Consider the following 40,568-nt stretch of genomic DNA (forward strand, 5'->3'; position numbering starts at 1 on the left):
CCGGGCTGCGGTCGGGCGGGGTGGGGGCGGCATCTTGCTCGATACGCGGCTTGAACAGGTAAAACTCAAGCTCGGTCGCCAGTACAGGGTGCAGGCCCGCCGCGTGCAGCTTGTCCACCATGCGCGCCAGTTGCTGGCGCGATGACAGCTCCGATATTTCGCCCGTGTCCGGGTCGATCATTTCAACCTGCACCTGCGCCACATTGCCCTTGGCCCATGGCACGGGTTTCAGCGATCCGGCCACCGGCACGATGCGCCCGTCGGGGTCGCCGACGATGATGCCCAGTCCGGTGGCTTCGACTTCTTCCCCCATGATATTGGGCGCATAGGTCGACAGCGGAAGGCGCACTGCGCCCTCTGTCAGTTTCTTTTCATCATCTCCCGGCAACCATTTGCCGCGCAGAACCGCGTTTGCATCGCACAGCATAAGCTCGACCCGGTCAGGGCGCCCGTGGGCTTTGCAATAGGTTGCGTATTCTTCCAGAAAATCGCTCACTGGATGGCCTCCTGTTCGTCCTTCGCGCGTTTCGCGATGGCCCGTTTTGAGCTGAGAGATGCCGCAATCACGCCCACTGCCACAAGGGTAATCATGATCGTGGACAGGGCGTTGATCTCGGGGCTGACACCAAGGCGCACAGCCGAGAAGATTTTGATCGGCAAGGTGGTCGAGCTGGGACCCGAGGTGAAGCTGGCAATCACAAGGTCATCAAGCGACAGGGTGAAGGCCAGAAGCCAGCCCGAGATCACCGCAGGCGCGATGATGGGCAGGGTGACCAGCCGGAAGGCTTCAAAACCGGTGCAACCCAGATCCAGCGCGGCCTCTTCCAGTGATTGGTCAAAGGTCACAAGACGCGAGGAGACCACCACGGATACGTAACACATCGAGAAGGTCGTATGCGCCAGCACGATGGTCAGCACGCCGCGGTCCAGACCAATGGCGATGAACAAAAGCAGAAGTGACAGGCCGGTGATTACTTCGGGCATCACCAGCGGGGCATAGATCATGCCCGAAAACAGCGTGCGGCCCCGAAAGCGCCCCGCCCGCACCATCACGTAGGCCGCCATTGTGCCAAGCACGGTTGCCACGGTTGATGACATGACGGCGACTTTCAGGGTCACCCACGCGGCGTCCAGAAAGGCTTCGTTGCGGAAAAGCTCGCCATACCATTTGGTTGAAAAGCCAGCCCAGACAGTCACCAGTTTGCCGCCGTTGAACGAATAGACGATCAGGATGATCATCGGGATGTAAAGGAAGGCGAACCCAAGGGTCAGCGATACGGTATTGAACCAGGACAGACGTCTCATTTGCCGGCCTCCCTTTGTTTTTCTTCGTTCTTTTGGAACAGAACGATCGGGATGATCAGGATCAGCAAGAGCACCACAGCCACCGCCGAGGCGACAGGCCAGTCGCGGTTCGAGAAGAACTCCTCCCACAGGACCTTACCGATCATCAGGGTTTTCGAGCCGCCCAGCAGTGACGGGATCACGAACTCGCCCATGGCCGGGATGAAGACAAGGAAACTGCCCGCGATTATGCCTTGTTTGGCAAGCGGCAGGGTGACCAGCCAGAAGGCGGTCATGCGCGAACAGCCAAGGTCCTCGGCCGCTTCAAGAAGGCTCTCATCCAGCCGTTCCAGTGCGGAGTAGATCGGCAGCACCATGAAGGGCAGATAGGTGTAAACGATGCCAATATAGACGGCGAGATTGGTGTTCAGGATGATCAGCGGGTCGCTGATCACACCAAGGCTCATCAGGAACTGATTGAGCAGTCCTTCTTGGCTCAGGATCGCCTTCCACGCGTAGACGCGGATCAGGAAAGAGGTCCAGAAGGGCAGGATGATCAGCATCATCAGGGTCGGGCGCCAGGCATCCGGCGCGCGGCTCATGCCATATGCAATCGGGAAACCCACCACAAGCGCCAGAAAAGTCGAAATGGTGGCGATCTTCAGGCTCGACAGATAGGCTTTCCAGTAAAGGTCGTCCTGCGTGAGCCATGTGAAGTTTTCGATGTCCAGCCCGGCCCACCATTCCCGAAAGCCCGCCCATCCCTGTGACAGGTCAAGCGTGGGCGTATAGGGCGGAATGGCCAGTGCCGTGTCCGACAGGCTGATCTTCAAGACGATCAGGAAGGGCACCAGAAACAGCGCCAGAAGCCAAGTATTCGGGAGGCCGATCAAAAGCCGTCTGGCCACTCCGTCACGGCGATCAACCGGAAGCAAGGACCAAATCAAAATGGCCGATGCCAACAATGGTAAGATGCGCCAAAGCAAGCTGTCTCCGAGCGCTTGACCAACCGGAGCCAATAACGAGAAGCTAACGTCACTAAAGTTCATCACCACAAGTATTAGGGATGAGATGATCACGCTCACGGCTTCCAGAACGAAGTAGCAAACACCTATGATCACGGGGATCAACAGGTATGTTGCGAATCTCTCTATTGCTGCGTTTTTCATGACGTCAGCACCACGCCGGCAGTATCGGTGAAGCTCAGCCAGACCTCCTGTTCCCAAGTGATCGCACGGCGGCGAATGCGGCGCGTGTTGGCGGCCTGCGCCTTGATATGCTGACCCGTTGGGGTTTCGATCACATAGGTGGACATGTTGCCCAGATAGGCGATGTCCAGCACCTTGCCATGCACCATATTGGTCACATCGGTGGGCTTTTCGGTCGAGATATTCACCTTCTCGGGGCGAATGGCAAGCGTGGCGCGTGTGCCCGCCGGGATCTCATCATGCGCGATGCCGATCAGGTCTTGCTGACCCTCGGCCCAGCTGATGGTGGCGTGATCGTCACCCGATTTGGTCACATTGCCCTCGATCAGGTTCACGTCGCCAATGAAGTCGGCCACATAGACTGATCCGGGCTCTTCGTAGATCTTGGCGGGCGTGTCGACCTGAATGATCTTGCCGTGATCCATCACGGCGATCCGGCTGGCCACCGTCATCGCTTCTTCCTGATCGTGGGTCACGATCACAAAGGTGGTGCCGGTCTGTTCCTGAATGTCCATCAGTTCGAACTGCGTGTCCTGACGCAGCTTTTTATCAAGCGCGCCAAGGGGTTCGTCCAGAAGCAAAAGCTTCGGCGCCTTGGCAAGCGAGCGCGCCAGCGCCACACGTTGGCGCTGGCCACCCGAAATCTGGTGCGGTTTTCGGTTGGCGAATTTGCCCAGCTGCACAAGGCTCAGCATCTCTTCGACGCGGGCCTCGATCTGATCCTTCGGCATCCTGTCGCGCTTCAGGCCAAAGGCGATGTTTTCCGCCACCGATAGGTGCGGGAACAGCGCATAGCTCTGGAACATCATGTTGACCGCGCGTTTGTTCGGCGGGATCGGGGCGACGTCCTGCCCGTCGATCAGAATTTGCCCCTCGGTCTGGGTCTCGAAACCTGCCAGCATGCGCATCATTGTGGTCTTGCCGCAGCCAGACGGGCCAAGCAGGGCAAAGAACTCTTTTTCAAAGATGTCGATGGTCAAATCATCAATCGCGGTAAAGTCTCCAAAACGTTTTGTGACGTTCTGAAAACGGATCAGTGGCGTCGCCTGGGGGTCGTTCCAGGGCGCAAACTCGGCAGGAGCCGATTGGGTGGCGGCGTCAGACATGAATACCTCGGGGAGTTTGAAAAGACCCCCCGCGCGGGCTGCGCAGGGGGGCGGAAGGCTTAGGTGCCCGATTTCACTTTGGTCCAGAGACGCGTCACAACGCGCTGAACTTTCGCCGGATAGGGCGTGGTGATGTAAAGCTTCTCAAGCGCTTCTTCGGTCGGATAGATCGCCGGGTCGCCGATGACGTCTTCCAGCAGGTGTTCCTGCGAGGCTTTGTTGCCGTTGGCGTAGTACACATAGTTCGACGCGGCGGCCATGTTCTGCGCATCCATGATGAAGTTCAGGAACTTATGCGCACCTTCAGGGTTCGGCGCATCTGCCGGGATCGCCATCTGGTCAAACCACATCAGCGAGCCTTCCTTGAAGGCGTTATAGGCAATCTCGACGCCATTTTCGGCTTCGTCTGCGCGGTCACGGGCCTGCAGAATGTCACCGGACCAACCGACGGCCACGCAGATGTCGCCATTGGCCAGGGCGTTGATGTATTCCGAGCTGTGGAATTTCTGCACATAGGGCGCGATGGCGGTCAGGACGGGCTCTGCCTTGGCGATCACGTCCGGGTCATGGCTGTCGGGGTTTTCACCCAGATAGGCCAGTGCTGCGGGGATAATCTCGGCCGGGGCGTCCAGAATGTGCACGCCGCAGGATGCCAGCTTTTCCATATTTGCCGGATCCATGACCAGCGCAAGGCTGTCGATCGGGGCGTCATCACCAAGGATTTCTTTGACTTTGGCGACATTCACGCCTGCGCCGGTCGATCCCCACATGTAGTTGATCGAATAGGCGTTGCCGGGATCATAGGTCGAGGTGCGCTCAGCAATCACGTCCCACATGTTGCCTTTGTTGGGCAGCTTGGCGGCGTCCAGAGGCTGGAACGCGCCCGCGGTGATCTGGCGTTGCAGGAATGTACCCGAGGGAACCACGACGTCATAGCCCGATCCGCCAGCCAGCATCTTGGTTTCCAGAACCTCATTCGAATCGAACACGTCATAGATGAGGTCAATTCCGGTTTCTTCCTGGAACTTGGTCAGAAGCTCCTCGTCGATATAGTCAGACCAGTTATAGACGCGCACTTCCTCGGCGGTGGCAGCGCTTGCTCCCATCACCACAGCGGCGCTCATCATCAGCCATGTTTTCTTCATTTGCAGTCTCTCCCTGTTTGGGGCCCGAAGGCCCATTTGCAATATTTGATCAAAAAAAGGCGAGTCGCGCAATATGGTAAAATTGCGCAAAGCGTAGTAGATTGCTTTCAAAGACTATCTTTGAGGCCGGAAATGGCAAAGTAATAGTGTCCAGGGGGATAACTTGTCAGATCAACATGCGAAACTTCCCGATCACCAGCGTGTTTACAGACAGCTGCGAGAGATGATTCTGTTTGGCGAACTGGCGCCCGGACAGCCGGTGACAATCCAGGGTCTGGTTTCGACGCTTGATGTGGGCATGACACCTGTGCGCGAAGCCATCCGGCGGCTGACTTCGGAAGGGGCGCTTGCGTTCAAGGGAAACCGGCGCGTGTCGGTGCCTCAGCCGGATCTGGAACAGTGGAAAGACATCGCCTTTGCACGTCTGGCGGTTGAACCGGAGCTTGCGCGCAAGGCTACAAAAAGGCTTGGTCCTGATGATCTTGATCGCCTGAGTGGCTATGATGACCAGCTGAATGCGGCGATCGATAAAGGGGATGTGCGCGGCTATCTGGAGCACAATTACCGGTTTCATGCCTACCTGTATGAACTGGCGGATTCAGAGGTTTTGTCCTCGATCGCGAATATGTTGTGGCTGCGCGCAGGTCCGTCCTTGCGAGTGGTGTTGGGGCGCTATGGCACCGCCAACCTGCCCGACAAACATGCCGAGGCCATGGAAGCGATGCGCGCGGGCGATGGCGAGGCCGTGGCCGCCGCGATTCACGGCGATATCGAGCAGGGAATCGCCCAGGTGCGCGAGACACTTCTGTCGGCCTGAATTTGATCAGATCGCAGGTCATGCGTTGACAGCCTAATTTTTGATCATATTGTGAACGCAGCTTCTGACGGGCCGCGTCGGGCAGGTGATTCTCTGCCACGTGGTCGCGTCTGACCCATGTTTTCGAGGAGATCCGGAATGAACAAGATCACCAATCATCTGCCCACCGCAGAGCTGCAGGCCATCGATGCCGCCCACCATATGCATCCGTTCACAAATGACGGCGAGCTTAAGCAGAAAGGCGCGCGGGTTATCACCTCGGCCAAGGGGATTTGGCTGCGCGACAGCGAGGGCGAAGAGGTGCTTGACGCGATGGCGGGGCTGTGGTGTGTGAATATCGGCTATGGCAATGAAAGCATTGCCGAAGTGGCCGCCCGCCAGATGCGCGAGCTGCCCTACTACAACACGTTTTTCCAGACCACCCACGTGCCGGCCATCGCGCTGGCCCAGAAGCTGGCACAGCTGGCGCCGGGCGACCTGAACCACGTCTTTTACGCCAATGGTGGCTCGGATGCGAATGACACCAATATTCGTATGGTGCGCACCTATTGGGCCGAAAAAGGCCAGCCCGAGCGCGATGTGATCATCTCGCGTTGGAACGCCTATCACGGGTCCACGATTGGCGGCACCAGCTTGGGCGGCATGAAGGGCATGCACGGGCAGGGCAGTCTGCCCATTCCCGGTATCGAGTTCATTGACCAGCCGCATTGGTATGCGGAAGGCGGCGACACCAGCCCCGAGGAATTTGGGCTGGAACGCGCACAGCAACTGGAAGCCAAGATCAAGGAAGTTGGACCAGAGAAAGTTGCGGCCTTCATTGGCGAACCGGTGCAGGGCGCGGGGGGTGTGATCGTTGCACCAGATGGCTACTGGGCTGAGATTCAGCGCATCTGCAAGAAATACGACATCCTGTTGATTGTTGATGAAGTGATCACCGGCTTTGGCCGCACAGGCAATTGGTTCGGCAGCCAGACCTTGGACCTGACGCCAGATATCATGACCGTCGCCAAGGGGCTCAGCTCGGGCTATGCGCCGATCGGGGCTTCGATTGTCTCGGACAAGGTGGCGGAAGTTCTGGCCGGCACCGAGTTCAACCACGGTTACACCTATTCCGGTCACCCGGTGGCCTGCGCTGTGGCGCTGGAAAACCTGCGCATCATGGAAGAAGAGGGCATCGTTGATCACGTGCGCGACGTGGCCGCGCCTTACCTGGCCGAGAAATGGCATTCCCTGGCGGATCACCCGATGGTGGGCGAAACCAAGATTGTGGGCCTGATGGCGTCGCTGGCGCTGACGCCGGACAAATCGACCCGCGCGCCCTTTGCGTCCGATCCCGGTACGGTGGGTTTCCTGACTCGCGAGCGTTGCTTTGCAAACAATCTGATCATGCGCCATGTGGGCGACCGGATGATCATCTCGCCGCCCTTGGTGATCACCACTGACGAGATCGACATTCTGATCGAACGCGCCCGCAAATCGCTGGACGAGGCCTATGAGGTCGTGAAGGAAAAAGGTCTGCTGGTCGCAGGCTGATCCGGTTGGGCCGGGCTTCGGTCCGGCCTTTTTTCTTTGGGGGGACGCATGGATCTTCTGACTGCAAATGATCGCCATGGGGAATACCCCCAATCCTGGTATGCCGCGACGGCGGAGGCGCCCGGTCCCTATCCGGCAGCGCAGGGGGATATTGCCTGTGATGTCTGCATCATCGGCGGTGGTTTTACCGGCCTGTCGGCTGCGCTGCATCTGGCTGAACGCGGCTATGATGTGGTGCTGCTCGAGGCGCAGCGCGTTGGCTTTGGCGCTTCGGGTCGCAATGGCGGGCAGGTGGGCACCGGGCAGCGGTTGGAACAGGATGATCTGGAAAAACTGGTCGGGCGTGATGATGCGCGCAAGCTGTGGGATATGGCGCTGGAAAGCGTGCAGCTGGTGCGCGCCATTGTGGCCAAACACGCCCCTGATGCCGGGTTCACCGATGGGATCATCCACGCGATGCATCGCGCGCGTTATGTGCCCGAGGATCACGCCTATGTGCGCAAGCTGAACGAAGACTATGACTATGACCTGATCCGCGCCGTGGACCGCGACGAGATGCGCGCGCTTTGTGGGTCACCCGCCTATCACGGAGGGTCGCTGGACATGGGCGGCGGGCATACGCACCCGCTTCGTCTGGCCTTTGGGATGGCGCGGGCCGCGGTTGCTGCAGGCGCGCGTATCTTTGAAACAAGCCGCGTGACCGGGGTGAAAGAAGGCTCGACCGTGACCGTGTCTACCGATGCGGGGCGGGTGCGCGCAGGCCATGTGGTCTGGGCGTGTAACGGCTATCTGGGCAACACGGAAAAACGCGTGGCGGCCCGCGTGATGCCCATCAACAACTACATTTTGGCAACAGAACCGCTGGACGCGGGATTTGCCAAGACGCTTATCCGCGACGGGCATGCGGTGGCAGACAGCAAGTTTGTCATCAACTATTTCCGCCTGTCCGATGACAATCGCATGCTCTTTGGAGGCGCCGAAAGCTATGGCTATCGTTTCCCGAAGGACATTGTGAAGCTGGTATCAAAACCGATGCTCGAGATCTATCCGCAGCTGAAAGACACGCGCATTGACTATGCATGGGGCGGCACGCTGGGGATCACGATGAACCGCATGCCGCATTTTGAACGGTTGCAGGGCAATATCCTGTCGGCCTCTGGTTATTCCGGGCATGGCGTGGCAATGGCAACGCTGGGTGGCAAGATGGCAGCTGATGCGATTGCCGGGCAGGCAGAGCAGTTTGACCTCATGTCCCAAGTGCCCACTCCGCGCTTTCCGGGGGGTGTTGCGTTGCGCTGGCCGCTTTTGGTGGCTGCCATGCTGTGGTTCAGCCTGCGCGACAAGCTTTAGGCCCGTCAGCCTTTCGGTCCGCCCACATCGCCGGGGGCGACCGCCACTGTCTTGATGATCGCGTGCACTGCCACGCCGGGCGCCAGCCCCAATGCCGCGACCGACCGTTTCGTCACCCGTGCAAGCACCCGCCCCGCCGCCGTATCAATCGACAGGACCGCGCCCGGACCGTCGCCCGTGTGAAGCTCGGCCACTTTGCCGGGCAGACAGTTCAGCGCGGACAGGCCTTCGGGCTTTTCGCGCGACAGGATGACGTCCTGGGCGGCAATGCGCACCCGAAGCTCTGTGCCCGGTGCGCGGGCGATGTGGGGCAGATGCAGGGGCAGGCCGCCGGCGGACAGCTCTGTCAGCCCGTCGGGATGATGGCATGTCACCTTGGCTTCGATCACCGCGCCGACGGCACGGATGTCGCCGGGGGTGAAATGCGGATCGCCCAACACCTCGGCCGCGCTGCCCTGCCGGATCACGCGCCCGTCTTCCAATGCGATGACCGTGGTGGCCAGTCGCGCCACTTCAGACGCGTCATGGGTGACGTAAAGAAGCGGCAGCTCCCCTTCGTCGCGCAACCGTTCGAAATAGGGCAGGATTTCCTCTTTTCGCGCGGCGTCCAGCGCAGCAAGCGGCTCATCGGCAAGGATCAGATCGGGGCGTGACAGCAGAGCGCGACCGATGGCGACGCGCTGTTTCTCGCCGCCGGACAGATGCGCGGTGCGGCGGGTCAGCAGGGGGCCAATGCCCAACATCTCGATGATCCGGTTCCAGCTGGCGGGGTCTTCGGGCGCGCCGGTCACGCGGCGGGCGTAGTCCAGATTGCGCCGCACGTTCAGATGCGGAAACAGGCGCGCGTCCTGGAAAATATAGCCGATGCGTCTTGTATGGGCGGGCAAAAAGACCCCGGTCGCGCTGTCCATCAAAACCCGACCGTTCAGGGCAATGCGCCCTTGGGCGGATGGGTCCAGCCCGGCCACGGCATTCACCACGCTGGTTTTGCCCGAGCCCGAGGCGCCGAACAAAACGGTCAGGCCAGCAGGGGCGTCAAAGCCCACATCCAACGCGAAACCGGCGCGGGGCATGGACAGCTGCACAGAGAGGGCTGCGTGGGTCATATGCCCTCCATGCGTCGAGCAATCCGGCGGGCCAGCAGCTCTGATGCGATCAGCGCGCCCATGGCGATGACGATCGAGACAATCACCAGCCTGGCCGCGGCACTTTCGCCGCCCGGCACCTGCAGGAAGCTGTAAATGGCCGAGGGCAGCGTGCGGGTCTGGCCCGGAATGTTCGAGACAAAGGTGATGGTGGCCCCGAACTCTCCCATCGCCTTGGCAAAGCCCAAAAGGCTGCCCGCGATGATACCGGGCAAGGCCAGCGGCAGGGTGAGGGTCGCGAAGATTTTCAGGCGAGAGGCGCCCAAGGTGGCGGCGGCCTCTTCCAGACGCGTGTCGGCGGCCTCGATCGACAGGCGAATGGCGCGCACCATCAGGGGAAAGCCCATGATTGCAGCGGCCAGCGCCGCCCCCGTCCAGCGAAAAGCAAGTGGCAGGCCCAGATGGGTCAGCACCGCACCCAAAGGTGCCGTGCCCGAGAAGGTTAAGAGCAACAGATAGCCCGTGACGACGGGCGGCAGGATCAGCGGCAGATGCACCAGACCGTTCACGATCTGCTTGCCGAAAAACTCTTTACGCGCAAGAAGATAGGCAATCCAGATGGCAAAGGGCAGGGACAGGGTTGTGGCCCAGAATGCCACTTTCAGAGACAGGGCAACCGCCTGCCATTCCTGCGGGCCAAGCCAGCTCATTGGGGCACCTCTGTGGCAGGCTCGAAGCCCTGCGCGGCAAAGATGGCCTGTGCGTCCGGGCTGGTCAGGAAGTGAAGAAAATCCTGTGCCAAGTTCTGCTGCCCCTGCCGGGTTACTGCGGCCGGGTAAAGGATCGGGGCGTGCAGCTCCGGTGGGAATGTTGCGGTGATATGAACGCGCGGCTCGGCCAGCGCATCGGTGGCATAGGTGATGCCAAACGGGGCCGCGCCAAGGGCAACCAGCGCCAGCGCTGCGCGCACGTTGTCGGCTTCGGCCACCTGCGGGGCAAGGCTTTCCCACAGGCCCAATGCGCTCAGGGCGGCGCGTCCATATTGCCCGGCCGGCACGGCCTCGGTCAGGGCCATGGACAGGCGACCGTCACCCAAGGCATCGGGCAGGCCGTCCGGGTCAGCAAGGTCAACGGTCGCATCGGGTTGCGCGCTGATCAACACCAGCTGATTGGTTGCGATGTTCTGGCGGGTCTCAGGCAGGATGGCATTTTTCTGCGCAAGATGGTCCATCCAATCCGTATTGGCCGAGATGAACAGGTCGGCCGGTGCGCCCTGCAATATCTGGCGTGCCAGAACCGATGATCCCGCGGGCGAGATCGTGACCTGATTCCCGCTTTGATCGGTGTAAGCTGCTGCGGTTTCTTCGAGCACATCCGAAAGGCTGGCGGCCGCAAAGACCAATAGCTGCCCCGCGCGGGCAGACCCGGAGCCGGTCATCACCACAAGGGCCAGCCCAAACAGAACGGGGCGGATGACATGGGGCAGGGTACGGTTGCGGCTCATAGGTCGAGATAACGCCAGCAAAGCGGGTGCGGCAAGGTCTTTTGGTGTGATCATGAAGCGATCAGGCGGGAACCCATGTTCCGGGCAGAGAGAATCTGTTCGCCCATGACGCGAAATTTGCAGCAAAACTGTGCTTGTGCAGCATTTGCGTCGGACCATGCGTAAAAAACCTGCATTTTGTTTACAGCCCCGTCGCAGCCTGCTTCACACGCAAATATATGCATTTGAGGTAAAAATACCAAATTCGGGCAAAAAATTTACACCCTAAACCCGGCGCAGTTAAAAAAATTAACAGAAAAACTGTTGTTTCTCCGGTGATTGTCCCCCTATTTTCACAATCAACGGGGGCGTGCTGTGAAATCCAAGCAGGACAAACCCATGTCTGACGTCATCGTGCGGCAGGCAGGAGGAGGATCCGCAGCGCCAGCTGTGGGAGGAAAAACTGGGAGGACCCGCATGTCGTCGCAAGCCACGACCGAAAAGACCTATGCTCCGTCACCGGAGTTCGTCTCGAACGCACATATTGATGCTGCCAAATATCAGGAAATGTATGCCGCGTCCGTGAACGACCCCGAGGGTTTCTGGTCTGAACAGATGAAACGTCTGACCTGGACGAAGACACCGACCAAGATCAAGAACACCACCTATGCCCACCCGGATGTGTCGATCAAATGGTTCGAAGATGGTGAGCTGAACGTTTCGGCCAACTGTATCGATCGTCATCTGGAAACCCGCGGTGATCAGGTTGCGATCATCTGGGAATCGGATGATCCGAACCTGGACAAGAAGATCACCTATAGCGAGCTGCACGAGAACGTCTCGAAGCTGGCCAATGTGATGAAAGGCATGGGCGTGGGCAAAGGCGACCGCGTGATCCTGTACCTCCCGATGATCCCGGAAGCGGCTTATGCGATGCTGGCCTGTGCCCGTATCGGCGCGATCCACTCGATTGTTTTTGCAGGCTTCTCGCCCGAAGCTCTGGCCGCCCGTGTTGAAGGCTGTGGCGCCTCGCTGGTGATCACCGCTGACGAAGCCCCCCGTGGTGGCCGCAACACGCCGCTGAAAACCAACGTGGATGCCGCTCTGGCCCATGGCGATCTGGGGTCGACCCCGGTTCTGGTGGTGGAACGCACTGGCGGCGACGTGCCGATGGTGGATGGTCGCGACCATTCCTATAGCGCTTTGATGGCCGATGCCTCGGCTGACTGCGCACCGGAAACCATGAACGCCGAAGACCCGCTGTTCATCCTTTACACCTCGGGCTCGACCGGCCAGCCGAAAGGCGTGCAGCACTGTAACGGTGGGTACCTGCTCTGGGCGGCGATGACCCACGAATACGTGTTCGACTATCATGAAGGCGACATCTACTGGTGTACCGCTGACGTGGGCTGGGTCACCGGTCACAGCTATATCGTCTATGGCCCGCTGGCCAATGGCGCGACCACCGTGATGTTCGAAGGTGTGCCGACCTACCCGGATGCGGGTCGTTTCTGGGCCGTGTGCGAAAAGCACAAGGTGAACCAGTTCTACACCGCACCCACCGCGATCCGTGCCCTGATGGCGCGCGGCGAAGAGTTCGTGACCAAATATGATCTGAGCGACCTGAAAGTGCTGGGCACCGTGGGCGAGCCGATCAACCCCGAAGCCTGGAACTGGTACAATGACGTGGTTGGCGGCGGCAAATGCCCGATCGTCGACACCTGGTGGCAGACGGAAACCGGTGGTCACCTCTTGACCCCGCTGCCCGGCGCGACCGCAACCAAGCCCGGTTCGGCCACCACGCCCTTCTTTGGCGTGCAGCCCGTGATCCTTGAGCCCACCACCGGCGAAGAGATCCACGAGACCGAAGCCGAGGGCGTTCTGTGCATGAAAGACAGCTGGCCAGGCCAGATGCGCACCGTCTATGGCGACCATGACCGCTTTGTGGCAACTTACTTTGCCGACTACAAAGGTTACTACTTCACCGGTGACGGCTGTCGCCGTGACGCGGATGGCTACTACTGGATCACCGGCCGTGTGGACGACGTGATCAACGTATCGGGTCACCGCATGGGCACCGCCGAGGTGGAAAGCGCTCTGGTCGCTCACGCCAAGGTTTCCGAGGCCGCCGTGGTTGGCTTCCCGCATGACATCAAAGGGCAGGGCATTTATTGCTACGTCACCCTGATGGACGGCGAAGAGTATACCGACGAGCTGAAAGTCGAGCTGCGCAACTGGGTGCGTCAGGAAATTGGCCCCATCGCCAGCCCCGACCACATCCAGTGGGCCCCGGGCCTGCCCAAGACCCGCTCGGGCAAGATCATGCGCCGTATCCTGCGCAAGATTGCCGAGGACGATTTTGGCTCGCTGGGTGACACCTCGACACTGGCCGATCCGTCGGTTGTGGATGACCTGATCGACAACCGCATGCAAAAGGCAGGCGCATAATGGACGGCGCGACCACAACTGCCGCCCCCGTTCTGATCCTTCTCGGCCCTCCGGGCGCCGGGAAGGGCACGCAGGCCCGTATGCTGGAAGACAAGTTCGGACTTGTGCAGCTTTCGACCGGTGACCTTCTGCGCGCCGCCGTGGCCGCGGGCACCGAAGCCGGTCTGGCCGCGAAAGCCGTGATGGAAGTGGGCGAGCTGGTGTCTGATGAGATCGTCATCAACATTCTGCGTGACCGCCTGCAGGATGCCGATTGCGCCAAGGGCGTGATCCTTGACGGCTTCCCGCGCACCACCGTGCAGGCCGAAGCTCTGGATGCGCTTCTGGCCGAGAGCGGTCAGAAGATCAACGCAGCTGTCAGCCTTGAAGTAGACGACGCCGCCATGGTGACCCGGATTTCCGGGCGCTACACCTGCGGCGGCTGCGGCGAGGGCTATCACGACAGCTTCAAGCAGCCCGCCAAGGATGGCGTCTGCGACAAATGCGGCGGCACGGAGATGAAACGCCGGGCCGACGATAATGCCGAAACCGTGGGAAGCCGCCTTGTGGCCTATCACGCTCAAACGGCGCCGCTCATTGCCTATTACGATGGCAAGGGCAGCCTGCAGAAGGTCGACGCGATGGGTGACATCGGCGCGATTGCAGGCGCATTGAATGGGATCGTGACACAAGCGATCACATAAGACCCCAGGACCACCACGCACCATCCGCGTGGTGACCCAGGGAAGGGAAGGGCGGGGTCGCGGTCGCGATCCCGTTGGAGGAACGATAGAGGGAGGAGGCTTTCATGGCCGATAACTCATCAAGCAACGCGTATTGGAAAGCCAATATTCGTATCATTCAGATCAGCCTCGTCATCTGGGCGCTGGTCTCTTTTGGATTCGGCATTCTGCTGCGTCCGATGCTGAGCGGCATTGCCGTCGGCGGAACTGATCTTGGCTTCTGGTTCGCCCAGCAAGGTTCGATCCTGGTGTTCCTGGCGCTGATCTTTTTCTACGCCTGGCGCATGAACAAACTCGACGCCGAACACGGCGTGGAAGAATAAGGGGAACAGGGACAGATGGATCAGTTTGTACTCAACTGGATCTTTATCGGTGCGAGCTTTGCGCTCTACATCGGTATTGCCGTATGGGCCCGCGCGGGCTCAACTTCTGAATTCTATGCCGCTGGCCAGGGTGTTCACCCGGTCGTCAACGGTATGGCAACTGGTGCTGACTGGATGTCGGCAGCGTCGTTCATCTCGATGGCCGGCCTGATCGCATTCACCGGCTATGACAACTCGTCGTTCCTGATGGGCTGGACCGGTGGTTACGTTCTGCTTGCTCTGATGCTGGCACCGTACCTGCGTAAGTTCGGCAAATACACCGTGTCAGAGTTCATCGGCGATCGCTTCTATTCGCCCACCGCACGTCTGGTGGCCGTTATCTGTCTGATCGTGGCTTCGACCACATACGTGATCGGCCAGATGACCGGCGTTGGCGTGGCCTTTGGCCGCTTCCTGGAAGTGGACAACACCACCGGCCTTCTGATCGGTGCAGCCGTTGTGTTCGCCTATGCTGTGTTTGGCGGCATGAAGGGTGTGACCTACACTCAGGTGGCTCAGTACTGCGTGCTGATCATCGCCTACACCATTCCGGCGATCTTCATCTCGCTGCAGCTGACTGGTAACCCGATCCCGGCCCTTGGCCTGTTCGGCGACCACGCAGCTTCGGGTGAGCCGCTTCTGATGAAGCTGGACCAGATCGTGACCGAGCTGGGCTTCAAAGAGTATACAGCACACCACGCTGACACGCTGAACATGGTTCTGTTCACCCTGTCGCTGATGATCGGTACGGCTGGTCTGCCGCACGTGATCATGCGCTTCTTCACCGTTCCCACCGTTGCTTCGGCACGTTGGTCGGCCGGTTGGACGCTGGTGTTCATCGCACTGCTGTACCTGACCGCTCCGGCTGTTGGTGCAATGGCTCGCCTGAACATCTCGGACATGATGTGGCCCAATGGCACCAAAGGTGACCCTGTCTCGGTCGAGATGATGGAAGCCGATGCGCGCTATGACTGGATGGCAACCTGGCAGAAAACCGGTCTTCTGAACTGGGAAGACAAAAACGGCGACGGCAAAATTGCCTACTTCAACGACAAGAACGCCGACAAGGTTGCCGAAATGGAAGCCGCTGGCTGGGGTAGCGAAAATGAACTGGTCAAGTTCAACCGCGATATCCTGGTTCTGGCCAACCCCGAGATCGCCAACCTGCCGGGTTGGGTGATCGCGCTGGTTGCTGCTGGTGGTCTGGCCGCCGCACTGTCGACCGCTGCTGGCCTTCTGCTGGCAATCTCGTCGGCTGTGTCGCATGACCTGATCAAGGGCGCCATCAGCCCGAACATCTCGGAAAAAGGCGAGCTGATGTCGGCGCGTATTGCCATGGCTGTTGCCATTGCCGTTGCGACCTACCTTGGTCTGAACCCTCCGGGCTTCGCTGCTCAAACCGTGGCTCTGGCCTTCGGTCTGGCCGCTGCGTCGATCTTCCCGGCTCTGATGATGGGCATCTTCACCAAGGTGAACAACAAAGGCGCCGTGGCTGGTATGCTGGCAGGTCTGATCGTGACTTTGGTCTACATCTTCCTGCACAAAGGCTGGTTCTTCATCCCGGGTACCAACTCGTTCTCGGATGCTGACCCGCTTCTGGGCACGATCAAGTCGACCTCGTTCGGTGCGATTGGTGCGATGATCAACTTCGCGGTTGCTTTCATCGTGTCGAAATCGACCGATCCGATCCCGGCAGAGATCGACGAGCTGGTAGAGAACGTCCGCATCCCCAAAGGTGCAGGCGCTGCTGCAGCCGGTCACTAAGACCATGACGGGCGGGCTGTTCTCCGCGACGGTCCGTCCTCTTTAATTCTGGTCCTGTCCGGTGCATATCGGGCAGGACTTTTCTTTTCAAAAGGGCGCATCCCATGCCGCTGACCCAGGACCAGATATTCCGCTTCCTGAAATCCGTTCACCCTTATGACGCGCTGGACGCCCAGGCGGTCGAGGCGTTGGTGCCCGCGCTTCAGGCGCAGGCGGTTTCCGCAGGCGACGCGATTTATGCACTGGGCGAAGATCTGCCCGGCATCTACATCATTCATGAAGGCGAGGTAGAGGTCTTTGACGAAAATGGCGTGATGGTCAGCCATCTTGGCCTGCGCAACTCTTTCGGGGAACGTGGACTGTTGCGAGAAGGCAAGGCCGTGACCAGTGCGACCGCGGCCACCGATGCCACGCTTCTGGTTCTGCCCGCCGAGCATTTCCACGCCCTTTTGCAGGCGCATGATCAGGTGCGCCGCTTCTTTGACCGCTCGCGCTCTGATCGCGCCTCGAAACAGGAACGCCAGGAACTGGCGACCACACAGGTCGACACTTTCATGGCCAGCAGCCCGGTGACCTGCCCGCCCGATACCACGGTGCAAGAGGCCGCAATTCGGATGCGTGACGCGCGCGTGTCGTCGATTTGCGTGACCGAAGGCGATGTGCTGACCGGCATCCTGACCACACGCGACATGTCCGGCAAAGTGCTGGCCGCGGCCCTGCCGATCGACACCAACGTGACCGAGATCATGACCCCCAACCCCATCACTCTTGCCCCCTCGGCCATCGGGTCGGATGTGCTTCATGTGATGATGGAACGTCGCATCGGCCATGTGCCGATTGTCGAAGCGGGCAAGCTGGTGGGCATCGTCAGCCAAACCGACCTGACCCGGTTCCAAGCGGTCAGTTCTGCTGAACTGGTGCGTGAGATCGCTCAAGCGAACACCCCCGAAGAGATGCGCGACGTGACCGAGCGTATCCCGCAGCTTTTGGTGCAGCTGGTGGCCGGAGGCAGCCCGCATCAGGTGGTGACCCGGCTGATCACCGACATCGCCGACACCTGCACGCGGCGGCTTCTGGCGCTGGGCGAGGCCAAGCTTGGCCCGGCCCCGGTGCCTTACCTTTGGGCGGCCTGCGGGTCACAGGGGCGGCAGGAACAGACCGGTGTGTCGGATCAGGACAACTGCCTGATCCTGTCGGATGATGTGAGTGATGACGACCGGGACGGCTATTTCACTGAGCTGGCGAAGTTTGTCTGCGATGGGCTGGATGTCTGCGGCTATTTCTATTGTCCGGGCGATATGATGGCCACCAACCCGCGTTGGTGCCAGCCGCTGTCGGTCTGGCGTGGCTATTTCGATCGCTGGGTTGCAAAGCCTGACCCCGAGGCACAGATGCTTGCCTCGGTCATGTTCGACCTGCGCGCGATCTCGGGCGATGAGAGCCTCTTTGCCGGCCTGCAGAAGGACACGCTGAAACTGGCCGCGAAAAACTCGATCTTCGTGGCGCATATGGTGTCGAACTCGCTGAAACACACGCCGCCTTTGGGGCTTTTGCGTGGTTTTGCCACGATCCGCTCGGGCGAACACAAGAACCAGCTCGATATGAAGCATAACGGTGTGGTGCCGATCGTAGACCTTGGACGCGTTTATGCGCTGCAGGGCCAGTTGACCGAGGCCAACACTCGCGCGCGCCTTGAGGCCGCGATCCATGCGGGCGGGCTGAGCCAGTCCGGTGGGCAAGACCTTTTGGATGCTTATGACCTGATTGCCGACACGCGGCTGGAACATCAGGCTGAACAGGTGAAGGCGGGCGCGAAGCCTGACAACTACCTGTCGCCATCTGATCTGTCGGAGTTTGAACGCAGCCACCTGCGCGACGCCTTCGTGGTGGTGAAATCCATGCAAAGCGCCATTGGACATGGGCGCGGGATGCTGGGGTAAGGCGCGCTTTAGGGGAGGAAAGACATGTTTTACGAAACGATTGCCACGCTGGTGGCCGGTTTTGCCGGTGGCGGGTTGGTCTTGCTGCTGAACAAGACCCTGCGCGGGCGTCTGCCCCGTTGGGCGGTGCCGGTGGGCGCCGGGATTGCGATGATCGCCGCCACGATGGCCAATGAATATGGCTGGTACGAGCGTACCAAATCGACCCTGCCCGAAGGCTTCACGGTTATCCAGACCGTTGAAAACAAGGTCTTCTATCGCCCCTGGACCTATGCTGTGCCCTTCGTTGAACGCTTTGTCGCGCTGGATGCGCCTTCGCTGCGCACCCATGACGCCAAACCCGCGCTGCGCATCGTTGACGCCTATCTGATGGGCCGTTGGTCCAAACCGGAAAAAATGGTGGTGCTGGCGGATTGCGATACGGGCAAACGCGCGCCTTTGCTGGACGGTGCGTCCTTTAGCGCTGCGGGGGATGTGACGGGGGTCAACTGGTTTGCGGCGGATGCAGGTGATCCGCTGGTCACCGGGATCTGCGCATTGGAGGCCACGTCATGAAAGTCCTGACGAAGCTCTCGCTGCGCCTGCGCGTCTTTTTGTTCTTTGCCTTTTTGGCAGGGGCCTCGGTCGGGCTGGTGCTGCTGGCGCTTTACGCCGGTGCGATGCGCGCCACGGCTGAAGACTACGTGTCCGGGTTTGTCTTTTCGGGTGTGATCGCGGGGTTTGGCCTGCTCGCACTTTCCGCCGGGGTCTGGTTCCTGTTTGACGAAAACGTTGCCCGCCCGATCGAACGTCTGGCCACGGGCCTGCGCTCGCGTGCGCATGCGGGCGCTGGCGGGGTGGACACCCATGCGGCGCGCTATCTGGGCGATCTTGCCCCAGCGGCCGAGGCCGTGTCCGAGCAACTCATGCAATCCACGATGGATCAGGCGTCGATTGTGGCGGCAGAAACCTCGCGCCTGTCGGCCGACAAGGCCCGTCTGACGGCGCTTTTGTCGGAAATTCCCGTGGCCATGGTGTTGATCAACCCAGCCCATCAGATTGTGCTTTATGATGCGCAGGCGGCGGGGGTTTTGTCACAGGTTTGTCCGGCGCGGCTGAACGCTTCGATCTTTGATTATTTCCAGAAGGGGCCGTTTATGGTCGCCTATGAGAAAATGATTTCGACCGGGCTGGAGCAGAGCTTCACCGATCTGTCTGCCGCCAATGGGCTGGAGTTTGACGCGCGCCTGAAACCGCTGGCACCCGGCGAGGGTTACCTTCTGATGATTGACGACGCCCATGCGATGCTGACCCCCGATGAAGGTCGCCCCGTGGTCTTCGATTTCGACCTGATGGAGGGGCAGGCCACCGACAATCTGATGGAGATGTCCCTGCGCGATCTGACCTATGTGGTCTTTGACACGGAAACCACCGGGCTTTTGCCCCATAAGGACGAGATCGTGCAGATCGGTGCGGTGCGCGTGGTGAAGGAAAAGATCGTGCCAGGCGAGGTGATCAACCAGCTTGTGGACCCGGAAATGCCGATCCCGGCGGCCTCGACCAAGGTGCACCATGTGTCCGACGCGATGGTGGCCGGTCAGCCGACCATTCAGGTGGCGGGTAAGTCCTTGCATGATTTTTCAAGGGGTGCGGTTCTGGTCGCGCATAATGCCCCGTTTGACATGGCGTTTTTGCGCCGCCACGCGGAAAGCTGCGGCGTCGACTGGACGCATCCGATCCTCGATACGGTGCTTTTGTCTGCGATGATCTACGGTACAACCGAGGTGCACACGCTGGATGCGCTGTGCGACCGGCTGGGCGTCGTGATCCCGCCCGAGCTGCGCCACACCGCGCTGGGCGACGCGCAGGCCACGGCAGAGGTGCTGTGCAAGATGCTGGCCATGCTGCATTCAAAAGGCATCGAAACCCTGTCGCAGGCCATCGCCGAGGCCAAGAAACACAAGCGACTCTTGGAAGACCTGAACTAGCCGCCGCTCTGGGGCAGGGCGCGCGTCTGGTAGAGCTTCACCTTGGTGCCGCCGTGATCCACCGGCGGGCCGGGTGGCAAAAGCGGCAGGCCCGTGGCCTTGGCCAGCCCACCATCCGAGGTGATGATCGCCACGCGCCAGCCGGAAAACCGCTGGCTCAGCACCTTGCCCATCGCGCCATAAAGCGAAAACAGAAGCTTCTTGTTGCCAATGCGCGCGCCATAGGGCGGGTTTACGATCACCAGACCGGGTTTTGTGTCGGGGCGCTGCAGATCGCTGATCGCGGCCTCGGTGAACTGGGTGGCCGATGCCACGCCCGCGCTTTCTGCGTTTTTCCGGCTGTTGGCGATGGCGCCGGCGTTGCGGTCTGATCCAAAGAAACGCGCAGTGTCAGCCACTTGCGGGGCGCTTGCCGTTTTCAGCTGGGCGAAAGCATCCGCGTCGAAGCTGGCCAGATGTTCAAACGCAAAACTGCGGCTGCGTCCGGGCAAAAGCCCCGCGGCCATTTCTGCCGCTTCCAGCACAAAGGTGCCGGACCCACACATGGGGTCAACCACGGCTTCCTGTCCATCGAAACCGGCCGCGCGCAAGAAAAGAGCCGCCAGGTTTTCGCGCATGGGCGCTTTGCCCGTGGCGGTCTTGTGGCCCCGTTTGTGCAGGCTTTCACCTGATGTGTCCAAGCTGATCGTGACCAGGTTGTCGTCGATCCGCACCTTGATGACGAGGTCGGCATCCTTGGAAATGGGTGCGCCCAGCGTTTCAGAAATGGCGCGTGCGACCCGCTCTGCCGCGCCCTTGTGGTGATAGATTTTTGACCGCTTGCAGACGGCTTCGACCCGCACGGGGGTATCGGTGCGCAAGCTGTCGGCCCATGGAAATTTCCGCGCGCGCTTGTCCAGCTGCGCCATGTGAAAAGCGCGAAATTCGCCTAATCGCACCAGCACCCGCGTGGCCCCACGCAAGGTCAGATTTGCACGCCAGACCTCGGACCATGTGCCTTTCGTGGTAACCCCACCGGGGCTGACGGTCGGCGCGTCAAAGCCTGCTGCGCGCGCCTCGTCAGCCAGATGCGTTTCAAGGCCGGGCGGGGCCACTAGGAAAATCTCGTAACGGGGGTCGTGGGTCATGCGGGCGTCATACCCGAGGTCGCGTCTGTCCGCGAGGGAAAAGACATTCCTCTTGCAAATTGGATACAATATGCAAAGCTGAACAGAATGAAAAGGGACAGGCCCATGCGCTCTAGCAAAACTATCCATGTGGTGTCCGCTCATGCCGAGGGTGAGGTGGGCGATGTGATCGTGGGCGGGGTTGTGCCACCGCCCGGTGACAGTCTGTGGGACCAGAGCCGTTTCATCGCGGCAGACGAGACCCTGCGCCAGTTTGTGCTGAACGAGCCGCGCGGGGGGGTGTTTCGTCATGTGAACCTGCTGGTGCCGCCCAAACATCCCGAGGCCGATATGGGTTTCATCATCATGGAGCCAGAGGACACGCCCCCCATGTCCGGCTCGAACTCGATCTGCGTCTCGACCGTGCTTTTGGACAGTGGCATCCTGCCGATGCACGAGCCCGAAACCCACCTGACGCTGGAGGCCCCCGGCGGGCTGGTTCGGGTACGGGCCGAGTGCAGGAACGGGAAGGCTGAACGCATCTTTGTCCAGAATGTCGCCAGTTTTGCGGATCGGCTGGACGCGATGGTCGAGGTCGAAGGCATCGGCAGCTTGCGTGTTGATACCGCCTTTGGCGGCGACAGTTTTGTCATCGTGGACGCGGCCGATCTGGGGTTTGCTCTGACGCCTGACGAGGCCGCCGATCTGGCCCGTACCGGCGCGCGCATCACCGATGCGGCGAATGAGCAGTTGGGGTTCAATCATCCGGTAACGGATTGGGGTCACATATCTTTTTGCCAGATTGCAGGAGAGTTGACCCGCGAAGGCGACGTGCTGTCCGGCAAGAACACCGTTGCGATCAAACCGGGCAAGCTGGATCGGTCGCCAACCGGCACCGGGGCCTCGGCACGTATGGCGGTGATGCTGGCCAAGGGACAGATGGGGCTGGGCGACCGCTACCACGCGCATTCGATTATCGACAGCGTGTTTCACTGTCGCATCGTTGAACAGTTTGACCTGGCTGGGCGGGCCGCGATCACCCCCGAGATATCGGGGCGCGCCTGGATCACCGGCACGCATCAGCACATGCTGGATCCCGCCGACCCCTGGCCCGGTGGCTATCGCCTGTCGGACACATGGGGGGCCAGCTGAAGGAGCCAGCTGAGCGGGGCTATAGATCAGCCGCGCGCATAAGGGGAAAAAACACGCCCGACGACCACAGGCCAAACCAGTCTTCGCCTGCGTGCTGTGCGGTGGTGCCATGTTCGATCAGCCTGTAAAAGCTTTTGCGGTCGATGCGCGCCTCGAGCCCGGCGCGTATGTCGACATAGGGGGTCGGGCCGGTGCTGTCGCCCGCCATGCGCAGCGGATTGTCCAGCCCGGCCGTGGCGGTGTCGCCCAAGCTGGTGGTGAAGGTGATTTGCTGTGTTTCGCCATGGCCGGACATGTTGACATCCACCGCCACGAATGGCGCGTCCTCGACGGTGATGGCCCATTTTTCCACCGGGGTTACCAGATAAAACCGGTCACCTTCGCGCTTCAGGATCGAAGCAAACAACTTCACCAGCCCCTCGCGCGCGATCTCACGCCCTTCATGCACCCATGTCCCGTCACCTGTGATGCGCAGGTCCATCTCGCCCGACAGGGGCGGGTTCCACAGATGTACCGGCGGCAATCCGCGGGCCGGCGTGCTGTCGGCCACGCGGGCCAGGGCGGTGCGTGTCGGGCCGTTTGTCCCGTTTTCTGCCGATTTTCCGTCACTTGCCGCTTTTGTCATTTGTCCCTCGCAAAAACATGGCCTTTAATGACCTTATGATCAGCACAAAGGAATGACCATGCACAGCGAAGACCTTGTGAAGGATGTCGAAGCCCTGTCTGCCAAACTGGCACAGGCGCGCGATATGGTGGGGCGGCGCATCATCGGTCAGGACGCAGTGGTGGACCTGACGCTTTCGGCGCTGCTGGCAGGCGGGCATGCGCTGTTGATTGGCCTTCCGGGGCTTGGCAAGACGCGGCTGGTCGAAACACTGGGCACCGTGATGGGGCTGCGCGATGGGCGGGTGCAGTTTACGCCTGACCTGATGCCGTCTGACATTCTGGGGGCCGAAGTGCTGGAGGAAGGCGCTGATGGCAGCCGGGCGTTTCGCTTTGTGAAAGGCCCGATCTTTTGCCAGCTACTTCTGGCGGACGAGATCAACCGCGCCAGCCCCCGCACGCAGTCCGCATTGTTGCAGGCGATGCAGGAACACGAGGTGTCGGTGGCAGGTCAGACCCATGCGCTGGGGCAGCTTTTTCATGTGCTGGCCACGCAAAACCCGCTGGAACAGGAAGGCACCTATCCGCTGCCCGAAGCCCAGCTGGACCGCTTCTTGGTGCAGATCGACGTGGACTATCCCTCACGCGCAGATGAGCGCGCGATCCTTCTGGCGACCACGGGCAACGAAGACGCGGCGATTGCGCCGGTCTTCAGCGCCGATGATCTGACCGCCGCGCAAAGGCTTTTGCGCCGTATCCCGGTGGGCGACGGCGTGGTCGAAGCTATTTTGGACCTTGTGCGCGCCTGCCGCCCGGATGACGAAAGTGCGTCTGATGACCTGCGCGAGGCGTTGATCTGGGGGCCGGGGCCACGCGCGGCACAGGCCCTGATGCTTTTGTCGCGGGCGCGGGCGCTGCTGGATGGGCGGCTTGCGCCGGGTATCGACGATGTGCGCGCCTTGGCGCTGCCGGTGTTGCAACATCGGATGGAGCTGAGCTATGCGGCCCGCGCCGAGGGACAGTCCCTTTCCGCGCTGATTGCGCGGATTTCTGACCGTGTGCTTGCGGGTCAGGCGGCGGCGTGACCTCGCGCGCCGCCTCTGACCTGCGCGCCCGCGCCGAGGCACTCTCTGCCCCGTTTGCGCCGCTTCTGGCCGCCGCAGACAGTCTGGCGCGTGCGGTTCAGCTGGGTGAGCATGGCCAACGGCGGGCGGGGCAGGGCGATGCGTTCTGGCAATATCGCCGCGCCCAGCCCGGCGACCCGGCCCATCGGATCGACTGGCGGCGCTCGGCCCGGGCGGACCGGCTTTATGTGCAGGAAAAAGAATGGCAAACGGCCAAAACCGTTCAGCTTTGGGCCGACGGGGGGGCCTCGATGGGCTTTGCCTCGCACCCGGATCTGCCGCGCAAATCGGACCGGGCTGCGTTGCTGATCACCGCGCTGTCGGTTCTGCTCTTGCGCGCAGGGGAACGGGTGGGCCTGAGCGGTGACAGCCAGCCCGCTGGGCAGGGCCGCGTCGTGGCAGAACGCGTGGCGGCGCGTCTGACGGCAGCCGATCCGCTGCCCGATCTGGATGCCGGGCTGCATAAACCGCATGCGCGCCACGTGATTGCATCAGATTTTCTGGGCCCGCTGGACGGGGTGGAACGTTATGTGACGCGCGCCGCAGCACAGGGCGCGCGCGGCGCGATCGTGCAGCTTCTTGACCCGGTCGAGGAACGTTTCCCCTTTCAGGGGCGTGTGGTGTTTGAAGATATGACCGGCCAGGTGGAATATGACACGCGTGAAGCGGCAGATTTGCGGGGGCGATATCTGCAAAGGCTTGCCGCGCGCAAAGCGAAGCTTCAGGATATTGCGCGCCGGGCCGGGTGGCGCTGTCTGACCCACCACACCGATGCCCCGGCCTTGCCCGCGCTCTTGTGGCTGACCCGCGCCGTTGGTGAACGCGCATGACCGCCGCGCTATCCTCTGTCTTGGCCCTTGGCTGGAGCGCCCCGTGGCTTTTGTCTGCGCTGGTGCTTCTGCCCGCGCTGTGGTGGCTTCTGCGCGCGGTTCCGCCGCGCCCGATCCGGCAGCGCTTCCCGGCGGTGGCGCTTCTTTTGGGGCTGGAGGATGAACATCAAGAGGCCGACAAAACCCCGTGGTGGCTTATGGTTCTGCGCCTGTTGGCCGTGGCGGCGCTGATCATTGGATTTGCCGGGCCGGTGCACGATCCCAACCCGGAAAAGGGCGGGCGCGGGCCGGTGCTCTTTTTTGTAGATGGCTGGTGGGCGGGGGCGCCGGATTGGTCTCAGCGCATGGCGCTTCTGGATGAAGAGCTTGCCAAGGTCGAAGCAGATGGCCGCCCCGCCGCCGTGGTCCTGTCGCCTCAGGCAGGTCAAACTCTGAAACCCGAAACAGGCGCGCCCTTACAGGATGCGGGCAATCAGCGCGCGCAGCTTGCAGGGCTTGCCCCTGTGGCATGGGATGGCAGCTACGCGTTGGCGCGCGATTGGGCCCAAGCCCTTCAAGACACCACCGCCCCACCGCAGGAAGTGGTCTGGCTGTCAGACGGTCTGGCGCGCGACGGACGTATGGAATTACTAAATGTTTTCGAGGGCTTGGGCGGTGTTCGGGTGCTGCAGTCCCCGACAGCCCGATTGGCGCTTGCCGCCCCTGAGATCGCGGATGGGCAAATCTCATTGACCGCGCATCGCGCGCCAGCGGGGGGAGAGGTGACCCATATTCTGCAGGGGATCGGACCGGATCCTGCGGGTGTCGAACGGGTGCTGATCGAAACTCCGGTTCTCTTTTCCACTGATGCGACAGAGGCCGAAGCGACGCTGGAGGCCCCCGCCGAGATTCGCAATCGCGTGACCCGATTTGCCTTGCGTGACACGCCAAGCGCGGGGGCTGTGGTGCTGGTTGACGATGGCCTGCGCCGGCGCCGCGTCGGGCTGATGGCCGGACGGGATGCCGAAGGCTTGGCGCTTTTGTCTCAACAGCATTATCTGCGTCAGGCGCTTGCCGACACCGTGGAACTGATCGAGGCCGACACCATTCCCGCCCTGATCCGCGCATCGGTTCAGATCATCATCCTGCCTGATCTGCCGGGGCTGTCACAACCTGATGCCAAAGCGCTGAAGGATTGGGTTCAGGAAGGTGGGCATCTGCTGCGGTTCGCCGGGCCGCGTATGGCCGCGCTTGGCGCAGGTGCGGTGCAAGGCGGCGCGGTTGGAGCGGGTAACGGCGTGGCCGGGCCTGATGGGGTCGACCCGCTTTTGCCGGTGCGACTGCGCGCGGGCGGGCGGATCACTGGTGGCGCAATGAGCTGGGCCAGCCCGCGCCGGATTGCGCCCTTTGACGAGGCGTCGCCCTTCTTTGGCCTGCCTGTGCCCGACGACATCCGGGTCGAAGCACAGGTTCTGGCCGAACCCGGCCCGGATCTTGCCGCGCGCACCATCGCCAGACTTGAAGACGGCACCCCCTTGGTGACCCGCAAGCCGCTGGGGGCGGGGCAGGTGGTGCTGTTCCATATCTCGGCCAATGCTGAATGGTCGTCCCTGTCGCTTTCTGGCTTGTTTGTGCAAATGCTGGAACGGCTCGCCGTGGTCTCGGCGCGTGCACAGGACGGGGCGGACATGCTGGCAGGGGGGCAGGCAGATGTGCAATGGAAGCTGTCTCAGACCCTGGGTGCGTTTGGCGCGTTGGATGCCCCCACCCAGACCCGCCTGATTGCAGGCGAGGTTCTGGCCCGCGGCGCTGGCCCTCAGGCGCCGCCGGGTCTTTACACGCATGAAGGTCGGCAGCGCGCGTTGAACATCTTGGCCCCCGGGCAAGGGATTGCACCGGCAAACTGGCCCGCACGGGTCGCACCGCAGTGGAAGACAGATAGGGTGCGGGTGCAGATCGGGCCGTGGTTTTTGGCGCTGGCTTTGGTGCTGGGCGCGCTTGATGTGATCGCAGCGCTTGTTCTTTCAGGTCGTTTGTCGCGCCCCCGCGCGCGCCGCACGCTGGCCCTTTTGGGGGCTGGCGCGATGCTTTGCACCACCGTCCTTGCTGTCGCGCCCAATCCCCTTTTGGCGCAAGATGCGGCCTCGCCTGTGCCGGAAGTGCCCCCCGACCAGATCGCCATCGCCGCCACGGTCAGCTTTGCCTTCATACCCACGGGCAACCCCGACGATGACACCATCGTTGCGGCCGGGTTGACCGGCCTGTCAGATGCGCTTTACGCCCGCAGCTCGGTCGAGCCAGCCGCGCCAGTTGCGGTGAACCCCGAAACCGACGCATTGTCGCTTTTCCCACTGATATATTGGGTGATCCGCCCAGATACCGCCCGCCCCAGCCCAGAGGCTTACCTTCGTCTCAGAGCGTATCTGGCTGCCGGAGGGCTGATCATTTTTGACACGCGGGATGGCGCGCTGGATCAGGGATCAGCGGCGACACGCCGCCTGAGAGAAATCGCGCTTCCGCTGAGTTTGCCCGCGTTGGAGCCTGTGCCCCATGACCATGTGCTGACCCGCGCGTTCTACCTTCTGGATCAGTTTCCGGGCCGGTATCAGGGGCCCGTCTGGGCCGAGGCCGCAAATGATGCAGGGCGCGCGCGTGAAGAAGGCGTGCCGTTTCGCCCGTTGAATGATGGTGTGACACCGGTGCTTTTGACCGGCAATGACTGGGTGGGCGCATGGGCCGTGCGCGCGGATGGCCGACCCTATCTGCCGGTCGGGCGTGGTTTTGCCGGGGAACGGCAGCGCGAAATTGCCACGCGGTTTGGCGTCAATCTGGTGATGCATGTGCTGACGGGGAACTACAAATCCGATCAGGTGCATGTGCCGGCGCTGTTGCAAAGGCTGGGCGAATGAATGTGACAAGCCTTGTATTCGACCCCGCGCTGCCCCTGACTGTTCTAGCTGGGTTGAGCGTTCTGTGCGGGGCGGTTCTGTTGCTGGCGCTTTGGCGTGGGCTGCGGGGCTGGGGCTTGCGCGCGGTTGCATCTTTGGCCGTTCTGACCGCGCTTGCGGGTCCCAAACTGGTCGAAGAAACCCGCCAGCCGCTGGGTGACATAATTGTGGTGATCGAAGATGACAGTGCCTCGTCCGGCCTGCCGGGGCGCGCGGCACAGATTGACGCCGCGCGGGCGCAGCTGGTGCAAGGTTTCGGAGCGCAGGCGGTCGGTCAATCCGGCGTCGATCTGGTGTATCACCGCCTGTCAGAGCTGATGCCGCCCGATCCCCCATCTGCGAGTAACGCGCGCTCGGATCCGGGCACCCGGCTGATCAGCGCCACCCGCAAAGCGCTTGGCCGTTTGCCTGCCGAACGGGTGGCGGGCGTGTTCTTGATGTCGGACGGCGTGGTGCATGATGCAGATCAGGCGCTGCCGCTTGAGGCCCCGCTGCATCTGATGATGACCGGGTCCGCGGCGGATTGGGACTATCGTCTTCACCTGATCGAAGCGCCCGCATTTGGCATCCTTGATGAAACCGTGACCCTGCGCGTGATGGTCGAGGCTTTGGGGCCGGTGCCTGATGCCCCGGCATTTGTTGACCTTACCTTGCGCGTTGATGGCGGCGCGCCACGGCGCATGGCCGTGCCCGTTGGTGTTGAAACGCCGCTATCCCTGCGCCTTGAACATGCGGGCCGCACGCTGGTGCATCTGTCGTTGCCGCCGAAACCCGAGGAACTGACCGCCCGCAACAATGACGCCGTGGCGCAGATCAATGGCGTTCGGGACCGGTTGCGTGTGCTTTTGGTCTCGGGCATGCCGCATCCGGGCACGCGGGGCTGGCGCAACCTTCTGAAATCGGACGGGGCGGTAGACCTTGTGCATTTCACCATCCTGCGCCCACCGGAAAAACAAGATGGAGTGCCGGTGAACGAGCTGAGCCTGATCGCCTTTCCCACGCAGGAGTTGTTCATCGACAAGATTGACGAATTTGACCTGATCATCTTTGACCGCTACCGGTTGCGTGGCATCTTGCCCGGTGTCTATCTGGACAATGTGCGCGCCTATGTGGAACGCGGTGGGGCCGTTTTGGTGGCGGCGGGGCCGGCGCTGGCCAGTGCCGACAGCATTGCCCGTTCTGACCTTGCCGCGATCCTGCCCGCCCGACCAACCGGTCGCCTGATCGAGGCGCCCTTCCGACCCGAAATTTCTGCGATCGGGCAGCGGCATCCGGTCACGCGTGCGTTGCGGGCCGATTGGCTGGCGGATCAGGGCAAAGATCCCAGCGCGCCGTGGGGGGCATGGATGCGCCGGGTCGAACTGTCCCCTTTGTCGGGTCATAAGGTGCTGCAGGCGCCGGATGGCGCGCCTCTTTTGTCGCTGGATCGGGTGGGCGAGGGGCGCGTGGCGTTGCTTGCATCTGATCAGGCGTGGCTCTGGGCGCGGGGCTTTGACGGCGGCGGGCCGCAAGCGCAGCTGATGCGTCGCTTGTCGCATTGGCTGATGCGCGAACCGGATCTGGAGGAGGACGCCCTGACAACGCGGGCCATTCCCGGCGGGTTCGAGGTGCTGCGCCAGAGCCTGGAAGATGATCCCGGCGTTCTGGACATCACCGCCCCCGATGGCACCCTGCGCCAGATCGAGCTGACCGAGACCGCACCGGGCCGTTTCAGCGCGCGTATAGACACTGACCAGCAGGGGTTGTTTCACCTGTCGCAGGGGGCGCTGAGCGCGGTTGCGATGCGCGGGCAGGCGACGCCGCGTGAATTTGAACGCCCGCTGGCCAGCGCCAACAGTCTTGCCCCGTATCTGGAACGCGGGGCGGACAGAACGGGCGGGCCGGGCGGCGGCGTGTGGTCTTTGGAGGCGGGTGTGCCGTCGTTGCGTGCGGTGCGAGCGGGGCGGGCAACCCATGGCAATGGGTGGTTGGGATACATGCCACGCGGTGCCTACCGCACGCTTGATGTGACCCGCGTGCCGCTGGCACCCGCATGGCTATATCTGTGCCTTGCCGGGTTGGCCCTGTGCTTGGCGTGGTGGCTGGAAGGGCGGGGCCGGCGGGGCGTCGCGCCTGAGGAGCGTGCCTGAGGACCCCGGTTTTCGGCGCGCAAGTTGTTTCCCGTGGCACGAAGGGCTTGCACAATTCAAAAATTGGTTATATTTTTTTACCAATTCATCTTGCGGAGGGATTCCATGCAGATGCCACCACCAGATCAGGCGCTGATTGATCGCAAGGCGCATATCGTTGCCCGGCTGCAATCGGTGCTGCCCGATGGGGCGGTTGTGCATGATCCGATCGCCACGCGTGCTTATGAATGTGACGCGCTCACCGCCTATAAGTGCCCGCCGCTTTGTGCCGTTCTACCAGCATCCACCGCCGAGGTCTCGGCCGTGATGTGCATCTGCCATGAAGAAGGCGTGCCGGTGGTGCCACGCGGCGCGGGCACCTCGCTTGCCGGTGGGGCGCTGCCCACGGCGGACAGTGTGATCCTGGGCGTGGCGCGGCTGTCTGATGTGTTGGAAACCGACTATGACAACCGGTTCATCCGGGTGCAGTCCGGGCGCACAAACCTGTCGGTGACCGGGGCCGTCGAAGAAGATGGGTTCTTCTATGCCCCCGATCCGTCCAGCCAGCTGGCCTGTGCCATCGCGGGCAATATTGCGATGAATTCAGGTGGTGCGCATTGTCTGAAATATGGCGTGACGACAAACAACCTGCTTGGTGTGAAGATGGTCATGGCCGATGGCGAGGTGGTCGAGATTGGTGGCGCGCATCTGGACCCGGCAGGGCTGGATTTGTTGGGCTTGATCTGCGGGTCCGAAGGGCAGTTGGGCATCGTGACCGAAGCCACCTTGCGCATACTGGCCAAGCCCGAAGGCGCGCGGCCTGTGTTGATCGGCTATGACAGCAACGAGGTGGCGGGGCATTGTGTGTCGGACATCATCAAGTCCGGCATTCTGCCCGTGGCCATCGAGTTCATGGACCGCCCCTGCATTCGTGCCACGGAAGCTTTTGCAGGCGCGGGCTATCCCGATTGCGAGGCGTTGCTGATCATCGAGGTCGAAGGCTCTGATGCCGAGATCGACGAACAGCTGTCGCGCATCATCGATATTGCGCGCCGCCACAACCCGGTTGAAATCCGCGAAAGCAACTCTGCTGAAGAAAGTGCGGCGATCTGGTTGGGGCGTAAATCAGCCTTTGGCGCCATGGGGCAGATCAATGACTATATGTGCCTTGATGGCACGATCCCCGTGTCCGAGCTGCCGCGCGTGTTGCGTCGGATCAGTGAAATGGGGGCGGAGTATGGGTTGGACGTGGGCAATGTGTTCCACGCGGGCGACGGCAATATGCATCCGCTTATTCTGTTTGATGCCAACAAGCCCGGCGATCTTGAGAAATGCGAAGCACTTGGTGCCGACATCCTGCGGCTTTGTGTCGAGGTGGGCGGCTGTCTGACCGGTGAACATGGCGTGGGGGTGGAAAAGCGTGACCTGATGGGTGCGCAATACGCCTCGGATGATTTGGATATTCAGCTGTCGGTGAAAGATGTGTTCGATCCGGGCTGGCTTTTGAACCCGGCCAAGGTGTTTCCGCTTGAAGTCAGTGAAACGCGGCGCGCGGGCTAGGGGCTCTGCCCCTCGCGCAAAATCTGCGATTTCGCGCTTCCCCGAGGTATTTGGAACAAGAAAATGAGCATGACACCCAGAAATGAAAACGAGCTGGCCGAGGTGATCCGCGCGGCGTCGGGGCCTTTGCGTGTTCAGGGCGGGGGCACGCGGGACGTGGGCGCGCCGGTTGACGGAGAGGTGCTTTCGACCGCTGGGCTGTCAGGGGTCACGCTTTATGAACCCGGCGCGATGACGCTTGTGGCAGGCGCGGGTACGCCCGTGGCTGAACTGGAGATGCTGCTGGCAGAGGAAGGGCAGCGGCTTGCCTTTGAACCGTCGGATCTGCGCGGTCTTCTGGGCACAAGCGGGGGATCGACCATTGGCGGTGTGGTGGCAACCGGCGCGTCTGGCCCGCGCCGTATTCAGGCAGGTGCTGTGCGCGATTTCTGTCTGGGCGTGCGCTTTGTTGACGGGGCCGGGCGGGTTTTGAAAAACGGTGGTCGGGTGATGAAGAATGTCACGGGCTATGATCTGGTGAAGCTGATGGCCGGCAGCTGGGGCACGTTGGGCGTTCTCAGCGAGGTGAGCCTGAAGGTGATGGCGATCCCGGAAACTGAAACCACTTTGGTAGGCGAGGGGTTGTCGCCCGCGGATGCCGTGGCGGCGATGTCGGCAGCACTTGGGTCGCCCTTTGACATCACCGGGGCGGCGCATCTGGAGGGCAAGACCTGCATTCGCATCGAAGGGCTGGAGGCGTCAGTAGCCTATCGCGCGCGCGCGTTGGCGGATGATGTATTGCCCGGTTTCCAGCCTGTGGAGGCGACCGCATCGGCCGCGCTTTGGGCTGGCATCCGGGATGTGCGGGTTTTTGCCGGTGCGGATGGTGCCGTGTGGCGTGTGTCGGTCAAGCCAACCGATGGCCCCAAGCTGGTTCACGCGTTGGGCGATCTGGCGCATGAGGCTGTGTTCGACTGGGGCGGTGGACTTGTCTGGCTGCGCGTGGATGAAACCCGCGACGGGGATGCCGGTGCAACTGCGATCCGTGCAGCCCTTGCCCCGCTTGGGGGGCATGCCACGTTGATGCGCGCCACTGCGCAGACCCGTGCCCGCGTGCCCGTCTTTCAGCCTGAACCGGCCCCCGTGGCCGCGCTGTCGCGCGGGCTTCGCAACAAGTTTGATCCGCGCGGCATTCTGAACCCCGGCCTGATGGGAGCCTGATCCATGCAAACCCATTTCACCCAAGACCAGTTGAAAGACCCGGCGATCAAACGCGCCAACGAAATCCTGCGATCCTGCGTGCATTGTGGGTTCTGCACGGCGACATGTCCCAGTTATCAGGTGCTGGGCGACGAGCTGGACAGCCCGCGGGGTCGCATCTATCTGATCAAGGATATGCTCGAGGCCGGGCGCCCGGCCGACAAGAAAACGGTCGAGCATGTGGACAAATGCCTGTCCTGTCTGGCCTGCATGTCGACCTGCCCGTCGGGCGTGCATTACATGCATCTGATCGACCATGCCCGCGCCCATATCGAAAAGACCTATAAGCGCCCGCTGTTTGATCGCGTGCTGCGTTGGACGCTGGCGCAGATCATCCCCTATCCGGGGCGGTTCCGGCTGGCGATGCGGGGCGCGCGCATTGCCCGGCCCTTGCGCAAGTTCATGCCCGATCCAAGGCTGGAAGCGATGCTGGAAATGGCGCCGCCCAAGCTGCCGCGCCCATCGCAAAATGACAAGCCACAGGTTTTCCCAGCCAAAGGCACACGTAAGAAACGCGTGGCGCTTTTGACAGGTTGTGCGCAAAAGGCGCTGGATACCGATATCAACGACGCGACGATCCGGCTTTTGACCCGCCTGGGCTGCGAGGTGGTGGTCGCCAAGGGCATGGGCTGTTGCGGAGCGCTGACCCATCACATGGGCAAAGAAGATGCAAGCCACGCGCAGGCTGCGGCCAATATCCGCGCCTGGATGTCGGAAAAGTCCAAGGCTGGTCTGGATGCGATCGTGATCAACACCTCGGGCTGCGGCACGACGGTGAAGGATTACGGCCATATGTTCCGCACTGACCCCACGATGGCTGATGATGCGGCAGAGGTGTCTCGTCTTGCCTGTGACGTCAGCGAGCTGTTGATGGAGTTGGATTTGCCGAAGGCGGATATGGGCCAGCGGGTGGCCTATCATTCGGCCTGTTCGCTGCAGCATGGGCAGCAGGTGAAAACCCATCCCAAAACGCTATTGAAACGCGCGGGCTTTGAGGTCGTGGAGCCTGCCGATCCGCATCTTTGCTGCGGGTCTGCCGGCACTTATAACCTGATGCAGCCCGAGATCTCGCAGGAGCTGAAACGCCGCAAGGTCGCCCATCTGGAAGCCAAAGCGCCGCAGATCATCGCGGCAGGCAATATCGGCTGCATGATGCAGATCGGGTCGGGCACGGGCATACCGGTTGTGCACACGGTCGAGCTGTTGGATTGGGCGACCGGAGGGCCACAGCCGCGTAAATTGACCTGAGCGCCGCATTTTTTCCTTTTTCCTGCACGGGTTTTGACCCTAAACATGTGTCAGAGGGTGGAGTAACCGCCCCGCTTGAGGCAGAGAAATATGAAGAAGCTTATTGCGTTGCTGGTCGCAGGCCTGTGGCTTGCCGGACCGCTTGGAGCGTCAGACCCGTCGCCGCTCAGATCCCTGATGACAGGGGATGACAGCCGTGGTTGGGAAGGCGTTGGACGCCTGAATATCGGAAATGGCAGTTTTTGTACCGGCGCTTTGATCGCCGACAATCTTGTGCTGACAGCGGCGCATTGTCTTTACGACAAAGACACCGGCGTGCGCATCATGCCTGACGAGATCGAATTTCTGGCCGGGTGGCGCAACGGGCGTGCCTCGGCCTATCGCGGGGTGCGCCGGGCGGTGACCCATCCGGATTACCTGTTTTCCGCCTCGGATAAATCTGCGCGCGTGTCCAATGACGTGGCGCTGCTGGAGCTGGATCAGCCGATCCGCAAAAGCTCGGTCAAACCATTTGGGACCTATACGCGCCCGCGCAAAGGTGCCGAGGTGGGTGTGGTGTCCTACGCTCATGATCGTTCCGAAAGCCCCGCGCTTCAGGAGATGTGCAAGGTCTTGGCGCGGCAGGGCGGCACGCTGGTCTTAAGCTGCACGGTGGACTTCGGGTCGTCAGGCGCGCCGGTCTTCGTGGTCGAAGATGGCGAGCCGAAAATTGTCTCGGTCATTTCTGCCAAGGCCATGGTGCGCGACATCCCTGTCTCTCTGGGCACAAATCTGGAAACGCCGCTGGCTGAGATGCAGGCCATGTTGGCCTCGGGCGACGGCGTGTTTACGGCTGTGCAACCTGTGGCGCGCCCCTCTGTGCGGCGCGTTGGGACCGGAGCAGCGGGGCCGGGGGGGGCGAAGTTCCTGCGCCCATGATCCGGTTTCGCTATCTTCTGATGCATATGGCGTCCATGGCGCTTTTGTCGGGCGGCGCCACGGCAGAGGGCAACCCCGCCCTGAAACGCCTGACCCTGCGCCATGACCTTTTGGGATACGAAGCCGTGGGCAAGCTGGATCTTGTCGGTGGCGGCTATTGTACCGGCGTTCTGATTGCCAGTGATCTTGTCCTGACCGCCGCGCATTGCCTGCGCAGTGCGGTGAAAGCGGGCCATGTGGACGGGCTGCGGTTTCGCGCGGGCCTGTCTGATGGCAAGGCCATTGCCGACCGCACGGCGAAAGCGGCGGTGATGCATCCGGGCTATGACCCGCGCCGGGGCATGTCGGCACGCAATATCGAAACGGATGTGGCGCTGGTGCAGCTGGCCCAGCCCATTCCCACCGCCACAGCCGCCCCTTTTGCGCCGTCTACGCTGCCTGCGCGCGGGCGCGAGGTATCGATTGTCAGCTATGCGCGCGGGCGCGATGCGGCCTTGTCACGTCAGGCCGTGTGCAAGGTGCTGGACCGCTATCAGGGGCTTTTGGCCTTTAACTGCGATGTGACCTTCGGGTCATCGGGTGCGCCGATCTTTGATGCATCGGGGCGGCGCCCGCGCATTGTCTCGCTTGTGTCAGGGGGGCGTCGGACCGCCAAAGGCGCGCTGGTCTATGGCACGGAACTTCAGGCCCGCGTGGCCGAGGTCAAACGGGCACTGCGCGCCGGACGCGGTGTGATCATGTCAACACAACGCGGGCCGGGGGCGCCTCCGCGCCTGATCAAACCGGGTCAATCCGGTGCGTTTGGCAATTCGGGCAACACGGGCGCGCGCTTCGTCAAACCCTAAAGCGTTTCGGCTTATTGTTGAGGCACAACAATGAGACGAAACGCGCGGAACCTACCCACGTTGTGGGCGTTTCGAAATCAACTTGTGTCTCAAGTTAATCTCGAAACGCTTTAACCCGCCACCGGACCACGACCCGCTCTTGAAGCGGTCAAAATACCCCCTATCTCTGATTTGTGGATGCCGCCGGGCGGGTCCGCACCCTGCCTGTCCCCGTTGGGAGGGCCAAAACAAACATGTCGCTTCAAGAAAGGACACATCATGCGTAATTTTGACCTGACACCGCTTTATCGCGCCACCGTTGGCTTTGACCAAATCGCCGACCTGATGGACCGGGTGCTTACCAATGACGGCAGCCGTGACAGCTATCCCCCCTATAATATCGAGAAGACCGGAGACGATGCCTGGCGCATTTCCGTCGCCGTTGCCGGGTTCTCGGATGACGAGCTTTCGGTCGAGGTGAAGGACAAGGCCTTGTTTGTCTCCGCGAAGAAAGCAGAGGAAGAAGACCGCACTTATCTGCATCGCGGCATTGCCACACGCGCCTTTGAACGCCGGTTCCATCTGGCCGATCACGTGCGCGTCACCGGGGCCACACATGAAAACGGCATGTTGCATATCGACCTGACCCGCGAAGTGCCCGAGGCGCTGAAACCGCGCCGGATCGAAATTGGCAGCACCAAAGCCGTTGAAGGTAAAGCTATCGAGGTCTGACAAGGCCACAGCTGAATGATTAAGGGCGCGGAGATTTCCGCGCCCTTTTGTGTTTCAGCCATTATTTTTGACCGTGGTCTAGGCTGTGGCCCGGCGTTCCTGTTCCAACAGGTAAAAGCTGGCGGCCAGAATGATGGCCGTGCCCACCCACATGGAGCCGGTTGGCAAAAAACCAAATACCACAAAGCCAAGCACCACGTTGAACACCAGCTTCAGGTGATCAAAGGGTTGCAGGAACCCGGCATCCGCCATGGAATAGGCGCGGGCCAGAACATGCTGTGCAAAAGCGGTCAGAAGTCCGGCCCCGACCACCAGCCAGATTGCAGAGGAGGGCAGGGCAAACCCAGTGCCAAGCGCCAGACCTGCGTTGATCGGGCTCAGAAGCAGCAGCAGGTAGATCGTGATCGTCTCGGCGCTGTCGCGGTGGGTCAGAAACTTGGTCACAACCGAGCTGGCAGCCCACAAGGCGGCGGCGCCCACCGGCAGCAGCGCGGCCAGTTCGAACCGGTCCGACCACGGCTCAAGGATGATTGCGCCCCCGATGATGCCCAGCACCACCGCGCCCCAGCGGTGCACGGACACATGTTCGCGCAAGACAAGCCCCGCGCCCAGCGTCACAAAGAACGGCGACAGAAGGATCAGCGCAATCGCCTGCCAGATCGGCACATGGGCCAACCCAAGCGTCCACAGCTGCACCCCGCCCGCGGCCAGGGCCACGCGCAGCACATGCAGCCAGACCTGAGAGGTTTTCATCACCGCCGCGCGGTGGCGAAACACCCATGGCAGGTAAAAGCCAAGGGCGATCAGATATTGCCAGAAGGTGACGGCAGGGGCTGACGCGCCCTTGCCCATGGTTGCCGATTGCAACCCGGTGTTGACCAGCGCAAATGTCGCGCCCGCCAAAACCATCAGCCCGGCGGCGCGCGCGGGCTGGGTCATATACGTTGTCTGAGCCATGCGGTTTGTCCTTTCGTCTTGTCGCAATGACCCAAGGCAGAAAGGACAGGGCACCCGGGGGACCCCGCGCACCTTACCCCATTCTCTTCCATCCGGACTGTAACCGTCGGCTCCGGAGTTGCACCGGATCTGCTGTCCCAAGTGCTTCGACAGAAACACGAGGCGCTCGCGGGCTTGAGACACAGCCGATGGCCGCACCCCTTTACCGCCGGTGGGGAATTTCACCCCGCCCTGAGAATGTCACCACCCCGGTTGGGGCAGCGATCGGGAAGGTAGGCGGGCAGAAACCCATGGTCAAGCATGTCACGACGCCAAGGTGCAAAATCAGTACGACGCATAAAGGACGCGCATGAAAAAAGAGGGGACCAAAGCCCCCTCTTGTGCGTCATAAAAAGGTTTGCTCAGTTCATAACGCCGTCTTCGATTTTGCCGATCGAGAAGAACATCGTCTCGCCCGAGTGGTCGTCCACACCGTCATTGTCGGTCGACACCCAAGCCGTGCCATCTGCGGCAATGGCCAAACCTTCGACCTTGTCCAGAATATAGCCCCCGGTGGCCGCCAGATCCGGCAGCAGGTCGCGGACCAGCTCTTTTGTCACAACCGGCAGGTCGCCACCCAGCGGGGCAGGGACCATATCGGCGGCGGGGATGCGGTAGATCTTTTTGGTGACGGCGCGGTGGTCATGTTGGTTGTCACGCTCGATCACATAGAAATAGTCCCCATGCGCCACGATCTCTGACAGGCCAACCCAGCCCGTGTCCGGTTCGGCCTTTGGATAAAGCACGGCGCCCCATTCCTTGGTCTCAAGGTTGTAGGCGACCAGTTTCACGTGGTTCTTGGGGTCATCTTTCCATTCGCGCTGAACGGCCATCCACAGGGTGTCGCCCACCTTGGTGATGCCCTCAAAGCCAAAGCGCTTCTCGACAGCGGCCAGTTCCGGCGGGATGCCGATCTCGCCCTTGCGGTCCCTGATCGAGCCGTCCGCTTGCACGTGATAGATCGCATGCGGGATCAGCCGTTCCGTGCGCCCCTCCGAGGCCACATAGAAGCCGCCCTCGCCATCCAGCGTGATGCCTTCCAGATCCAGCTTCTGCGCCGGCGCGCCATTGCGGGTGATGCGGATCACATCGGTGATGCGGGCAGGCGTGGTGTTGGTGTCGATCCGAAAGATCGAAGGCTGGAAGCCATAGAAACTGTCCGAAACGGCCCAGACGATGCCGCCTTCATCGGCAACCATGCCCGAGATCGCGCCCCATCCGATCAGCTCGTCTGCGCCTGCCGATGTCAGCATCGGATAGCTGGCGGCTGCCTCCTGCAGCTCATAGATCATGACATGGGCGCGGGCACCTTTGTCATCGACTAGGTCTTTCTCGTTGGCCGAGACCAGAAGGTTGCGCCCGGGGATCGTCACATAGCCTTCCGGGCCAACACCCGACGGCAGAAGCTGGCGCAGAACCGGGTTTGCCAGATCGGCCACATCATAGACGCCCACGACAGAGGCGCGCTCGGCGCCAATGAAGGCCAGTTTCATGTCACCATAGGTGGCGGCGGTCACGCTTTCAGGCTCGACCCCTTTGCTGTCAGAGCGTTTGTCGGGATAGTGACCAATCTCTACGATGGCCTTCTCTAGACCGGTGCCGTTCTCATACACAACCGTTCCGTCCTGATGAAAGATGGTCCAGCCGCGCGATCCGCCTTCGTAGTCCCCTTCATTGGCGGTGGCGAAATGATCCGCATCCAGCCATTTCACCGCATCCGGTTCGCGTTTGCGGCCCGCTTGGCTTTCCGTGAAGATCAAGGCGCCGCGTTCATCGGTGGCGTCGATGCCGTGAAGGTCGACGGAACCGGCCGGGAAGTGGCTCAGGATCTCGCCCTCTTTGGACACAACCGCGATGTGATTGTTTTCCTGCATCGTGACGACGATTTCGCCCTCGGCGTTGATGTCGACAAATTCAGGCTCCGGGTCCGAGGGGGCAATGTCGGCCAGCCCGGTCAGATCGACACGAAAGATGGCGTCGCATTCCAACATGCCGTCCTTCAGCGGGGCCAGCACCAGCTCACCTGCCGGTCCCTGCGGGATCACGCCCCCATTCAGATCCTCGTCCCGCTCGTTCTCTATCGCCACTGCGATGAAATTTGCATCGGGCGCCTTGGCCACGCTGTCAGGCTGTCCTCCCAGATCGCAGGAGGCCAGCTCTGCGCCGGTCACACTGTCGATCGCTTTCAGCAGGCCCGACGGCGCGGTGTAGCTTTCAGACGTATTCACACCAACAAAGGCGGTCTGGCCAATCACCGCAACCGAGGTCGGTTCGCCGGGCAGGGCGATGTTGCCCAAGGGCTTGGGATTGGCCGCATCAGTGATGTCGATGCGCCCCAAAGCGCCCAGCGGGCTGTCCGTATATATAAGTGTCATGCCATCGGCGGTGACGTCGATGATCTCGGGACTGGTTTCGCGGGTGCGATCCTCGCCCTTGGGCATGTTCATGACCACCGGGAAAGAGGCGATGCGGTTGAAGTTCATCTCTGCCTGAGCGGCGCCCGCCAGAACGGTCAGGGCGGTGGTCAGGGAAAGGGTGCGTGGCAGCATGGGAGTCTCCTCAAATTTCATCGCTGCCTTCTTGCCTGTGCTCTTAACAGGCGTGTGACGGGAAGATGTCAGCTCTGTAACGAGTCGGATTCTTTGCGAAACACCCTCAAAAGGGGGCGCCCCAAGCGACGAGTCGGTGACTGTATTGGTAAATCGTCTGCATATAGCTGCGATACGGCCCCAAAGGCCTCGGGTAAAGACAGGGGTGGTCGCGTTAAGCTATTGATTTATATGCATTTCATCATCATTTTTCGTTTTTTTGCATTTTTTGTCATTTTCCACTTGCGGGGTTCGGTGGTTAGGCCTAAAACCCCCCTCACCGGCGGCGCTGAGGCGCTAGTCGGGACGCCAGGCGGCGCTAGCGAGACGGTCGAGAGACGGGAACAACGGCAAAGTTTGGTTATAAATCAGGGGCTTAGTTGGCAGGTTGCGCTACAA

34 protein-coding genes and 1 riboswitch (1 of these 35 only partly in view) are annotated in these 40,568 nt (G+C 61.5%); of the genes, 22 read left to right on the top strand and 12 right to left on the bottom strand.

The genetic code is table 11. The features are described 5' to 3' along the window. The 5 genes from ACRY08_RS14460 to ACRY08_RS14480 form a co-directional block, all read right to left on the bottom strand. Positions 1-496, bottom strand: partial view of a glutamine synthetase family protein gene (locus ACRY08_RS14460; protein ID WP_432450666.1) — the 5' end (the start) only. It extends 851 nt beyond the left edge of the window; 496 of the gene's 1,347 nt are visible here — the first part of the coding sequence; its start codon is at positions 494-496; its stop codon lies off the left edge, out of view. Then, on the bottom strand, positions 493-1,305 hold the full coding sequence (locus ACRY08_RS14465; protein WP_432450667.1) for an ABC transporter permease: 813 nt from the start codon (positions 1,303-1,305) through the stop codon (positions 493-495). The genes ACRY08_RS14460 and ACRY08_RS14465 overlap by 4 nt, the downstream gene beginning before the upstream one ends. After that, on the bottom strand, positions 1,302-2,192 hold the full coding sequence (locus tag ACRY08_RS14470; RefSeq protein ID WP_432450699.1) for an ABC transporter permease subunit: 891 nt from the start codon (positions 2,190-2,192) through the stop codon (positions 1,302-1,304). The genes ACRY08_RS14465 and ACRY08_RS14470 overlap by 4 nt, the downstream gene beginning before the upstream one ends. A 257-nt stretch (positions 2,193-2,449) precedes the next feature. Further along, complete coding sequence (locus ACRY08_RS14475) at positions 2,450-3,598, bottom strand: ABC transporter ATP-binding protein (RefSeq protein WP_432450668.1); 1,149 nt, start codon at positions 3,596-3,598, stop codon at positions 2,450-2,452. A gap of 59 nt (positions 3,599-3,657) precedes the next feature. Next, positions 3,658-4,743 carry a polyamine ABC transporter substrate-binding protein gene (locus ACRY08_RS14480; protein ID WP_432450669.1) on the bottom strand — a complete coding sequence of 362 codons (1,086 nt, stop codon included), beginning with the start codon at positions 4,741-4,743 and terminating at the stop codon, positions 3,658-3,660. A gap of 163 nt (positions 4,744-4,906) precedes the next feature. On the opposite strand from ACRY08_RS14480, the gene ACRY08_RS14485 reads away from it, so the two are divergent. The 3 genes from ACRY08_RS14485 to ACRY08_RS14495 all read left to right on the top strand — a co-directional run bounded on the left by ACRY08_RS14485 (position 4,907) and on the right by ACRY08_RS14495 (position 8,443). After that, positions 4,907-5,560: a GntR family transcriptional regulator gene (locus tag ACRY08_RS14485; protein WP_432450670.1), complete on the top strand. Its 654-nt coding sequence runs from the start codon at positions 4,907-4,909 to the stop codon at positions 5,558-5,560. A gap of 138 nt (positions 5,561-5,698) precedes the next feature. Then, entirely contained in the window at positions 5,699-7,093 is a 1,395-nt protein-coding gene (locus ACRY08_RS14490; RefSeq protein WP_432450671.1) for an aspartate aminotransferase family protein, read from the top strand. A gap of 48 nt (positions 7,094-7,141) precedes the next feature. Then, positions 7,142-8,443, top strand: a complete 1,302-nt coding sequence (locus tag ACRY08_RS14495) for an NAD(P)/FAD-dependent oxidoreductase (RefSeq protein ID WP_432450672.1) — start codon at positions 7,142-7,144, stop codon at positions 8,441-8,443. A gap of 5 nt (positions 8,444-8,448) precedes the next feature. On the opposite strand, the gene modC is transcribed toward ACRY08_RS14495, so the two are convergent. Genes modC through modA form a run of 3 tightly spaced genes read right to left on the bottom strand, consistent with a single transcriptional unit; the run spans position 8,449 to position 11,032 of the window. Further along, positions 8,449-9,549, bottom strand: coding sequence for a molybdenum ABC transporter ATP-binding protein (gene modC, locus ACRY08_RS14500; protein WP_432450673.1), 1,101 nt, complete (start codon positions 9,547-9,549; stop codon positions 8,449-8,451). Further along, positions 9,546-10,238, bottom strand: coding sequence for a molybdate ABC transporter permease subunit (gene modB, locus ACRY08_RS14505; RefSeq protein ID WP_432450674.1), 693 nt, complete (start codon positions 10,236-10,238; stop codon positions 9,546-9,548). Before modB ends, modC begins: the two co-directional genes overlap by 4 nt. Continuing rightward, entirely contained in the window at positions 10,235-11,032 is a 798-nt protein-coding gene (modA, locus tag ACRY08_RS14510) for a molybdate ABC transporter substrate-binding protein (protein ID WP_432450675.1), read from the bottom strand. The genes modB and modA overlap by 4 nt, the downstream gene beginning before the upstream one ends. Positions 11,033-11,488: 456 nt before the next feature. Here modA and acs point away from each other — a divergent pair, with 456 nt between their 5' ends. From acs to ACRY08_RS14545, 7 genes are all read left to right on the top strand, one after another. Continuing rightward, a complete protein-coding gene (acs, locus tag ACRY08_RS14515; RefSeq protein WP_432450676.1) occupies positions 11,489-13,459 on the top strand; it encodes an acetate--CoA ligase in 1,971 nt (656 codons plus the stop codon). Further along, complete coding sequence (locus ACRY08_RS14520) at positions 13,459-14,142, top strand: adenylate kinase (RefSeq protein WP_432450677.1); 684 nt, start codon at positions 13,459-13,461, stop codon at positions 14,140-14,142. The genes acs and ACRY08_RS14520 overlap by 1 nt, the downstream gene beginning before the upstream one ends. A 104-nt stretch (positions 14,143-14,246) precedes the next feature. After that, positions 14,247-14,504, top strand: a complete 258-nt coding sequence (locus ACRY08_RS14525; protein WP_432450678.1) for a DUF4212 domain-containing protein — start codon at positions 14,247-14,249, stop codon at positions 14,502-14,504. A gap of 15 nt (positions 14,505-14,519) precedes the next feature. Beyond that, positions 14,520-16,307, top strand: coding sequence for a sodium:solute symporter family protein (locus ACRY08_RS14530; RefSeq protein ID WP_432450679.1), 1,788 nt, complete (start codon positions 14,520-14,522; stop codon positions 16,305-16,307). A 104-nt stretch (positions 16,308-16,411) separates the two neighbouring features. Then, on the top strand, positions 16,412-18,247 hold the full coding sequence (locus tag ACRY08_RS14535; protein ID WP_432450680.1) for a putative nucleotidyltransferase substrate binding domain-containing protein: 1,836 nt from the start codon (positions 16,412-16,414) through the stop codon (positions 18,245-18,247). Positions 18,248-18,271: 24 nt separating this feature from the next. Next, on the top strand, positions 18,272-18,802 hold the full coding sequence (locus tag ACRY08_RS14540; RefSeq protein ID WP_432450681.1) for a hypothetical protein: 531 nt from the start codon (positions 18,272-18,274) through the stop codon (positions 18,800-18,802). Continuing rightward, positions 18,799-20,214 (top strand): exonuclease domain-containing protein, encoded by a 1,416-nt coding sequence (locus ACRY08_RS14545; RefSeq protein ID WP_432450682.1) that lies wholly within the window; start codon positions 18,799-18,801, stop codon positions 20,212-20,214. Before ACRY08_RS14540 ends, ACRY08_RS14545 begins: the two co-directional genes overlap by 4 nt. Here ACRY08_RS14545 and ACRY08_RS14550 read toward each other — a convergent pair. Then, entirely contained in the window at positions 20,211-21,341 is a 1,131-nt protein-coding gene (locus ACRY08_RS14550) for a THUMP domain-containing class I SAM-dependent RNA methyltransferase (RefSeq protein ID WP_432450683.1), read from the bottom strand. The two genes, ACRY08_RS14545 and ACRY08_RS14550, sit on opposite strands and share 4 nt — an antisense overlap. A 105-nt stretch (positions 21,342-21,446) precedes the next feature. Here ACRY08_RS14550 and ACRY08_RS14555 point away from each other — a divergent pair, with 105 nt between their 5' ends. After that, positions 21,447-22,472 (top strand): trans-3-hydroxy-L-proline dehydratase, encoded by a 1,026-nt coding sequence (locus ACRY08_RS14555; RefSeq protein ID WP_432450684.1) that lies wholly within the window; start codon positions 21,447-21,449, stop codon positions 22,470-22,472. Between the two features lie 19 nt (positions 22,473-22,491). Here ACRY08_RS14555 and ACRY08_RS14560 read toward each other — a convergent pair whose 3' ends face one another. Then, positions 22,492-23,097 (bottom strand): DUF1285 domain-containing protein, encoded by a 606-nt coding sequence (locus ACRY08_RS14560; RefSeq protein WP_432450685.1) that lies wholly within the window; start codon positions 23,095-23,097, stop codon positions 22,492-22,494. Between the two features lie 58 nt (positions 23,098-23,155). Here ACRY08_RS14560 and ACRY08_RS14565 point away from each other — a divergent pair, with 58 nt between their 5' ends. The 10 genes from ACRY08_RS14565 (at position 23,156) to ACRY08_RS14610 (ending at position 36,585) form a co-directional block, all read left to right on the top strand. Beyond that, positions 23,156-24,160: an AAA family ATPase gene (locus ACRY08_RS14565; RefSeq protein WP_432450686.1), complete on the top strand. Its 1,005-nt coding sequence runs from the start codon at positions 23,156-23,158 to the stop codon at positions 24,158-24,160. Beyond that, entirely contained in the window at positions 24,157-25,029 is an 873-nt protein-coding gene (locus ACRY08_RS14570; protein WP_432450687.1) for a DUF58 domain-containing protein, read from the top strand. Before ACRY08_RS14565 ends, ACRY08_RS14570 begins: the two co-directional genes overlap by 4 nt. Beyond that, a complete protein-coding gene (locus ACRY08_RS14575) occupies positions 25,026-27,917 on the top strand; it encodes a DUF4159 domain-containing protein (RefSeq protein ID WP_432450688.1) in 2,892 nt (963 codons plus the stop codon). The genes ACRY08_RS14570 and ACRY08_RS14575 overlap by 4 nt, the downstream gene beginning before the upstream one ends. After that, positions 27,914-30,085: a hypothetical protein gene (locus tag ACRY08_RS14580; protein WP_432450689.1), complete on the top strand. Its 2,172-nt coding sequence runs from the start codon at positions 27,914-27,916 to the stop codon at positions 30,083-30,085. The genes ACRY08_RS14575 and ACRY08_RS14580 overlap by 4 nt, the downstream gene beginning before the upstream one ends. 105 nt (positions 30,086-30,190) lie before the next feature. Further along, positions 30,191-31,624: an FAD-linked oxidase C-terminal domain-containing protein gene (locus ACRY08_RS14585; RefSeq protein WP_432450690.1), complete on the top strand. Its 1,434-nt coding sequence runs from the start codon at positions 30,191-30,193 to the stop codon at positions 31,622-31,624. Positions 31,625-31,693: 69 nt separating this feature from the next. After that, on the top strand, positions 31,694-32,824 hold the full coding sequence (gene glcE, locus ACRY08_RS14590) for a glycolate oxidase subunit GlcE (RefSeq protein ID WP_432450700.1): 1,131 nt from the start codon (positions 31,694-31,696) through the stop codon (positions 32,822-32,824). A 3-nt stretch (positions 32,825-32,827) separates the two neighbouring features. Then, positions 32,828-34,111, top strand: coding sequence for a glycolate oxidase subunit GlcF (gene glcF / locus ACRY08_RS14595; RefSeq protein WP_432450691.1), 1,284 nt, complete (start codon positions 32,828-32,830; stop codon positions 34,109-34,111). Positions 34,112-34,201: 90 nt separating this feature from the next. After that, positions 34,202-35,029: a trypsin-like serine peptidase gene (locus tag ACRY08_RS14600; RefSeq protein WP_432450692.1), complete on the top strand. Its 828-nt coding sequence runs from the start codon at positions 34,202-34,204 to the stop codon at positions 35,027-35,029. After that, positions 35,026-35,874, top strand: a complete 849-nt coding sequence (locus tag ACRY08_RS14605) for a trypsin-like serine peptidase (protein WP_432450693.1) — start codon at positions 35,026-35,028, stop codon at positions 35,872-35,874. Before ACRY08_RS14600 ends, ACRY08_RS14605 begins: the two co-directional genes overlap by 4 nt. Positions 35,875-36,132: 258 nt before the next feature. Continuing rightward, entirely contained in the window at positions 36,133-36,585 is a 453-nt protein-coding gene (locus tag ACRY08_RS14610) for an Hsp20 family protein (RefSeq protein ID WP_432450694.1), read from the top strand. 78 nt (positions 36,586-36,663) lie between these two features. Here ACRY08_RS14610 and ACRY08_RS14615 read toward each other — a convergent pair whose 3' ends face one another. Next, complete coding sequence (locus ACRY08_RS14615) at positions 36,664-37,542, bottom strand: DMT family transporter (RefSeq protein WP_432450695.1); 879 nt, start codon at positions 37,540-37,542, stop codon at positions 36,664-36,666. Positions 37,543-37,618: 76 nt separating this feature from the next. Then, positions 37,619-37,785, bottom strand: a riboswitch (FMN riboswitch). A 158-nt stretch (positions 37,786-37,943) separates the two neighbouring features. Then, entirely contained in the window at positions 37,944-40,130 is a 2,187-nt protein-coding gene (locus ACRY08_RS14620; protein ID WP_432450696.1) for an esterase-like activity of phytase family protein, read from the bottom strand. 231 nt (positions 40,131-40,361) lie between these two features. Here ACRY08_RS14620 and ACRY08_RS14625 point away from each other — a divergent pair. After that, a partial coding sequence (locus ACRY08_RS14625) for a hypothetical protein (RefSeq protein WP_432450697.1) occupies positions 40,362-40,568 on the top strand: 207 nt, incomplete at its 3' end.

The organism is Aliiroseovarius marinus, from assembly GCF_050881025.1.
GTDB classification, from domain to species: Bacteria; Pseudomonadota; Alphaproteobacteria; order Rhodobacterales; family Rhodobacteraceae; genus Aliiroseovarius; species Aliiroseovarius marinus_A.

Bases quoted from the DNA above. Each gene is read 5' to 3' on its own strand.
- ACRY08_RS14520 (WP_432450677.1), top strand. From the start codon at position 13,459: ATGGACGGCGCGACCACAACTGCCGCCCCCGTTCTGATCCTTCTCGGC.
- ACRY08_RS14475 (WP_432450668.1), bottom strand. From the start codon at position 3,598: ATGTCTGACGCCGCCACCCAATCGGCTCCTGCCGAGTTTGCGCCCTGG.
- ACRY08_RS14495 (WP_432450672.1), top strand. From the start codon at position 7,142: ATGGATCTTCTGACTGCAAATGATCGCCATGGGGAATACCCCCAATCC.
- ACRY08_RS14565 (WP_432450686.1), top strand. From the start codon at position 23,156: ATGCACAGCGAAGACCTTGTGAAGGATGTCGAAGCCCTGTCTGCCAAA.
- ACRY08_RS14465 (WP_432450667.1), bottom strand. From the start codon at position 1,305: ATGAGACGTCTGTCCTGGTTCAATACCGTATCGCTGACCCTTGGGTTC.
- ACRY08_RS14555 (WP_432450684.1), top strand. From the start codon at position 21,447: ATGCGCTCTAGCAAAACTATCCATGTGGTGTCCGCTCATGCCGAGGGT.
- ACRY08_RS14550 (WP_432450683.1), bottom strand. From the start codon at position 21,341: ATGACCCACGACCCCCGTTACGAGATTTTCCTAGTGGCCCCGCCCGGC.
- ACRY08_RS14480 (WP_432450669.1), bottom strand. From the start codon at position 4,743: ATGAAGAAAACATGGCTGATGATGAGCGCCGCTGTGGTGATGGGAGCA.
- ACRY08_RS14610 (WP_432450694.1), top strand. From the start codon at position 36,133: ATGCGTAATTTTGACCTGACACCGCTTTATCGCGCCACCGTTGGCTTT.
- acs (WP_432450676.1), top strand. From the start codon at position 11,489: ATGTCGTCGCAAGCCACGACCGAAAAGACCTATGCTCCGTCACCGGAG.
- ACRY08_RS14525 (WP_432450678.1), top strand. From the start codon at position 14,247: ATGGCCGATAACTCATCAAGCAACGCGTATTGGAAAGCCAATATTCGT.
- modB (WP_432450674.1), bottom strand. From the start codon at position 10,238: ATGAGCTGGCTTGGCCCGCAGGAATGGCAGGCGGTTGCCCTGTCTCTG.
- ACRY08_RS14545 (WP_432450682.1), top strand. From the start codon at position 18,799: ATGAAAGTCCTGACGAAGCTCTCGCTGCGCCTGCGCGTCTTTTTGTTC.
- ACRY08_RS14620 (WP_432450696.1), bottom strand. From the start codon at position 40,130: ATGCTGCCACGCACCCTTTCCCTGACCACCGCCCTGACCGTTCTGGCG.
- modA (WP_432450675.1), bottom strand. From the start codon at position 11,032: ATGAGCCGCAACCGTACCCTGCCCCATGTCATCCGCCCCGTTCTGTTT.
- ACRY08_RS14530 (WP_432450679.1), top strand. From the start codon at position 14,520: ATGGATCAGTTTGTACTCAACTGGATCTTTATCGGTGCGAGCTTTGCG.
- ACRY08_RS14575 (WP_432450688.1), top strand. From the start codon at position 25,026: ATGACCGCCGCGCTATCCTCTGTCTTGGCCCTTGGCTGGAGCGCCCCG.
- ACRY08_RS14600 (WP_432450692.1), top strand. From the start codon at position 34,202: ATGAAGAAGCTTATTGCGTTGCTGGTCGCAGGCCTGTGGCTTGCCGGA.
- ACRY08_RS14615 (WP_432450695.1), bottom strand. From the start codon at position 37,542: ATGGCTCAGACAACGTATATGACCCAGCCCGCGCGCGCCGCCGGGCTG.
- ACRY08_RS14535 (WP_432450680.1), top strand. From the start codon at position 16,412: ATGCCGCTGACCCAGGACCAGATATTCCGCTTCCTGAAATCCGTTCAC.
- ACRY08_RS14605 (WP_432450693.1), top strand. From the start codon at position 35,026: ATGATCCGGTTTCGCTATCTTCTGATGCATATGGCGTCCATGGCGCTT.
- ACRY08_RS14560 (WP_432450685.1), bottom strand. From the start codon at position 23,097: ATGACAAAAGCGGCAAGTGACGGAAAATCGGCAGAAAACGGGACAAAC.
- ACRY08_RS14540 (WP_432450681.1), top strand. From the start codon at position 18,272: ATGTTTTACGAAACGATTGCCACGCTGGTGGCCGGTTTTGCCGGTGGC.
- modC (WP_432450673.1), bottom strand. From the start codon at position 9,549: ATGACCCACGCAGCCCTCTCTGTGCAGCTGTCCATGCCCCGCGCCGGT.
- ACRY08_RS14490 (WP_432450671.1), top strand. From the start codon at position 5,699: ATGAACAAGATCACCAATCATCTGCCCACCGCAGAGCTGCAGGCCATC.
- glcF (WP_432450691.1), top strand. From the start codon at position 32,828: ATGCAAACCCATTTCACCCAAGACCAGTTGAAAGACCCGGCGATCAAA.
- ACRY08_RS14585 (WP_432450690.1), top strand. From the start codon at position 30,191: ATGCAGATGCCACCACCAGATCAGGCGCTGATTGATCGCAAGGCGCAT.
- ACRY08_RS14580 (WP_432450689.1), top strand. From the start codon at position 27,914: ATGAATGTGACAAGCCTTGTATTCGACCCCGCGCTGCCCCTGACTGTT.
- glcE (WP_432450700.1), top strand. From the start codon at position 31,694: ATGACACCCAGAAATGAAAACGAGCTGGCCGAGGTGATCCGCGCGGCG.